The organism is Clostridium thermobutyricum DSM 4928 (genome assembly GCF_002050515.1).
Classification (GTDB): Bacteria; Bacillota; Clostridia; order Clostridiales; family Clostridiaceae; genus Clostridium; species Clostridium thermobutyricum.
Genome location: NZ_LTAY01000021.1, coordinates 1 through 57,671 on the forward strand (window position 1 = coordinate 1; position 57,671 = coordinate 57,671).

Annotated in this window: 55 protein-coding genes; 45 read left to right on the top strand and 10 right to left on the bottom strand. The window is 24.9% G+C overall.

The window, feature by feature from the left end; genetic code table 11:
• A partial coding sequence (locus tag CLTHE_RS02330; RefSeq protein WP_143324019.1) for an IS3 family transposase occupies positions 1–87 on the top strand: 87 nt, incomplete at its 5' end.
• 533 nt (positions 88–620) lie between these two features.
• On the opposite strand, the gene CLTHE_RS02340 is transcribed toward CLTHE_RS02330, so the two are convergent.
• On the bottom strand, positions 621–2,138 hold the full coding sequence (locus tag CLTHE_RS02340; protein WP_002599536.1) for a sodium:solute symporter family protein: 1,518 nt from the start codon (positions 2,136–2,138) through the stop codon (positions 621–623).
• A 239-nt stretch (positions 2,139–2,377) separates the two neighbouring features.
• On the opposite strand from CLTHE_RS02340, the gene CLTHE_RS02345 reads away from it, so the two are divergent.
• From CLTHE_RS02345 to CLTHE_RS02360, 4 genes are all read left to right on the top strand, one after another.
• Positions 2,378–3,040, top strand: coding sequence for an N-acetylmannosamine-6-phosphate 2-epimerase (locus tag CLTHE_RS02345; protein ID WP_080021877.1), 663 nt, complete (start codon positions 2,378–2,380; stop codon positions 3,038–3,040).
• 35 nt (positions 3,041–3,075) lie between these two features.
• Complete coding sequence (locus tag CLTHE_RS02350) at positions 3,076–3,945, top strand: N-acetylneuraminate lyase (RefSeq protein WP_002599534.1); 870 nt, start codon at positions 3,076–3,078, stop codon at positions 3,943–3,945.
• Complete coding sequence (locus tag CLTHE_RS02355; protein ID WP_080021818.1) at positions 3,945–4,916, top strand: hypothetical protein; 972 nt, start codon at positions 3,945–3,947, stop codon at positions 4,914–4,916. Before CLTHE_RS02350 ends, CLTHE_RS02355 begins: the two co-directional genes overlap by 1 nt.
• Before the next feature lie 335 nt (positions 4,917–5,251).
• Positions 5,252–6,097 (top strand): MurR/RpiR family transcriptional regulator, encoded by an 846-nt coding sequence (locus CLTHE_RS02360; RefSeq protein ID WP_002599532.1) that lies wholly within the window; start codon positions 5,252–5,254, stop codon positions 6,095–6,097.
• 133 nt (positions 6,098–6,230) lie between these two features.
• Here CLTHE_RS02360 and CLTHE_RS02365 read toward each other — a convergent pair whose 3' ends face one another.
• The 3 genes from CLTHE_RS02365 to bsh all read right to left on the bottom strand — a co-directional run bounded on the left by CLTHE_RS02365 (position 6,231) and on the right by bsh (position 10,070).
• Entirely contained in the window at positions 6,231–7,523 is a 1,293-nt protein-coding gene (locus CLTHE_RS02365) for a conjugated bile salt MFS transporter (RefSeq protein ID WP_080021819.1), read from the bottom strand.
• A gap of 114 nt (positions 7,524–7,637) precedes the next feature.
• Positions 7,638–8,933, bottom strand: coding sequence for a conjugated bile salt MFS transporter (locus CLTHE_RS02370; protein WP_002599530.1), 1,296 nt, complete (start codon positions 8,931–8,933; stop codon positions 7,638–7,640).
• A 147-nt stretch (positions 8,934–9,080) separates the two neighbouring features.
• Entirely contained in the window at positions 9,081–10,070 is a 990-nt protein-coding gene (bsh, locus tag CLTHE_RS02375) for a choloylglycine hydrolase (protein ID WP_080021820.1), read from the bottom strand.
• 347 nt (positions 10,071–10,417) lie between these two features.
• Here bsh and CLTHE_RS02380 point away from each other — a divergent pair, with 347 nt between their 5' ends.
• Positions 10,418–11,764: a sigma-54 interaction domain-containing protein gene (locus CLTHE_RS02380; RefSeq protein ID WP_080021821.1), complete on the top strand. Its 1,347-nt coding sequence runs from the start codon at positions 10,418–10,420 to the stop codon at positions 11,762–11,764.
• A 106-nt stretch (positions 11,765–11,870) separates the two neighbouring features.
• Here the strand turns inward: CLTHE_RS02380 and CLTHE_RS02385 are convergent, their stop codons facing one another.
• Complete coding sequence (locus CLTHE_RS02385; protein WP_080021822.1) at positions 11,871–12,482, bottom strand: hypothetical protein; 612 nt, start codon at positions 12,480–12,482, stop codon at positions 11,871–11,873.
• A gap of 405 nt (positions 12,483–12,887) precedes the next feature.
• On the opposite strand from CLTHE_RS02385, the gene CLTHE_RS02390 reads away from it, so the two are divergent.
• From CLTHE_RS02390 to CLTHE_RS02410, 5 genes are all read left to right on the top strand, one after another.
• Positions 12,888–13,664: a YoaP domain-containing protein gene (locus CLTHE_RS02390; RefSeq protein WP_080021823.1), complete on the top strand. Its 777-nt coding sequence runs from the start codon at positions 12,888–12,890 to the stop codon at positions 13,662–13,664.
• Positions 13,665–13,807: 143 nt separating this feature from the next.
• Positions 13,808–14,962 carry an exonuclease SbcCD subunit D gene (locus tag CLTHE_RS02395; RefSeq protein WP_080021824.1) on the top strand — a complete coding sequence of 385 codons (1,155 nt, stop codon included), beginning with the start codon at positions 13,808–13,810 and terminating at the stop codon, positions 14,960–14,962.
• A gap of 3 nt (positions 14,963–14,965) precedes the next feature.
• Entirely contained in the window at positions 14,966–18,106 is a 3,141-nt protein-coding gene (locus tag CLTHE_RS02400) for an AAA family ATPase (RefSeq protein WP_080021825.1), read from the top strand.
• 44 nt (positions 18,107–18,150) lie between these two features.
• A complete protein-coding gene (locus CLTHE_RS02405) occupies positions 18,151–19,011 on the top strand; it encodes a DMT family transporter (protein ID WP_080021826.1) in 861 nt (286 codons plus the stop codon).
• A gap of 175 nt (positions 19,012–19,186) precedes the next feature.
• Positions 19,187–19,498, top strand: a complete 312-nt coding sequence (locus tag CLTHE_RS02410; RefSeq protein WP_080021827.1) for a hypothetical protein — start codon at positions 19,187–19,189, stop codon at positions 19,496–19,498.
• Between the two features lie 718 nt (positions 19,499–20,216).
• On the opposite strand, the gene CLTHE_RS02415 is transcribed toward CLTHE_RS02410, so the two are convergent.
• On the bottom strand, positions 20,217–21,413 hold the full coding sequence (locus CLTHE_RS02415; RefSeq protein ID WP_080021828.1) for a M20 metallopeptidase family protein: 1,197 nt from the start codon (positions 21,411–21,413) through the stop codon (positions 20,217–20,219).
• Between the two features lie 264 nt (positions 21,414–21,677).
• On the opposite strand from CLTHE_RS02415, the gene CLTHE_RS02420 reads away from it, so the two are divergent.
• The 4 genes from CLTHE_RS02420 (at position 21,678) to CLTHE_RS02435 (ending at position 24,259) form a co-directional block, all read left to right on the top strand.
• On the top strand, positions 21,678–22,001 hold the full coding sequence (locus tag CLTHE_RS02420) for a DUF3784 domain-containing protein (protein WP_080021829.1): 324 nt from the start codon (positions 21,678–21,680) through the stop codon (positions 21,999–22,001).
• A gap of 338 nt (positions 22,002–22,339) precedes the next feature.
• Complete coding sequence (locus CLTHE_RS02425; protein WP_080021830.1) at positions 22,340–22,906, top strand: TetR/AcrR family transcriptional regulator; 567 nt, start codon at positions 22,340–22,342, stop codon at positions 22,904–22,906.
• Positions 22,907–22,918: 12 nt separating this feature from the next.
• Entirely contained in the window at positions 22,919–23,911 is a 993-nt protein-coding gene (locus tag CLTHE_RS02430; RefSeq protein ID WP_080021831.1) for an aldo/keto reductase, read from the top strand.
• A gap of 117 nt (positions 23,912–24,028) precedes the next feature.
• Positions 24,029–24,259 carry a hypothetical protein gene (locus CLTHE_RS02435; RefSeq protein ID WP_080021832.1) on the top strand — a complete coding sequence of 77 codons (231 nt, stop codon included), beginning with the start codon at positions 24,029–24,031 and terminating at the stop codon, positions 24,257–24,259.
• A 78-nt stretch (positions 24,260–24,337) separates the two neighbouring features.
• Here CLTHE_RS02435 and CLTHE_RS02440 read toward each other — a convergent pair whose 3' ends face one another.
• Positions 24,338–24,919, bottom strand: coding sequence for a hypothetical protein (locus tag CLTHE_RS02440; RefSeq protein WP_080021833.1), 582 nt, complete (start codon positions 24,917–24,919; stop codon positions 24,338–24,340).
• Between the two features lie 223 nt (positions 24,920–25,142).
• On the opposite strand from CLTHE_RS02440, the gene rsgA reads away from it, so the two are divergent.
• The 4 genes from rsgA (at position 25,143) to CLTHE_RS02460 (ending at position 29,099) form a co-directional block, all read left to right on the top strand.
• Positions 25,143–26,225 carry a ribosome small subunit-dependent GTPase A gene (gene rsgA, locus CLTHE_RS02445; protein ID WP_080021834.1) on the top strand — a complete coding sequence of 361 codons (1,083 nt, stop codon included), beginning with the start codon at positions 25,143–25,145 and terminating at the stop codon, positions 26,223–26,225.
• A 162-nt stretch (positions 26,226–26,387) separates the two neighbouring features.
• Positions 26,388–27,020: an HAD family hydrolase gene (locus tag CLTHE_RS02450; protein WP_080021835.1), complete on the top strand. Its 633-nt coding sequence runs from the start codon at positions 26,388–26,390 to the stop codon at positions 27,018–27,020.
• A 201-nt stretch (positions 27,021–27,221) separates the two neighbouring features.
• Positions 27,222–28,229, top strand: a complete 1,008-nt coding sequence (locus CLTHE_RS02455; protein WP_080021836.1) for a serine hydrolase domain-containing protein — start codon at positions 27,222–27,224, stop codon at positions 28,227–28,229.
• A 45-nt stretch (positions 28,230–28,274) separates the two neighbouring features.
• Complete coding sequence (locus tag CLTHE_RS02460) at positions 28,275–29,099, top strand: MBL fold metallo-hydrolase (RefSeq protein WP_080021837.1); 825 nt, start codon at positions 28,275–28,277, stop codon at positions 29,097–29,099.
• A 31-nt stretch (positions 29,100–29,130) separates the two neighbouring features.
• Here CLTHE_RS02460 and CLTHE_RS02465 read toward each other — a convergent pair whose 3' ends face one another.
• Entirely contained in the window at positions 29,131–29,535 is a 405-nt protein-coding gene (locus tag CLTHE_RS02465) for a hypothetical protein (protein WP_080021838.1), read from the bottom strand.
• An 82-nt stretch (positions 29,536–29,617) separates the two neighbouring features.
• Positions 29,618–30,013 carry a hypothetical protein gene (locus tag CLTHE_RS02470; RefSeq protein ID WP_080021839.1) on the bottom strand — a complete coding sequence of 132 codons (396 nt, stop codon included), beginning with the start codon at positions 30,011–30,013 and terminating at the stop codon, positions 29,618–29,620.
• A gap of 381 nt (positions 30,014–30,394) precedes the next feature.
• On the opposite strand from CLTHE_RS02470, the gene CLTHE_RS02475 reads away from it, so the two are divergent.
• From CLTHE_RS02475 to CLTHE_RS02525, 10 genes are all read left to right on the top strand, one after another.
• Complete coding sequence (locus CLTHE_RS02475) at positions 30,395–30,757, top strand: hypothetical protein (RefSeq protein ID WP_080021840.1); 363 nt, start codon at positions 30,395–30,397, stop codon at positions 30,755–30,757.
• 200 nt (positions 30,758–30,957) lie between these two features.
• Positions 30,958–31,314 carry a hypothetical protein gene (locus CLTHE_RS02480; protein ID WP_080021841.1) on the top strand — a complete coding sequence of 119 codons (357 nt, stop codon included), beginning with the start codon at positions 30,958–30,960 and terminating at the stop codon, positions 31,312–31,314.
• Between the two features lie 144 nt (positions 31,315–31,458).
• Positions 31,459–31,704: a CPF_0552 family protein gene (locus CLTHE_RS02485; RefSeq protein ID WP_080021842.1), complete on the top strand. Its 246-nt coding sequence runs from the start codon at positions 31,459–31,461 to the stop codon at positions 31,702–31,704.
• A 672-nt stretch (positions 31,705–32,376) separates the two neighbouring features.
• Positions 32,377–33,675, top strand: coding sequence for a PTS sugar transporter subunit IIC (locus CLTHE_RS02490; protein ID WP_080021843.1), 1,299 nt, complete (start codon positions 32,377–32,379; stop codon positions 33,673–33,675).
• Positions 33,676–34,509: 834 nt separating this feature from the next.
• Positions 34,510–34,677: a hypothetical protein gene (locus tag CLTHE_RS16865; protein WP_169840782.1), complete on the top strand. Its 168-nt coding sequence runs from the start codon at positions 34,510–34,512 to the stop codon at positions 34,675–34,677.
• A gap of 692 nt (positions 34,678–35,369) precedes the next feature.
• On the top strand, positions 35,370–36,680 hold the full coding sequence (locus CLTHE_RS02505; RefSeq protein WP_080021845.1) for a PTS sugar transporter subunit IIC: 1,311 nt from the start codon (positions 35,370–35,372) through the stop codon (positions 36,678–36,680).
• A 216-nt stretch (positions 36,681–36,896) separates the two neighbouring features.
• Positions 36,897–37,427, top strand: a complete 531-nt coding sequence (locus tag CLTHE_RS02510) for an RNA polymerase sigma factor (RefSeq protein WP_080021846.1) — start codon at positions 36,897–36,899, stop codon at positions 37,425–37,427.
• Positions 37,428–37,439: 12 nt separating this feature from the next.
• Positions 37,440–38,762, top strand: a complete 1,323-nt coding sequence (locus CLTHE_RS02515; RefSeq protein WP_080021847.1) for a DUF4179 domain-containing protein — start codon at positions 37,440–37,442, stop codon at positions 38,760–38,762.
• A 108-nt stretch (positions 38,763–38,870) separates the two neighbouring features.
• Entirely contained in the window at positions 38,871–39,407 is a 537-nt protein-coding gene (locus CLTHE_RS02520) for a hypothetical protein (protein ID WP_080021848.1), read from the top strand.
• 255 nt (positions 39,408–39,662) lie between these two features.
• Positions 39,663–41,018 (top strand): MATE family efflux transporter, encoded by a 1,356-nt coding sequence (locus tag CLTHE_RS02525; protein WP_143324016.1) that lies wholly within the window; start codon positions 39,663–39,665, stop codon positions 41,016–41,018.
• Positions 41,019–41,153: 135 nt separating this feature from the next.
• Here the strand turns inward: CLTHE_RS02525 and CLTHE_RS02530 are convergent, their stop codons facing one another.
• Positions 41,154–41,357 (bottom strand): hypothetical protein, encoded by a 204-nt coding sequence (locus CLTHE_RS02530; RefSeq protein WP_080021849.1) that lies wholly within the window; start codon positions 41,355–41,357, stop codon positions 41,154–41,156.
• A gap of 220 nt (positions 41,358–41,577) precedes the next feature.
• On the opposite strand from CLTHE_RS02530, the gene CLTHE_RS02535 reads away from it, so the two are divergent.
• From CLTHE_RS02535 to CLTHE_RS02610, 16 genes are all read left to right on the top strand, one after another.
• Complete coding sequence (locus CLTHE_RS02535; protein ID WP_080021850.1) at positions 41,578–41,961, top strand: CoA-binding protein; 384 nt, start codon at positions 41,578–41,580, stop codon at positions 41,959–41,961.
• Between the two features lie 114 nt (positions 41,962–42,075).
• On the top strand, positions 42,076–42,273 hold the full coding sequence (locus CLTHE_RS02540) for a hypothetical protein (RefSeq protein WP_002599485.1): 198 nt from the start codon (positions 42,076–42,078) through the stop codon (positions 42,271–42,273).
• A 175-nt stretch (positions 42,274–42,448) separates the two neighbouring features.
• On the top strand, positions 42,449–43,804 hold the full coding sequence (locus tag CLTHE_RS02545; RefSeq protein ID WP_143324017.1) for a hypothetical protein: 1,356 nt from the start codon (positions 42,449–42,451) through the stop codon (positions 43,802–43,804).
• 437 nt (positions 43,805–44,241) lie between these two features.
• A complete protein-coding gene (locus CLTHE_RS02550; RefSeq protein WP_080021852.1) occupies positions 44,242–45,504 on the top strand; it encodes a hypothetical protein in 1,263 nt (420 codons plus the stop codon).
• A gap of 292 nt (positions 45,505–45,796) precedes the next feature.
• Entirely contained in the window at positions 45,797–46,234 is a 438-nt protein-coding gene (locus CLTHE_RS02555; RefSeq protein WP_158082645.1) for a LytTR family DNA-binding domain-containing protein, read from the top strand.
• 14 nt (positions 46,235–46,248) lie between these two features.
• On the top strand, positions 46,249–47,196 hold the full coding sequence (locus CLTHE_RS02560) for a hypothetical protein (protein WP_080021854.1): 948 nt from the start codon (positions 46,249–46,251) through the stop codon (positions 47,194–47,196).
• 343 nt (positions 47,197–47,539) lie between these two features.
• Positions 47,540–48,439, top strand: a complete 900-nt coding sequence (locus tag CLTHE_RS02565; RefSeq protein WP_080021855.1) for a hypothetical protein — start codon at positions 47,540–47,542, stop codon at positions 48,437–48,439.
• A 443-nt stretch (positions 48,440–48,882) separates the two neighbouring features.
• Positions 48,883–49,935 (top strand): FecCD family ABC transporter permease, encoded by a 1,053-nt coding sequence (locus CLTHE_RS02570; protein WP_080021856.1) that lies wholly within the window; start codon positions 48,883–48,885, stop codon positions 49,933–49,935.
• On the top strand, positions 49,935–50,771 hold the full coding sequence (locus CLTHE_RS02575; RefSeq protein WP_080021857.1) for an ABC transporter ATP-binding protein: 837 nt from the start codon (positions 49,935–49,937) through the stop codon (positions 50,769–50,771). The genes CLTHE_RS02570 and CLTHE_RS02575 overlap by 1 nt, the downstream gene beginning before the upstream one ends.
• Positions 50,772–50,796: 25 nt before the next feature.
• On the top strand, positions 50,797–51,807 hold the full coding sequence (locus CLTHE_RS02580) for an ABC transporter substrate-binding protein (RefSeq protein ID WP_080021858.1): 1,011 nt from the start codon (positions 50,797–50,799) through the stop codon (positions 51,805–51,807).
• Between the two features lie 381 nt (positions 51,808–52,188).
• Positions 52,189–53,241, top strand: a complete 1,053-nt coding sequence (locus CLTHE_RS02585; protein WP_080021859.1) for a FecCD family ABC transporter permease — start codon at positions 52,189–52,191, stop codon at positions 53,239–53,241.
• Complete coding sequence (locus CLTHE_RS02590; protein WP_080021860.1) at positions 53,241–54,077, top strand: ABC transporter ATP-binding protein; 837 nt, start codon at positions 53,241–53,243, stop codon at positions 54,075–54,077. The genes CLTHE_RS02585 and CLTHE_RS02590 overlap by 1 nt, the downstream gene beginning before the upstream one ends.
• An 18-nt stretch (positions 54,078–54,095) precedes the next feature.
• Positions 54,096–55,109, top strand: coding sequence for an ABC transporter substrate-binding protein (locus CLTHE_RS02595; RefSeq protein ID WP_080021861.1), 1,014 nt, complete (start codon positions 54,096–54,098; stop codon positions 55,107–55,109).
• 52 nt (positions 55,110–55,161) lie between these two features.
• A complete protein-coding gene (locus CLTHE_RS02600) occupies positions 55,162–55,389 on the top strand; it encodes a hypothetical protein (RefSeq protein WP_080021862.1) in 228 nt (75 codons plus the stop codon).
• A gap of 324 nt (positions 55,390–55,713) precedes the next feature.
• Positions 55,714–56,133: a MarR family winged helix-turn-helix transcriptional regulator gene (locus CLTHE_RS02605; protein ID WP_080021879.1), complete on the top strand. Its 420-nt coding sequence runs from the start codon at positions 55,714–55,716 to the stop codon at positions 56,131–56,133.
• Positions 56,134–56,211: 78 nt separating this feature from the next.
• The gene (locus CLTHE_RS02610; RefSeq protein ID WP_080021863.1) at positions 56,212–57,570 is read left to right on the top strand and encodes an MATE family efflux transporter; all 1,359 of its coding nucleotides are present in this window, start codon (positions 56,212–56,214) and stop codon (positions 57,568–57,570) included.
• Positions 57,571–57,671: the final 101 nt, after the last annotated feature.

Genomic DNA, 57,671 nt, shown 5'->3' on the forward strand with positions numbered 1-57,671 from the left:
ATTGATTATTATAACAATGAGCGTTGTCAATGGAATTTAAAAAAGCTGACTCCTGTTCAATACAGAAATCAGCTTTTAGCATCTTAACTCTCTTTTTTAAAATGTCCTTGACATAGGGACCACTTTAGTTATTATAATAACTTATTTACTCTTTTTTATACTTAGTTTCTGTTTATTTAGTTTTAAAATAGAACTTGTTTTCCAATCATATAATACGATTAGTACAGCAATAATTATTGTTATTTGATGATTAGATATGTTGGGGAACAAAATTTTAATTATAATTCCAAATATAAGACTTTCAAGAAAAATATTTTTTATAATTTTTAAAGTTTCATTCATCACATAAATTCTCCCTTATTTTTATACAATATTAAAAGTTATATACATTACTATATAATTAAATAATATTATTAATAATTCAATTTCTATAATACAAAAAATTATATATAAACATTATAACCAAAATTTTACATAAAATAAATTAAAAATTAATATGTGATGTAATAGATATTGATTAATAATTAGCTTTATAATAGAAATTAATAATGAAAAAGAACAAAACAGAAATTAATTATCTGTTTTGTTCTTTTTTACTATTCAATTTATATATTAAATATTTATTTATTATCTTTTTTTAATGAACCATAAATAGTTAAATGGTCTAAATCTTCCCTTTCAGATCCTTTTTCATCTTTAAAAAAGAAACTTGCTATATATCCAATAATTAGGACAGAAAGAATACTAATTATTGAATATGCCCAGAATGTTACGGAAGTGAAATAGTTTACAAAGATAGATATAATTAATCCTACTATGAATCCAATTATAGCTCCTTTAGTATTAGCTTTTTTAGTTAATATTCCAAGTACAAATAATCCACCAACTAATCCTAGGATTATTCCTACAAATCCATTAAAGAAAGCAAATATTGATTCTATATGAGAATTAGCAAATATTATTGCAAGTACTATTGAAAATAAACCTACTAGTAAAGATAGAATTTTACCATATCTAGTAGCTTGTTCATCTGAAAAGTTCTTTTTAAAAGATTTAGTTAAATCTAGTGTCCAAGTAGAAGCTATTCCATTTATTCCAGATGAAAGACTAGATTGTCCTATTGCAAATAATGCAGCAATAAGTAATCCAGATATACCAACAGGTAATTGATTTACAATAAAACTTGCGAATATTTTATCTTCAGTTGCATGAGCATGTATTAAAAGATTAGGATTTTGTTTATAAAATACAAACATACCAGTACCAACAAAGAAGAATAATGTTGCTATAGCAATGGACATAAATCCATTTAAGTAAGTCATTTTTTTCATTTTTCCTAAATCATCAGTTGTAATATAACGTTGAACCATATCTTGGCTTGAAACATATGAAGAAAGAGTTGATAAACCAGCTCCAACTATTACAACAGGAAGACCTTGTTTAAATATACTTAAAGACATCATTTGAGATGTACTTAAAAATTTATGATGTGATAATCCATAAGAAACTATATGTGAGAATCCTCCTTTTACAGAGAATATTAGGTAACAAACTACAAAAATAGCGCCAACAGAGAGTACTAAACCTTGGATAAAGTCTGTCCATAAAACAGCTTTCAGTCCACCTAAAGTTGAATAAATAACAGCTATAACTCCAAAGATTAATATAAGAATATTTATATTCATATGAGTTATGTAAGCTAATGCGATTGCAGGTAAATACATTATTATTGCATTTCTTCCTATTTGGAAGATAATAAACATTGAACTTCCTAAGAAACGTAATTTTTTATTAAATCTTCTTTCTAGATATTCGTAAGCAGTATCTAATTTCATTCTTTTATAAACTGGTAAAAACCACATTATTGTAAGTGGTACAGCTATAAATACACCAAGTTGACCTAACCAGTCTTCCCAGTTTGTCATAAAAGATCTACCAGCTAAGGTCAAAAAGGAAATTGGACTCATTAAGGTAGCAAATAAACTAACAGCAGCAACCCACCAAGGAATTGAACCATCATTTCCCTTAAAGAATACTTTTCCTCCTTGTTTTTTTCTAGAGAAACCTAAACCTATTAAAAAAACAGCTATTAAATAGATAATAATAACTAAATAGTTTATTGGTGAATATGATTTCATAAAAAAACCTCCATTATAAATTTAATTTGATAACGTTTTCCTTTTTTCATCTTTATTATATTCTTAATTTTTCAAAAAACAATACGAATTTCCGCTAAAATAAAATAAATTTTTATTAACAATCAAAAAATAAAAAATAATTTCAAAAAATGAAAATTATAATTGAAAAGTGAAAAGATAAGTTTTATAATTAAATCATAAAGTAAATTTATAATTAAATAGGAGGAAAAGTTATGAAGGTGTTAGAGAATTTAAAAGGAAAATTAATTGTTTCATGTCAAGCATTAGAAGATGAGCCATTACATAGCTCTTTTATAATGTCAAAGATGGCATTAGCTGCAAAAGAAGGTGGAGCTTCTGGTATAAGAGCACAAGGAGTAAAAGATATATGTGAAATAAAGAAAACTGTAAATTTACCTATAATAGGAATAATAAAAAAGAAATATGAAGATTCGGATGTATTTATAACTCCAACTAAGAAAGAAGTTTTAGATTTAATAAAAATAGGATGCGAAATAATAGCTATTGATGTTACAAATAGAAAAAGACCTAACAATGAAGATATATCAGAATTAATTAAATTAATAAAGGAAAATAATATATTAGTTATGGCAGATATATCTAATTTTGAAGAGGGAGTTATGGCAGAGAAATTAGGAGTAGATTGTGTTTCAACTACATTATCAGGATATACAAGCTATACACAATCTATGGAAGGACCAGATTTAAAACTTATAGAGGATTTAAGTAAAGTTTTAAAAATTCCTGTAATAGCTGAAGGAAGAATACATTATCCAGAGGAATTAAAGAAAGCTTTAGATTGTGGAGCATATGCTGCAGTAGTAGGTGGAGCTATTACTAGGCCAAAAGAAATTACAGAAAGATTTATTTCAGCATTATAGAAATATTAAAAATAAAATTAGGAAGGTGTTTAATTATGAAAGGAATTTATTCAGCATTATTAGTATCATTTAATGAAGATGGAAGTTTAAATGAAAATGGACTTAGACAAATTGTAAGACATAATATTGATGTATGTGGAATTGATGGATTATATGTAGGAGGAAGTACAGGAGAAAACTTTATGCTTCCTACAGAAATGAAAAAAAGAATTTTTTCAATTGTTGCAGATGAAAATAAAGGACAAGTTAATCTAATAGCACAAGTTGGCTCATTAAATATTGAAGAATCAGTAGAACTTGCAAAATATGCAACAGATTTAGGATATAATGCATTATCAGCAGTAACTCCTTTTTACTATAAGTTTACTTTTGATGAAATAAAACATTACTATAATACAATTATAAATTCAGTAGACAATAAAATGATAATTTACTCAATACCATTCCTTACAGGAGTAAATATGTCAGTTGATCAATTTGGAGAGTTATTTGAAAATGAAAAAATTATAGGAGTTAAGTTTACAGCAGGAGATTTTTATTTATTAGAAAGATTAAGAAAAGCATATCCAGATAAACTTATATTCTCAGGATTTGATGAAATGATGTTACCAGCAGTAGTTTTAGGGGTTGATGGAGCAATAGGTTCAACATTTAATGTTAATGGTAAAAAATCAAAAGAACTATTTTATTTAGCTAAAGAAGGAAAGATAGCTGAAGCTTTAAATTTACAACATGAGGTAAACGACTTCATAACTGATGTATTAGATAATGGATTATATCAAACATTAAAAGGTTTATTATCTTTACAAGGAGTAGATGCAGGATACTGTAAACGCCCAATGAAGAGCCAAACAGAAGAAATGAAAAAAGGAACAGAAAAGATATATAGAAAGTATTTTGCATAATGAATAAAATATTTAATTTAAAAGATTTTAATAAAAGAGATGATTATGGATTTTTAAGTATGAATATTTTAGGTGATAGCATTTCGCATGGAGCTAACGCAATAGATATATATTTAGATTCGTGGTCTAGTTTATTAAGAAAAAAGTTTAATGAGGATTTAGATACATTAAATTATGGTTTTGTAAATTTACTTTCTCCTTTGTCTAATGAAAAAGGAATATATAAAGATATTTTAACTTTTGAAAATAATGGGTGGAAAGAAATAGAATCAAAAGAGACAATAGGTTTTTTTCAGATAAAAAGTTCTTTATCTAAAGCTTATTATAAAGGAACTTTTCAAAAAACAGTTCAGTTAAAAGAAATATATCTTAAAGTTAATAATACAGAAAATTCAGGAAAGATAAAAATAGATATATTAGATGAAAATAATAATATTATTAAAGAGGAGATTATTAATCTTAAAGAGAAAGTAAAAGAAAAATTAATTTCTATTAATATAGATACAAATAGGAATATAAAGATGATAAACATTATAAATATATCTGGTGAAAATACTGTAAGTGGAATATTTATTATGTTTGATAAAGATAAACCTGTTTTAAATAATTATTCAAGAAGTGGTGCTAGAATACATGATTTAGAAGGGGATATTATAGAAAAAGCTTTTAACACTAATATTTTGATATTTTCATTAGGACACAATAAATGTGAAGATGATAGTATATATTTAAAAAAATGTGAGAGAGCATTTAATAAATATAAACCTAAATTAATAGTTTTAGATTTTTGTTGGAATGAAGAAAATGAAAATACATCTATTAAATTAAAAAATTTTGCTAATAGCTGTAATTCAAAATATATAGATTGTAGAAGTTTTAAAGAATATGAATTGTTTTTAAGTGATAAATCTCATCCTACAAAAGAAGGGCATAGATTATTGTTTGAAAGAATATTAGAAGCTCTAGAGTAGTTAAAAGTATGATATTTGAAATATAAATAATCCAACAGGTGTTGATAGTAAAAATTCATCTATTCTTAAACTTATAAAAAATAGTGATTTGGCCAGTTTAAAGAAAGATAATTTATGCTATATCTACTATTCCAAATTATATAGGGACGGGATTTAAATCATATATAAAATCAAAGTGTAATTTAAGAGGTGCCGTATATAATTTTAAAGAATATTACAAGGAAAATTAAAAATTAAATGAAACATGAAAAGTGTTGTATCTTTATATTTGCTTTAGGTTAGTATATTATATAGATATAACATTTTTTTATTTTATAGTAAGGTTAGGAGCAAAAATGAATATTATTGATAGGATAAAGCTACAAGAGTTTAGAGTAAGTAAAAGTGATTTGATACTTATGAATTATATAAATGAAAATCCAAGCGAATGTGTAGATAAATCTATATCTGAGCTTGCAAGTATAGTTTCTATAGGTGAGGCAACTATAACAAGATTTTCAAGAAAACTTGGGTTTAGTGGCTACCAAGAGTTAAAAAGAAATATAGCAAAATATATGTTTAAAGAAAATGAGGTTAACAGAATAAATTCAAAGGTAGACTTAAGAGAATCTGTTCATGAAACGGCTGAAAAAATATTTTCTGATAATATGAAGGCAATTGAAGAAAGTATAAAAATCCTTGATGAAGAAAAAATTTTAAAAATAAGAGAAATGATATTAAATGCAAATAAAATATTCTTTTTTGGAGTTGGAGATTCTGGTATAGTAGCAACTCAAACAGGATATAAATTTATGAGAATAGGTTTTGATATAGCATCTTCCACTGATGCACATACAATGGTTATGCTAGCTTCTTTAATGAAAAGAGGAGATTTGGTATTTATATTTTCTCATAGTGGAGAAACTTCAGAAGTTGTAAAGGTCTGTAATATAGCTCAAAATAATAAAGCAAAGGTAATATCTATAACAGAAAATACAAATAATACATTAGAAAAAATATCAGATGTAAATATAGCTTATGTGTCAAAAGAAACAGTATTTGAAACAAGCACTGTACTTTCAAAATTTACTCAACTATTTTTAGTTGAATTAATATATGCTGAAGTTATTAAAGAAAATTATGATGAATTTATTCAAAATAAAGAAAAAACAACAAAGGCTCTTAAATATATAAGGGAGTAATTGAAAATAAAAATTTAAAATGAATATAAAAAGAGACTTTATGTATTTAAAATTACATTAAAGTCTCTTTTATTTAAAATAAATTATTGTATATATTAAACAATATAAATTTTTTCATGCATATCTATAATATTTAATTAAAAGATTTTTTTGTTTTAGTAACTGATATATCGGCAAAAATTAATGCTGAAAAAGCTATTATTATAAATAAAAGTATAAAACTCCATGCTGCAGTATAGCCTAATTTATTAACAATAATAGCAAAGAACGTTGAGCCAACTGAAAAACCTATCGCAAACATTAAATTTGTTATACCTAGAATTGTAGTAAAGTTTTTCTTTCCAAAAAAATGACTTGTTAAATAGGCTGGGCCCATCATATATGAATATACAGATAATCCTTTAGTTATAGAAAACACATAAGAGAGTGTTGGAGAATTCTTAGTAAATATTAGAGATATACAAGAAATTACTGATAAAATAAATGCTATAATAAGAGAGTTAGTTACACCTATTTTATCGAATAATATTCCACCGAGTAAATTACCTAGTAATGAGAATATTGCAAATAATGAACCAATTGTTCCAATAAAGTGAGGAGTTATTCCTATAAAAGCAGAGGAATTTTTTATTAAAATTTTTAAATAATTAGGATATTGAATTGATAAGGCAGCTATTGCTAGTCCAATAAATACATATCCTATAGAAAAAATCCAAAATATCTTCATTTTTATCAATTCTTTAAATGAAAAGCCATTAGATTTATCTAATTTATTAGTTTTAGAAGAGGACTTTTCTTTAATTGATATAGTATCTTTATCAGGTAATTTTAAAAGAAATAAAGTAATAGGGACTCCGACTATAAGAGATATAACACCATATTTAAAATAAGTTTCTCTAAATCCATAACTCATTAAGGAATTAACAACAAGTATTTGAAGAACTATATTACCTATAGAACCACCAGCAAAAGCTAAACTAAGAGCTTTTCCTCGAACCTCTTTATTAAACCAGGAATTTATGATTAAAGGAATTCCAATTGAAGAGAATATTGTTGTACCAATTTGAACAATTGCTGCTATTAAGTAAAATTGCCATAAGTTTTTTGCTAAAGAGAAAGAAGCGAAACCTGCTCCAGAAATAATACAGCCTATCAGAAAAAAGAGTTTCACATTTACTTTAGAGTATATATAGCCTATTAAAGGTGATGCTATTGCTGAGGCTAAAGTTCCTATTGTAAATATTAAGGAAAATGCTGTAAGAGTAAATCCATCTCCTTTAATTACATAACTAATAAATTGAGGCTGTATGTTAGAGGCTACACTAAAAGGAATTGCCTGAATAAGCATACATGCAATTACTATTATCCAACCTCTAGAAAAGCTTTTTTTATTAATTGATTTTTGGAAAGTAGTTATATTTTTCATAATAATACTTCCTTTCTTTGATAAATTATAAAAGTTAAAGTACTTTATGAAAAAAACTAGTTTACTAAAATAAAATTAAGTAAACTAGTTATTTTATTAAAGTAACTAATTATATTATACAGCTTTTGCTTGGCTTTCAGCTAATTTTTTATTGTTACTTTTTATTCTCTTTATAGAAGTTAATAGTAATCCATATCCAATAATAAGGAACACAATCATTGCTATCCAAGCTACTTTAAATCCTAATATTTGCGCAAATCCTCCAAAGATTGTTGAACCTACAGCAAATCCTATAGCAAATAATAAACTTACTGTCCCTAAGTTTACACTTGATTCTTTTCTTCCAAATATGTCTGTTGTAATGAAGGCAGGACCTGACATATAAGAGAATACACATAAACCATAACAAATAGAGAATAGGAATGAGAAGTTTGGAGAAATTCCAGCAAGTAACATACCTATAATTGCTACAGCTTGTAATATACAAGCAATAGTCATAGCTTTAAAACTGCCTAATTTATCAAATAGAGCTCCACCACCAACATTTCCGATTAAGCAGAATAAAGCAAACACAGAACCTAAAATTCCTATTAATGCAGGATCTAAATGTAATCTCATTTTAAAATAAGATGCATATTGAGTACTACATGCTGCGATAGCAATTCCTATAAAGGCATATCCAAGAGCAAATAACCAGAAAAATTTATTTTTTCTTGTAGCTGCTGCTCCTAAGCCTTCAAATCCAGAATCTTCTTGTTTATTTTCAGTTTTTTCAATATTTGATTGATTTAATTCACTATCAAGTTCTCCTGGTTTAGGAACTCTTACGAATAATAATATTACTATTAAACTAACTATAAGAGATAGGATACCAAAAATTATATATGTTTCAGCTTCACCTTTTGAACCTAATAAACTAGATACGATTGGTTGCAAAAATACATTTCCAATAGAACCACCAGAGAAAGCAATTCCTAAAGCTTTACCTCTACCTTGTTTAGGGAACCAAGAACCAATTAAAAATGCAATTCCTAATCCAGAAAATAAAACACAACCAACTTGAGAAATAGCAGATAAAACATAAAATTCAGCTAAATTAGTTGCTAAACCAAATCCTAAGAAAGAAAGACTGGATAAAATAGTACCTATTAAAAATATAATTTTAACATTTATTTTACCAAAAAGTTTTCCTAAAAAAGGTGAACATACAGATGCAGCTAAAGCACCAAAAGTAAATATTAGAGAAAAAGCAGCTAATGAGAAATTAAAATGCTTAACTACATAAGGTATAAATAATGGCTGAATATTTTGTGCTACTCCAAATGGTATAGCTTGTATTAACATACAAACAAATATCATAAAATATTTTCTCTTATTGCTACTGTTTTTATCAACTTTTAATGAATTCATATAAATCATATCCTTTCCTATTCGAATTATTTATTGAATTTAAACTATATTTAATCAATATAATAAGTAGTAATATGATTTAGTATTAAGAAAGCTAAATGAGCATAAGATTTAGCTTTCTTAATAAACTAAAGTTTATTACATATATTAATTTTGGTTATTAATTTTTAAAGTATCTTCATAATTAAATAATTTAATTTCTTTGGCATTTAAATCTTCTTTATGCATATCTATTGAATTTATATTGTTATTATTATATGTGTTATAATAGTAAATTCCTTTTTCTTGATTCATACAAGAAGTATATTGAGTTATATCACTTCTATTATCAGGAGTTCTTACAGAGCCTCTTACCATTGCAACATTATTTAATATATGGAAGAATTCACTTATATTCATAGAATCTTTGTCATTAGCAAGAGCAAAATGTCTTAAGAATGCAGTTCTTACAAATCTAGATGCTGGAGTAAAATCACCAGGAATTCCAACACATCCAACACCTTGTCCTAAAGCTTTTAACTCTTGAGTGCTCCATTTAGCATTAGTCACTTGGTTAGATGATAATCCAATATATTGTCTTAAGTTAGTTAGATGCCAGTCAAAAGTAGGTGAATTTGTTAAAACTCCAACTTCATTATTGAAAAGTCTTAGTCCTGATTTAGTTTTTTCAATTACAATAGATTGACCAGTTTTATCAGTAATAATCCAATGTAAAGTTGGAGGAGGTGTAAGATTATTTATTCTAGAGTCAAGTAAATTTATTTTTTCTAATTCAGGTTTTAATTCTTCTAATGTTTCAAAGTTAGATAAAACCCAAAGCATAAAATCATATGCTGGAACATTAATTTTTTCTTCTGAAAGTTCTGATTCCCAATGAGCGTATCCTGGAAAATTAAGTCCTGCACAGGCAAGTCCTTTTTCATTTAATCCATCTGCAAGCATAGGATGATTGTCGATTACTGTAATCATACCTATGATTGCATATTTAGTTTTTTCAAGTTCATTTGTTGACATATTTTTATATTCAAAACTTCTTGGAATAATACCAACAGATTGATTAAATGAAAATTCAATGTCCATATTTCTTCCAAATAAATGATTTCCTTCACTTGTTTTTAATGTTAATGCTGTACACATTTAAACCACTTCCTTTTCTTAATTTAAAAATCTTTATGCCTTATATAAAAGCAAATATTATGCCAAAATATAAAATTAAATAAAAAATAAATGAATGGCTTAAAATCAATGGTTTTGTTATTTGAAAATAATTAGTTGTATTAAAATGCAAACAAGAAAAGAGGTTATTTAAGTCTTATTTGAATTGAATTTTAGAATTGAATTAAAAAAATAAGTCTTAATAGACTTATGTTAAAATAGGAAAACAAAAAATAAGTCGAAAAATACTTAAAAATGATGAATCTATAATCTTGAAGTGGTATAATTTATAAAAAATACTAATTTTAACATTACTAGGAGAATACTTGATGGATTTAAACTTAGAAAATAATATATATAAAGAAATTTTAGATAATTTAACTTATGAGGTTTTTGTAACTGATAGTGAGGGAGAAATTATATATTGTAATGAAGCATTCTCAAAAAATTATTGTTACAATGTATCAGATATAATTGGAAAGCAATTTTCAGTTATAGCTCCAATAATAAAAAAGGGGAGTCAAATAATCCCAATAGTTTTAGAAGAGAAAAAAGAAATATCATTATTTCAAGAAACAGTGTACGGAAAAAAACTTTTCTTGACTGCGAAACCTGTATTTAATAATGAAAATAAATTAAAAATGGTAGTGGAAAATGCTAGAGAAGTACTAAATTTATCTTCAAAAAAAGAATGCTTATTAAACACAGATACTGAAAATTTAAAATATCAAATAGATAAATACGGAGAACAAATTACAAACTTTTCTAATATTGAAGAATTTAAAAATTTAAATAAAATAGCCGGTTTTGATGTAACAGTTTTGCTTTTAGGAGAGTCAGGTACTGGAAAATCAACATGTGCTAAGTTTATACATAATATTAGCAAAAGAAAAGATGGACCATTTTTTACTGTGAATTGTACAACTATTCCAGAAAATCTTATAGAATCAGAATTATTTGGATATGTTAAAGGCGCTTTTACAGGAGCTGTAAAAGAGGGAAAGAAAGGGCTAGTAGAACTTGCTAATAATGGAACATTATTTTTAGATGAAATTGGAGAATTACCATTATCATCTCAAAGTAAACTTTTAGAATTAATAGAAAATAGGACTTACATTCCAGTGGGAGGAAGTGAAAAAAGGACAACTAATATTAGAATAATTGCCGCAACAAATAAAGATATAGCTAAAATGGTTAGGAAAGGTAAGTTTCGTGAAGATTTATATTATAGAATAAATGTAATAGAATTTAAGATTCCACCTTTAAGAGAAAGAAAAGAAGCTATACCAATTTTAGCTCAGGTATTTGTAGATAGAATAAATAAAAAATATAACTTAAATAAGATAATTAGTGATAGTGTATTAGTACAATTAAAAAAATATAGTTGGCCAGGAAACTTACGTCAACTAGAGCATGTTTTAGAGCAGATATTATTATCAACAGAAGATGATTTTATTACAATAAAGAATTTAGAGAAAAAAATTGATTATACTAAAGATGGATATTTAGATAAGAATATAAAATTTCCAACTTTAAAAGAACATATTGAAAATTCAGAGAGAGAATTAATAATTGCAGCATATCATAAGTATGGTAGTTCATATAAAGTTGCTGAAGCATTAGATATATCACAAAGTCAAGCTATAAGAAAAATAAGAAAATATATTTCAAAGTAAAAATTATAAATTTAATTAGAAAAAAGTGCTGACTTATCAGCACTTTTTTTATTAAAATTAATACATTTATAAAATAATTTTAAAATTGCTAAATTTAGATTTTAGATTATTTTATAAATTTTTCTATAATATTGATTATATCAATTTGAATTTCTAAACTTTTAACAGGTTCTTTATCTATATTTAAAGAGTGATTTGCTCCTTTAAAGTTTATTATATTATGTCCATAAGAAGCAGTTAAGCTTTCTATATTTTCTTTTGATAAAAGAGGATCTGAATTTCCTGTTATAATTAGAGCATTTTTATCTATTCCCATCTCAACAGTTTTATTTATTGGACTTATACAAACATTAGTTACATCAAATTCTTTTAAGTTTTTATTTATAACATTTTGAACACAAGTACCAATGCTTTTAGCTATTATAATTATTTTTTTATAGCTTGGCTTTAAAATTCTTTTTACTTGAGCTAAAGTTTCATTAGCAGCTATATCAAATTCTGTAGGAACATCAAATCCTTTTCTAGCTTTTTGAAATCCATATTCTATTTTAGCTACGTCATATCCTAATTTTAAAGCTAGTTCACTAGCATATTCTAAAGTAACTCTATCTAGTGTATAAGCAATTCCAGGAAGTATTATTGCTAAAGTGTCACTTCCTTGTTCTACTAAATTTGGAGATAACTCTACACCCCAATTAGACTTAATATTGTTACTCATATTGTCATCTTCTTTCTTTATGTATTAAGTAATTTAAATTTTTAATATAAGAGTATTGAAATATATATAAAAATATATACTAATATTATGTATATATTATACAACTTAATAATTTTTTTTGAAATTGAAATTGTAGAGTTTTTTAAGAATTAAACAAATGTTATAATTATTCTATATATTTTATTAGAATCAAATAAAAAGTAGAAAAAATCCATATAAATGGTAGTATTACTTTAAAATAACAGCATAAGTCTTAGCATTAATTTTATTTCATACATTGAATTTTACAAAGCAAAATATTTTATATGACATAGAATATATATTATTAATAATAGAAAGGAAGGTTAGTGTAATAAGTAAGCTAATTAAAGAAGTTGGTTTTTGTTTTGAAAGTGAGGAAATAGTATGGAAATTATTGATATTACAAAAGAAAATTTGGAGAGTGAGCACATTTGTTGTGCAATAGCGAGCAATCAAGATTTTCAAGTATTATCAAAAAAAGAATGGATTTTGAAAAGATTAGATGAAGGACTTGTATTTAAAAAAGGAAATGTTAGAGGTAAATGTTTTATTGAATATATACCAGCTGAAATGGCTTGGGCACCTATAATTGCAGATGGATATATGTTTATAAATTGTTTTTTGGTAGCTGGTCAATATAAAGGAAAAGGTAATTCAAATTTACTTCTAGAGGAATGTATTAAAGATAGTAAAGAGAAAGGAAAAAAGGGACTTGTTATATTATCTTCTAAAAAGAAGTCACCTTATCTTGCTGACCCTAAATTTTTAAGATATAAAGGATTTAAAGTAGTAGATACTGCATATCCTTATTATGAGCTTTTATATTTACCTTTTAAAAAGAGAGAAAAAAAGCCAAAGTTTAGAGAAAATGCAAAAAAATCTTCAATAAAAGAACGCGGATTTATTTTATATTATACTCATCAATGTCCTTTTACGGTGAAATATGTTCCACTGATTGAGAATCTTGCAAAATCTAGAAATATTCCATTTAAGGCAATTCAAATAAAAACGAGAGAAGAAGCACAAAATGCGCCGTCACCATTTACTACATATAGTTTATTTTTTAATGGTAGATTTATAACAAACGAAATTTTATCAGTAAAAAAGTTTGAAAGAATAATTGCATTGTACGGTTTATTAAAAAAAGATCCAGCTGTATAGTTTTTCTATACAGTTGGATTTATTTTTTTTAAATAATTAAAAAAGGAAAGATGATTAATAATTTTATTAATAGGAACATACTTCTATTTATAAATGTTATAATGATTTTGTTATGTAAATTAGATTGATTAGGAGGAGTTTATATGAAGATATTCCATACGGGAGATTGGCATATAGGTAAACTTGTGAATGGGTTTTATATGACTGAAGACCAAAGATATATTCTTTCTCAATTGTGTGATGAAATAGAAAAAGAAAACCCAGATGTACTTCTTATAGCTGGTGATGTTTATGATAGATCTATTCCACCTGTTGAAGCTATAGAACTTTTAAATGAGACGTTAAAGAAAATTATTATAGATTTAAAAACGCCTGTTATCCTTATAGCAGGTAACCATGATAGTAATGAAAGAATTGAATTTGGAAGTTCACTTTATGAAGCTTGTAATTTTTATGTTAGTGGAGAGCTTAAAAGTGAAATTAAAAAAATAAATTTAAAAGATAAAGATGGAATAGTTAATTTTTATCTCATTCCTTATGCGGACCCTTATTATGTAAGAAAATTATATAATGAGGAATCTATAAAAACTCATGATGATGCTTTAAAAAAGATATTAGAAAATATAGATTTAAATAAAGATGAGAGAAATGTAGCTATATTCCATGGGTATGTTGCTAAAGATAGTGAAAAAATAATAGAAAGTGATTCAGAGAAAAGGCTTTCTATTGGAGGAACAGAAGTTATAAAATCATCTCACTTTAAAGACTTTAATTATACAGCTCTTGGGCATATACATAGTCCACAAAGAGTTGATGGAGAAAATATTAGATATTCTGGTTCTCTTATGAAGTATTCTTTTTCAGAAATGAATAATAAAGTTGGGATAACTAAAATAGAACTTAATGGAGATGGAGATGTAACAGTTACTCGTATTCCTTTTAAGCTTATGAGAGATTACAGAGAGATTAGAGGAGAGCTTAGTGAGCTTATTTCAAAAGAATTTATCCAAACTCAAAAAATAGATGATTATATAAAGGTTACTTTAACTGATAAAGGTGAAGTTATAGAGCCCATGCAAAAGCTTAGAGAAGTATATCCTAATGTAATGGAGCTTAGAAATGAAAGTAGATTAAAAGAGCTTAACATGGAAGAAGAAAGCATAGCACAGCTTAAAGAAAAATCAATTTTAGAGCTTACTTGTGATTTCTTTTCATCTATAAGAGAAGATGAGATAACAGATGAGGAATTAGCTTTAGTTAAATCTGTTTTAGAAGAAGTGGAAAGGGAGGATAAGTAAGTTATGAAAATAAGAAAGCTTATAATAAGTGCTTTTGGACCATATGGAAAAAAACAAGAGTTAGATTTTGCTAAAAACTTAGATAAAGATAGCATGTTTGTAGTAACAGGAAATACTGGAGCAGGAAAAACAACTATTTTTGATGCAATAAATTTTGCACTTTATGGAGAAGCAAGTGGAGCTAGTCGTGATACTAAAAGCTTTAGAAGTAATTTTTCTAGTGCAGAAGATGAAACATTTGTAGAACTTATATTTACTCTTAAAGGAAATGAATATAAGATTAAAAGAAATCCAGAATATAAAAGAAAAAAGAAAGTTGGAGAAGGCTTTGCAACTGCAAAACCAAGTGCAAGTCTTGATATAAATGGTGGTAGAGGCTTTGAAAATGGAAAAACTATAACTGGGTATGGAAATGTGACTCGTGAGGTAGAAAAGATATTAGGTATAAATAGTATTCAATTTAAACAGCTTGTAATGATTCCACAAGGAGAGTTTAAAAAGCTTTTAGAAGCAAAAAGCCAAGATAAGGAAGAGATTTTTAGAAAAATATTTAAAACAGATATTATAAAATCTTTTCAAGAAAATTTTAGAGAAAAGGCAAATAAAATAGCTAAGAATAGTGAATGTCTTAGAAGAGATAGAAAAAATAGAATAAATGATTTTATTTTAAAAGATAATTCTGAATTAAAAGAATTGGTTCAGTCTGAAAATTTAAATGTACAACTTATATTAGAAAAATTTTCTGAAGACGTAGAAATGGATAAAATAATATTTAGTGAAAAAGAAAAGTTAAAATCTAATTTAGATGAAAAAAGACAACAACTTTTAAAAGAATATAATGAAGGTAAAAAAGTAAATGAAGATTTTGATAGATTAAGAAGTATAGAGGAAAAGATAAAACTGCTTATAGAAAATTCAGATAATATAAAGAAAAAAGAAGAGGAAAAGCTTTTAGGAGAAAAAGCTTATGAAGTTTCTATAAAAGAAAATGAATGGATAAAAATAGATTTAGACCTTAAAAATAGAGAAAAAAAGCTAGAAAATATAAATAAAGATTTAGAGATAAGCTTAAAAGAAAGAGCAAGTAAGGAAATAGCTTTTAAAAAAGAAGAAAAAGCTTTCGAAAAAGTAAAAAGTATAGATTTTGAATTAGAAAATTTAAAAAGCTTAAAAGAAAAGACTGTAGGATATGAAAGCAAAGAAAAACTTTTAAAAGAATTAGAAGAAGAATTAAAGAAAGCTACTTATGAGAAAAGAAAAGTTGAGGAAGAAAAAGAAAAAAATAAAATATTACTTGAAAAATTAAAAGATTATTTAGATAAGTGCAGACTAGAAAGTGATAAAAAGATTCTTTTAGAGAGAGAGAAAAATGAAATTATAAATAAAGATAGAGTTTTAAGAGAACTTATATATAAGGTAAATTCGACTTTAGATATTAAAAGTAGACATTTAGAAAAAGGAAATAAATACAATCTACAATTAGATATTGTAAATGATAAGGAAAAGGAGTATAAAGAAGCAGAGGACAAACTTTTTAGAAGTCAAGCTGGTATACTTGCAAAAGATTTAGAAGAAGGAATGGAATGTCCTGTATGTGGTTCTACAAATCACCCTAAAAAGGCTATTTTAGAAAGTACAGATATTACAAAAGAAATGGTTGATGAGCTAAAGAAATCCTTCGATAATGAGAATAAAATTTTCTTAGAATTAAAAAGTCAAATTCAAAGCTTAAAAGAAGCATTTGATGAAAATAAAACTGAAGTTTTAGCTTTAGCTAAGGAAATTTTAAATTTAGAAGATTTAGAAATTGAAAAAGTTAAATCTTTAGGAGAAGAAGAGCTTATAAAAGAAGGTGAGAACCTAAGAAAAGTTACCTTAGATATAAGGGGAATTGATGAAATATTAAAGAAAGAAAAAGCTTGTATAGATAAAGAAAAAAGTCTCTTAAAAGAAAAAGAAGAAAAGGAGAAAAAACTAGAATCTTTAATAGATGGGATAAATAGTTTTAAAGTTAAAATAGCAAAGACTACAAGTGAAGTAGAAGAAATTAAAAATAGATTTAATGGCGAAATAAAATCTCTAGAAGAATTAAATTTAAGAGAAAAAGAATTATTAAAAGAAAAAGAAAATATAGAAAAAGCTTTTAATATTGCTAAAAATGATTTAGATATTATAAATTCTAAAGTTAATAGTTTAAAAGGAAATTTAGAAGGGGAAAAGGAAAGAATACTAGAGCTTAAAAAAGAGGAAGATAAATCATTTAAAGAGTTTAATGATGCTATAGAGAGCTTTAATTTTAAAGATATAGAAGATTATAAAAAGGCTAAAAAAGATAAAAACATATTGGAAGCTTTAGATAAAGAAATAATTACTTTTAATGAAGAATTAAAAGGAAATAAAAAAGTTTTAGAAGAGTATAAAGAAAAAGTGAAAAATAAAGAAAAAGTGGATTTAGAAAGCATTTTAGAAAAAGGAAAATCAATACGTAAAGAAATTGATGAAAAGGAAGAAGAGCTTAGAAAAATGCAATCTAATATAGAAAATAATTCTAGAGTTATAGAGTATATAAAAGATATAAATAAAAAGATGGAAAAGGATGATAAACAATATAGAGTTGTTGGAACTGTATCAAAGCTTGTAAATGGTGAAAATGAAAAGAAAATAACTTTAGAGAGATATATCTTGGCAGCATATCTTGATGATATTCTTCATGCTGCAAATAAAAGATTCTTAAAGATGACTAATGATAGATATAGGCTTTTAAGAAAAACAGAACTTGGAGATAAGAGAGTAGGTCAAGGACTAGACCTTCAAGTATTTGATGGATATAGTAACAAAGAAAGAGATATTACATCACTTTCTGGGGGAGAAGGATTTAAAGCATCTCTTTCAATGGCACTTGGACTTTCAGATGTAGTTCAAGAGACAGCTGGGGGAATTCAATTAGATACAATGTTTATTGATGAAGGATTTGGAACTCTTGATGATGAGTCATTAGAATCTGCAATTGATGTTCTTTCAGAGCTTCAAGGTGGGGGAAGAATTGTGGGAGTTATATCACATGTTAATGAACTAAAAGAAAGAATTCAAAAAAAGATAATAGTAAATGGAGATAAAGATGGAAGTACAGCAAAATTCCTTTAAGGAATTTTGTTCTTCCTAAATAGCACTAAAGAGGAGATTATAAGATGAAAAATACAGCGGGAATAATATTTGCAATTTTAGCTTCAGTTTGTTTTGGTTTTTTAGGAATTTTTGCTGAGTTTGGTTATGAAAATGGTTCAAATCCAACAACTGTACTAGGAGCTAGATTTACTATAGCTACAATTTTAATATTAATAATGATAATTATAGGAAAAAAAAGTTTAAGAGTTACTAAAAAGCAATTAATTTATCTTTTTTTAATAGGAAGTGTAGGATATACTTTAACAACACAAATGCTTTTCTTATCATATAAATATATTGGAGTTGGACTAGCAACAGGAATTCACTTCATATATCCATTATGTGTATGTATATTTGCTTTTATATTTGCAGGAGAAAAATTTACAAAGAAAAAGACAATAGCATTGATAATATCAATAATAGGAGTATTTTTGTTATCTGCTTCTGAAAAAAGTGGTTTAGATATAAGAGGGATAGGACTAGCTTTAGCTTCAGGAGTTGTTTATGGGGCTACAGTATTCGCTATGGGAAAAGAAGAAGTTAAAAATTTAAATAGTTTAGTAGTAACATTCTATTGTTCAGCCTTTGCAGGATTAATAACTATAATAATTGGATTAGTTACAAATAAATTAGTTTTTAAAATAGATGGTGGAATAATATTTTCTTATTTAGGAATAGCATTAATTTCAACAGTTCTTGCATTAGTTTTATTACAAGTAGCAATAAGAGAAATTGGACCTTCAAAATCATCAATACTTGGAACTTTTGAACCAATTGTTGGAATAATTGCTAGTGCTATAATTTTAGGTGAGCACATTGATTTATTTACTATAATTGGGATAATAGCAGTTGTAATTTCAGTTGTATTAGTAGCAAAAGAATAATTAAAGTACATACATGATATAAAAATTGAAAATTTTTTAGAAAATAAACCTCATATAGAAATGTTCCATAAATAGAATGAAAAATATATTTATAATATATTCTAATGAGAATTCATTAATTTAAGGGTAATGAGTATTATAAATATATATACAGGAATTTTTAGGAGATGAGGTTATGGCTGATTTTATTATAGCAGCTTTGCCCTGGATAATTTTTGGAGTAGTTAATGCAGTAGTACTAGTTGACCTTCAAAAGAAAAATAAAGTTAGAAATATTGAAAATATAGAAGAGGTAAATACTTTAAAGAAAAAAGAAAATACCGAAGAAGACGATTATATGTCAATTGGTATGAGTATAGGAATGTGTATTGGGATAGGAATAAGTTTGTTATTTATGAAAGCATTTGGAACAAAAGTACTAATTTATGGTGTATGTTTTGGAATGTTAGGTGGAATGATGGTAGGAACATTAATTAAGAAAAAATAATTTATAAAATATCTAAAAATTATAATTATTAAGGTAGTCTAATAAGTTTGGCTACCTTATAATTATGTCTTAAATTAACTTTTTAGATTTTTAAAATAAAAATAATAAAACTAAATTTAAATTAGAAGATTAGAATATTTCTTTTGAAAATATATGGTTACTTATGTAAATTAATCATTAAATTTACAAAATTTGGGAGGGAATGTTACTATTATGAGGTATATTAATATTGAGGTGATTTAAATGAACATAGTTGAAATGTTATTATGGTTACCAGTAGTATTAATGGTATTTATCCCTTGTGCAGCATTTGTATCATTAATTTGTGATGCTATAAGAGGTAGCAAGAAGTAGTGAATTAAAAATTCACTACTTTTATATTTGAATAAATTTTAAGAAAAAGGTGTAGTCAAAAAATTTTCGGCTACACCTTTTAGAAATGAATTTTATAAATTATTGAAACAGACAACTATATTATAATTTATATAAATGAACAGAAATTGAATATTAAAAAAAATATACCAAAATTTAACTTAAGCATAACATTGATTTTGAAGGTTAATGAATATAAAAATAGAATAGTAATTCTATGAGGTGAGGAAGTTGGACAATTATGAAAGAAGGAGAATGGTAATAGACCAAATAATAAGAGATATTGAAAATGGAATTTATAAAAAATTAAAAGTAGTGAAAAAAATCACTACTTTTATTTTATATATTATAAATTTTCTTTTAGCCACATAATTGCATTATATGCAAACATTGCAGAGCCACTAGATAAAATATCTTCATTAAATCCTACACAGCTATGATGCATTGGATATCCAAATGAAGGGTTTTCTTCTTTTGTACCTGCACCCATAATAAAATAAGTACTTGGAACCATTGCTGATATAGCCGCAAAATCTTCTGAGCCCATTCCACTATTATTTGCTTTAATTACAATTTTACTAGTACCAAATAAATTTTTAGTGTAGCTAAAAAGTTTTTCTGATAAATCAGAATCATTTACTAATGGAGGTACTGAAACAACTTCTTCAACTACTGCAGAACCTCTAAAAGCTTTAGATACATTCATAGAAATATCTTTAACTCTATCAAAAGCGAATCTTCCAACATCTTCAGATAATGATCTAATAGTTCCTTCCATAACAACTTTTTCTGGAATAATATTAGCAGCAGTTCCTCCAACAAATTTTCCTATAGTTAAAACTACAGGATCTGTAGCAGATATTTCTCTAGAAGGTATTTCTTGTAGTGCTAGATATACATGTGAAGCAATATTTAAAGGATCTATTCCAGTTTCCGGCATAGCTCCATGACATCCAAGACCAGTTATAGTGATTTTAAATTTTATACAGCTTGATATACAAGTTCCCACAGAGTATGCAATTGTGTTACTAGGAGCATTAGAAAATACGTGAAGTGCCATTGCAGCATTTACTTTTGGATTTTCTAGTACTCCAGCTTTTATCATACGTTTTCCACCAGTAAATCCTTCTTCATCAGGTTGAAATAACAGTTTTATAGTTCCGTGTATTTCAGATTGATATTTCTTTAAAAGTTTTGCAGCTCCTAAAAGCATAGTAGTGTGCATATCATGTCCACATGCATGCATATTTCCATTTGTAGACTTGAAATCAAAATTAGATTCTTCTTCTATTGGTAGCGCATCCATATCAGCTCTTAAAAGAAATGTTTTTCCTTCTTTAGGACCTTTTATAGTAGCAAGAATTCCAACTTCATCAACAATTTCAGGAGTATATCCAAATTCTTTCAATTTAGATGATATAAATTTCATAGTATTAGGTAAATAAACACCTACTTCAGGATGTTTATGTAATTCACGTCTAATTTCTATTAAACTAGACTTTAATTCTTTAGAGTCATTTAAAATATTTTCTTTAAATTCCATTTTAATCACCTTCTGTAATAATATTATATAAATTTTATCACTTTAAAAATTTTAAACAATACAAATTATTTTATTTAAAGCGTAATTAATTGAAAAATTACATTATATCTTTAAATTGGGATTTTTATTCAAATTTTAATATTGTGTAATAGAAAGTTTAAATAAAAGAAAAAAATAGGTATATCAATTTAAAAGATATAAATAGGTAATAAAGTAATCAAATTAAAATACGATATATTAATAAAGAGTATTTTGGAGGAAGCTATGGAGATTATTGCATTTTTAATTGCACCGATAATTTTGATTATTTTCGGTATGATTATTAGGACAGGAAAAGCAAACTTTTTAATTGCAGGATATAATACAGCTTCAAAAGAAGAGAAAGAAAAAATAAATGAAAAAGAACTTGCTAAATTTATGGGAAACTTATTATTCATATTAGGGGGCATTGAACTTATTTTACCAATTTCAAAAGTATTAAATCTTGGAGATATGAAGATTTTAATGATTTGTGTAAATGTATTATTTATTTTTGTGACAATTGGTGGGATTATTTATATGAATACAGCAAAAAAATTTAAAAGATAATTAAGATACATTTTATAATTAAAAATTGGAATTAGAATTTTATAAAAAATTTAAAAATAAATATTTGAGAAAGAGATATTTTAATTAAATATCTCTTTTTTATGATTAAAAATATAACATAAAGTTTTAACAAAACTTAAAGTAAACCTAACATAGCACCAAGATATAATTATGGCTAAGGAAGATGAAGATAAAATGGAGAGCTTTTTTACATAAGAGAAGCTTTATAACTAAAGATAAGGTTTATGTCTATTGACAATAAAATTTTTAAGTGATAAATTTAATTTAAACTGAATGAACGTTCATTCAGTTTTATAAAATTTATATTAGAGGTTATTATGATAAAAAAAGATAAAAAAAGTATAGTATTAGAATCAACACTTGAATTAGTTTCAGAACAAGGAATTTATTCTACTTCAATGTCACAAATTTCTAAACATGCAAAGATTGCAGTAGGAACAATATATCTTTATTTTCCAAATAAAGAAGATTTAATAAATTCACTTTACTTTAATATTAAAACTGATTTAGCTGATTATGTTTTTAAAAATTATTCAGAAGATAATTCTATAGAAGAAAGATTTTTTATTTTATTTAAAAATATAATTAATTATTTTATAATGCATCCAAAAGAATTTAGTTTTGTAGAACAATATGTAAATTCTTCTATGATTCCTTCTCATATAAAAGAAGAAGTAGTTGATGTGTTTAAAAAAGCTAATAATTTATTTAAAGAAGCATATGAAAAAAAAGTTATTAAAGATCTTCCAATAGAAATGCTTATTGCACTTATTGATGGGGCAACATTTTCTATAGTTAGGCTTTATTTAAAAGGAAATATTAAAATTGATGAAGATATTATTAATTCAGGAATAAATGCTATATGGGATTCAATAAAAAGATAGGAGAGATTTATTATGGAATACAGAAAAAATAATAAAAATGGACTTGAGCTATCTAAACTTGGACTTGGTTGTGGTAGCATGACAAATGTTATGGATATTACTGAAAAAAATAAAAGTATAGAGGTTATTCATTCAGCTATGGATTCAGGTATTACTTTATTTAATACAGCAGATTTTTATGGCTCAGGACAAAGCGAAATGATTCTTGGAGAAGCTCTTAAAGGAAGAAATAGAGATAAAGCATTTGTATCTTTAAAATTTGGTGCTTTAATGTCACCAAATGGTAGAATGTATGGATTAGATGTTAATCCTTTAAACATAAAAAATTATTTAACATATTCACTTAAAAGATTAAATTTAGATTATGTAGATCTTTATCAACCTTCAAGAATTGATTTAGGAATTCCTGTTGAAGAGGTTATAGGAGTAATGTCAGAGCTTGTTAAAGAAGGATATGTAAAACATATTGGACTTACTCAAGTTGATGCTGAAACTTTAAGAAAAGCAAATGATGTTCATAAGATAAGTTTAGTTGAATATGAATATTCTCTTTTTAACCGTAGTATAGAAAAAGAAATTTTACCTACAGCAAGAGAACTTGGAATAGATGTTGTAACATTTGGGGCATTAGCTCATGGAATGCTTAGTGGAAATTGGACAAAAGATAAAAAATCTGGATATAATTCTATGATTTCATTATTTGCAGAAGAAAACATAGACAAAAATCTTTCTTTAGTAAAAAATTTAAATAAAATTGCTATGGAAAAAAATATTACATTACCACAATTATCAATTGCATGGCTATTAGCTAAAGGAGAAGATATTATACCTTTAATTGGTTCAAGAAAAGTAAAAAATCTTCAAAACTCAATAAAAGCTTTAGATATAGTTTTAAGTGGAAATGATGTTAAAAGAATAGAAGAAGCAATACCACAAAATGAAATAGCAGGTACAAGTTTTCCTAATATGAAATTTAAAAATGGAAAAGTAGTTGGGTTAAAATAAAAAAATTTTAAAGAAAAATTTAATATAAAATAATATAGTTTGTTTGGATAATTTTGCATATAATTGAGTTGGATTTAATAGTAAATTATAAAGGTGTTTAACAAAAGGGAGAGAATTATGGGAAAATTTAAAAAAGAATATTTAATAAATATAGTCATATCATTAATTACACTTATAAGCTTTTTTATGATTATAAAAATAGATAATGAATCTAGATTACCAATAAATATAAATACAGATTATCATATGAATTCATTACCATATATATATGCAGTTTTAATTGGTCTCTGTGTATTAATTATCTTTAATTTATATAAATTTTTAAAGACTAAGAAACAAAATTTATAATTAATAAAAATAGAGTGTTATTTATGAATGAGCATAAATTATAGGTGAGGTTGTATTAAAATACAGCCTCATTTTTAATTACAAATATTTTTCTAAATTTTTTAGATAAAGATTATATTTATCTGTTGAATTTTTTTTAAGCCATAGAAAAATTTTATCTAACATGAAGTGTTTATCTTTAGATATAGGGCTATTTATATAAACTTTTTTATACATTTTTTGAATATCTTTTAGGCAATCTAACCCCCTAAGATAATGTTTTAAATTAGCTACAAATAGTTTTAATATATGATCATAGTTATTTTGTTTTAAAATTAAATCTTCTTTAGTTAAAGTTTTAAAATGCGGAGTTGCTATACATTTTATATCAATAATAGCAAAAGGATTTTCATTTGAAATGGCTAAAGAAATTATATAAGTTTCAGGAGCAAGGCTAGGGGAATAATCAGAAAAGATTATATTGTAATTTAAAGATAGGATATCTTTAATTTTAGTAATAAATAAGCTATTATCAATTCCTGATACATCAATTTCTATATCAATATCAGAGTAATCATCATAATTTCCTTTAATAAGACTTCCATATAAATTACAAGCTTTTATTTCATAAATTTTTAAAAGATATTGTTGAATATCTTTTGCATACTGTAAAAGTTCCATATAATTTACCTCCTATTAGTTATTTTTAATTATAACAAATAAAATTTTTTTCTTTTTTACAAATATGAAATTTATTATAAATGTTGATATAATGTAGAAGTAAGATTATGAAAGGAATGATGTTTTATGATGAGAAAGGATATTGTAGTAGTTAGGGAGGTATCTTTAGCTTAAAAGAATGCCTCCCATAGGGTTTTTTATTTAAATTTGGGAGGAATAAAAATTGAAAAAAGTAGATTTAAAAGATTTAGGATTAAATGAGAGTTATATTGAAGAAAGTAAAAACTATGATGAAGGTTTATTTTTAGGAAGAGTAAGTGTTCAGCATAGGAATATGTATAATATAATCACTGAAAATGGAGAAATAAAGGCTGAAGCATCAGGTAAATTTAAATATGAAGTTACTGATTTAGAAGGTTTTCCAGCAGTAGGAGATTGGGTTTTAGTTGATAGAGATAATGATATAAATGGAAATGCTATAATACATCATTTACTAAAGAGAAAAAGCTTTTTTAAAAGAAAAGTTTCAGGAGATAGAACAGGTAGTCAAGTAGTTGGAGCTAATATAGATACTATATTTATTTGTATGTCTTTAAATAATGATTTTAATTTAAGAAGATTAGAAAGATATATAGCTGTAGCTTTTGATAGTATGGCAACTCCAGTAATTGTTTTAACTAAATCTGATTTATGTGATAACATAGATGAAAAATTAATTGAAATAAATAATGTAGCTATAGTAATAGAAATTATAGTTACAAGTAGTGCTTCAGAAGATGGTTATAATGAAATTAAATCTTACTTAAAGAAAGGTAAAACAATAGCTCTTATAGGCTCATCAGGTGTTGGAAAATCAACAATGATAAATAAACTTCTAGGTGAGGAAAAAATAAAAACAAATGAAATAAGTGAAAATGATAAAGGAAAGCATACTACAACTTATAGGCAATTGTTTTTAATTGAAACAGGTGGAGTTCTTATAGATACACCAGGTATGAGAGAGCTTGGCTTAATTGGAGCAGATATAGAAAAAAGCTTTGTAGATATAGAAGAATTAGTCTTAAAATGTAAGTTTTCAGATTGTAGACATGAAAACGAAAAAGGATGTGCAGTTAGAGAAGCAATAAAAAATGGAACGTTAACAGAAGAAAGACTTAGGAATTATAAAAAACTTCAAAGGGAATTAATATATAATGAATTATCTTCTAGCAAGGCTTTAGAAAGAGAAAAAATAATAAATATGTTTGGTAGTATGAGCAATATGAAACAGTTAACTAGACATATAAAAAATAAAAAAAGATATTAATAAAAAGAGGCTAAAGCTTTAAATTGCTTTAGCTCTTTTACATTTATTTTATTAATTGTAGATAAATTATTTTCATAATAAAAATTATATAAATAATTTGATATTAACAATGATATAATTTAATCTGTTTATATACTTTGGTTAAAAATAGGGGGATATAGGATGAAGAAATATAAGTGTGTAATATTTGATTTAGATGGAACAATGCTAGACACAGAAAAAATGAATATGGTTCCACTTCAAAGGCTTATAAAAGAGGAATTAGGAAAAGATATAGAATATGATGAACTTTTAAAATATAGGGCATATGCAGGAAAGAAAACATTAGAATTATTAGAATTTAAAGATATAGAAAATTCTTATGATAAGTGGGTAAAATATGTTAATGAATATGAAGATGGTGCAAAGCTTTATGATGGTTTTAAAGAAGTTATAGAACTATTAGATAAAAATGGAATACTTCTTGGAATTGCAAGTTCTAAAATGAAAAATCAATATGAAATAGATTTTTTTAAAACTGGACTTCAGAGATATATGAAAAGTGTAGTTCTTGCTGAAGATACAGAAAATCATAAGCCTCATCCAGAGCCTTTATTAAAAGCTGTTGAACTTTTAAATATAAGTCCAAAAGATGCAATTTATGTTGGAGATACAATAGCAGATTATAAAGCTTCTAAAGAAGCAGAAATGGATTTTGCATTAGCAACTTGGGGTGCATTTGACTTAACAGATATAAAAGCAGATTATAATCTAAATCACCCAAAAGATATTTTAAAAATTTTAGATATAAAATAATTATATAAAGTTGATTTCTTTGAATTAAGGAATCAACTTTTTTATATAAAATATTATTTTTAGAATAATAGAGTATTTTTTATGGTGTAATTAAAGAAAATAAGTTTAAAGAGAAAAGATAAATTATCACAATATATTTTAATTATTTGTAAAAAAGGTTTAAAATGGTACTGGAAGAACAGAAAGTATAAAGGAGAATTTATGGAGAAAAGAAAAATAATCAATAAACTAAACGGAGTTGCACTTATAGGAAATAAAAATGGAATAGAAGATATTATTGTAAATGGATTTAATGATTTTGAAAATAAGATAAGGCACACGGAAGATTCTAATTTTTGGATTTGTTCAATATCAAAAATGTTTGCTTCAATAGGAATAAATCAATTATGTGAAAGGGGGTTAATAGATAAGAATGATTTTATGACAAAATACATAGATAAATATTTTAGTGATACCAATATTACAATTTATCATTTATTAACACATACATCAGGAATACCTGATTTTACAATAGATAGAAAAGATATAGATTGGACTAAAAATTATTCTCCAGATTATATATTAACTCTTATGAATAGAAAAGGGCTTAATTTTAAACCTGGGTCTAAGTGGAGATATGGTAATACAGGATATTATATACTTGCTTTAATAATTGAAAAGGTTACAGGAATGAAATATGAACATTATATAAAAGAAAATATATTTGATATTGTTAAGATGGATAATACATTTTTTGCAATAGATGACAATAAAAATGTTGTAAATGCAAATATAAAAGGAAAGCACAATTCAAATTTTAATCCAGGTCTTTTATTTGGGTCAGGAGATATTGTATCTAATGTAAAAGATTTATATAAGTTTTCAAAGGCTATTTTAGATAATAAATTAATAAAAAAAGAAACTTTAGAGGAGATGTCAAAGCCAGTATTTGAAAAATCAACATTTAAGTATGGAGAAGGATTATATTTAAATAATCATTTTAATACAAAAATGTTAGGTCATTTAGGATTAATACCAATGGGATTTTCAACTCAGCTTAGTATTTATCCTGAAAAAGAAATAATTACAATTGTTCTTACTAATGATAGAAAAAAAATTCATCCATTAGTTATACAAGACCTAAATGGAAAATATATTGATTCTTTGATAGGTGAAGAAATATTTAATAAAAAGATAGGATTTATGAAGAAAGCTTATTTTTTTAAATAATATAAATATAATAATCGATAAGATTAAAGTTTTTAGGAGGAAAAAATGATAATAACAACTTTAGTAGAGAATTTATCAGTATCTAATGAATATACAAATAAACATGGTTTAAGTTTTCATATAAAAACAAAAAATCATAATATTTTATTTGATTTAGGACCAGATAATTCTTTTTTAGAAAATGCAAAAAAATTAAATATAGATATAAGTGATGTAGATATAGCAATTATATCTCATGGACATAGTGATCATGGAGGAGGCTTAGAAAGCTTTTTAAAAAATAATAATAAAGGAAAGGTCTATATAAATAAAAATGCTTTTGGGCTTTATTATACATCTATTTTAAAGTATGGAAAGTATTATATAGGACTAAATAGAGACCTTAAAGATGATAAAAGAATAATTTTAACAGATGATAATTTTAAAATAGATGAAGATATTCTTTTGTTTTCTAATGTAGATAGAAAAAAATTTCTTTCAACATCAAATAAATCACTACTTAAAAAAGAAGGAGATTTATACTTAGAAGATGATTTTAGGCATGAACAAAATTTAATTTTAAAAGAAGGGGACAAGCATATACTTATTTCTGGTTGTTCTCATTGTGGAGTAGTAAATATATTAGATAAAGCTTCAAAAATTTTAAATGAAAATATAGATATATCAATAGGTGGACTTCACTTATGTAAGCCAAGCACTAAAAAAATAGAAAAAGAAGAATTTATAAGAGCTTTAGGAGAAAACTTAAAAGAGAGAGATACAAAGTTTTATACATGTCATTGTACAGGAGAAAAACCATTTTCTATATTAAAGGATATACTTGGAGAAAAAATAGATTATTTAAAAACAGGAAGTGTTTTAGAAATATAAGAAAAGCAGACTTTATTTTAAGTCTGCTTTTTTAATCAATTTCTAAAGTTGTTCCAGCACTATCATTATTAGAATTATATATTGATACTGTATATTTTAATTCTTTAAAATTTTTTTCAGTAAAGTCTCCGCCTATAATATCGCAGATATCTGATATTAAAATAGAATCTGATAATATCTTAGTGTTTTCTTTTGCAATAAATTCAGTAGCTTGTAAAATAATATTTTTTGAAGTACCATCTTCATTTTGAATATTAGTAGATAATTCTAGTGTATAAGTAACATCTTTTTGATAATTTGCTTTAGCTGCATAAGTTACAAAAAGGTCATTAGAGAAGATATCTATTGAAACATCTTTAAGTGGAGTATTAATAAAATCACAGCTTACAAGAAAAATAGAAATAAAAATTACAATAATAGAAATTAGTTTTTTCAATTTAAAATCCTCACTTATTAATATTAAAATTTATTTTATGATGTAGTATTTATATTTAGAATAAAGAACTTTATTAAATAAACTAATTTTCATTAATAGATATGTCTAATACACCTAAATAATTTATTTTATGAATAATAACTTTAACATTTCCAAAATGACCTTTTTCTAAATATCCTACTACATATTCTTTATGAATATTATCTTTAATATCTTTATATTCTAAAATTATTGCATCTTCACTTTGAATTGAGCTTGTATCAATAGAAATTTTAAAAGAATTATTTTTTTCAATTTTAGGTATTTTTTTAATTGAACCATTAGTTTTAAATTTTAATTCCATATTTGAAATAGATTGATTTGTATTATTTAAAATAGTTATATTATATTTATTGCTAAAAATAATACTTAAAAAATATAAAGCTCCAGATAGAAATATTATCAATGAACAAATAATTAGTTTTCTTTTTGTTTTCATAAAATCTCCTTTAGAATTACATAAATTGAATAATTTATAAAGATAATTAGGTTTAGTCCTATATAGTTTTTTCTCGGACATATTAAAAATAAATTTAGTTAATAAGATAAAATATAATTTTATTATTATTTGAAACAAAGCATTTATTTAGAGGAAGTTTATGAAAATAGATATTCATGTACACTCAGATATTTCTGATGGAACAGATAGTATAGAAAAAATATTAGATAAAGCAAAAGAGAAATGATTAAATTATTTATACATAGATAAACAAATAGATGTAAAAATCTTTCCTATAAAAACTTTTTCAGTCTCTTTACGTTATAGCATATAATATAAAAATAACTAATAATGGGTAGACAGTAGTATAGGAGGGGGAATATGAGCAAAGAAAAATTAGATATAAAATCAATAATAAAATTAGTTATTTCAGCATTTTTATTTTTAATTTTAGGATTTATAATTTCAAAAGTTTCAGATTATAATTTGAATGATGTATTTTTTGTTGAGGGAATTATATTAATATTTGGTGGAATATTATCTTCAATAAAAGGAAATTCAAAAGGATTATCAATGCAAGGGTTAGGAAGTATAAATGCTCAATATATTTCAAATATAAATTTAGAAATAACAAAAAGGGAAAGAGAAAAAGTAAATTTAAAAGAAGAAATGAAATTTGTTTTTAGTGATTTAGTATTAATTTTATTTGGTTTAACATGTATAGTTGTTAATTATCTAATTTAAAAAATGTTGAATATATAAATACATTATTAAAGTGTTAACTAAAACAATTTGTTTATATTAAAATACTAAGAAATTTCTTGTGTTTATGATAGACAAGCATATTTTATTAAAAATCCTTATTTAAAGGATTTTTTTGTTACAAAAAGTAAAAATTCTTAATATAATATAGTATAAAAAATAAAATATAGGAGTTAAGTTGCATGGAAAATTCTAATTTAAATAACAAAGTTTTAGTTTTACTTAAAGTAATTTTAACTGTAATATCATTTGTAGCTTTAGGAGCAATTTTTTCAAGATTTTTAAACTATAGTATTAAAGATAGTCTTTTTATTGAAGGTTTAGCATTGATTATTAGTGGAATATTAGCTTCCATTGGAGAAAGTCCAAGTTGCTTAACAAATGGAACATTAGGACAAATTAACTCCAATGCAAATTTAGAAGTTATAAGAATGGAAAAGCAAAGACTTGAATTTATTAATTCTTTTAGGTTTGCATATAGTACAATAATATTAATAGTATCAGGTTTTGCTTGCTTACTTATAAATTATGTAATTTAGTGTAAAGGTAATCATATGAATTAAAAGAGCTTTTATATAATTAATTTATATTAATTATGTAAAAGCTTAATTTTTTGAAATACTCTTTTTGAATAAGTATAGAAAAATAGGGAAGTATATTTATATAAAAAAGGAGTGATGAGAATGATTCATATAATGGCAATAAGATTAGCACCAAGAAATAAAATAGCACCTACTGTCCAAGAGATTCTAACTAAATATGGATGTATAATAAAAGTTAGATTAGGACTTCATGATGCAAGTATGACTGAATGTTCTTCTGATGGATTAATTCTTCTTCAACTTATAGATAAAGTAGAAGATATTATAAGACTTAAAGATGAATTAAACTATTTAGAAGGAGTTTCAGCTAAAACAGTTGAAATTTAAAAGATTAAAAAGTACCTATAGTTTTAACTATAGGTACTTTTATTAATTTCCCATATTTAGTACATAAAATAATCTTAAAATATAAAAAAACTAATTTAAAGTTGCAAATTATTAAAATATAAACTAAAGGATAAATTTTATTATTATAAAATTCAATAAATTAAAAAAATAGAATGTTTAAATGTTTACTATTAAAATAATTTTAATAAAAGTGTGGAGTGTGTTATATGGATATTTTTTATAAAAAAGTTTTCATAATGAAGTGTGTAAAATTGTGTTTATTTAATAAAATTAATATAAAATAAAATATTATAATACAAAAATAAGTTTTACTGTTAAATTAATACAAAATAAATAGATTTGTATAAGTTTACACAATGGTATGGTTTCGAAAAAATATTTCCAAAAAAATAAAAATAAATCAAATAAGTAAATAAAATATGAATTTACATAAATTTGATAGTGTGTAATATTTATAAATAGGCTATAAGTTAGCAAAAATGCCATTTATACATTTATCATATAGAAAATTTTAATAAAATTTAAATTGGCATAAGAATTGCTGAAGAATTATATTGCTAGAGTAAAATCAGATAATTTTACGAAAGATAGAAATAATTTAATTACTTTACAAAAGAAAAGGTTTTATAAAAAGTTTATCGGAGGTACAAAATGAAAAAGTTTATTGCTTTTATGGAAGAAAAAGTAGTTCCAGTCGCGGCTAAAATTGGTGCAGAACCGCATTTAGCAGCTATTCGTGATGGATTTGTTACAATTATCCCAATTATCATGGCTGGAGCTATCGCAATATTAATTAATAATTTTCATATTGATTTTTATCAAAATTTAATGGAACATATATTTGGACCTGGTTGGAAACAACTAGGAGGATATGTATGGAATGGTTCATATGCTATTATGGCTCTTTTAGTTTGTTTTACAATTTCTTATCATTTAACTAAAGGAAGAGGTAAAGATGGACTAGCAGCAGGAGTTGCATCAGTAGGTGTATTTATAATTTTACTTGCTGATTTAGCTAAAGGAACAGATTTCTTAGGAACTAATGGACTTTTACTAGCTATAGTTGTAGCTTTAGTAATAGGTGATTTAATGTGCGTTTTACTTGGTAACCCAAAATTAGTTATCAAAATGCCAGCAGGAGTTCCACCAGCAGTTGCAAAATCATTTGCTTCAGTTTTCCCAACAATGATAGTTATTTGGGGAGCAGCTTTAATACAAGAAATATTTATAATATTTGTTCATGGGACAACTATTCCAGCACTTGTAAATAAGTTTATACAAACTCCATTACAAGGTGTAATAAGTAGTTTCTGGGGAGTAATGATACTTATAATTGTAATTCAAACTCTTTGGTTCTTTGGATTACATGGAACAAATATGATGTTCCCAATTATTCAAAGTGTTCTTTTCCCATTAACTATAGCTAATATGAAATTAGTTGAAGCTGGTCAAGCACCAAAATATATAATAAATGACCAATTCCTAAATTCATTTGTAAATATGGGAGGGGCAGGATTAACCATTTGCTTGATTATAGCTATATTTATAGTTGGTAAGAAAAGTAGTGATACTCAAAAAGTTATTGCAAAGCTTGCAGTAGCACCTGGAGTATTCAATATAAATGAGCCAATTATATTTGGATTACCAATATGTTTAGATCCTATTTATGTAATACCATTTATCATAGCACCATTAATTAACTGTACTATTGCTTATCTTTCAATGGTTGGAGGACTTGTTCCATATCCAAGTGTTGAAATATTCTGGACAGTGCCACCAATTTTAAGTGGTATCTTAGGTACTAACTCATGGCAAGGTGGAGTGCTTGCAATAATATTATTAATAATAGATATATTAATTTATATTCCATTTGTAATAATTGCTGGAGATAGAGATAAGAAAATTCAAGAAGCAGCAGAAGCTGAAGAAGCAGTTAAGGCAGAAGCTTAATATAAAAAACGTCTATTTTAAATTAAATAGAGTAATATAGATACGGGATATATAGTGTATTATAAACACTAATTCCGTATCTTTTTTTATATACTATAATAATTAAACAATGATTATTAAATTAGTATAGTTGGTAGAATATACTTGTAGCATATGAGTATGTATATTATTATACCAGTATTCATCCAATAAGTATTATCTACAATATTTTTTTATTAAATCCCAATACAATTCCTCCATTAGACTATTAGTTTCTTTAATGTAACTTTAATGCAGTATTAGTATTTATACAATATTTAATAGATGTAGCAAATATATCTTTCAAAAAGATAGGACAGTAGTTAATACTACTGTCCTATTCCTTAACTCTATATTTCGATAATAATTTAAAAATTTGAGGAAATATAAGTGAACAAATTATATAAATATAAACGAATTTTTTATTAGATTCAATTTCAAACTTATCGCCTATAAATACAGGTAATAAAACAAGTATTACACCAATACATATCCAAATTAAAAATATAATTCTACGAATATTCTTATTTATAATTCTTTTCATATTATATTACCAATGATAAATGTAATCCCCATAATAATCTCCAGTAGAAGATTTAAATGCCAAAATAGTATGATATTGTGGATTAGTAAATGGCGCTCTAAACATTTGGAGTGTATTATATTTTTTTTTCATAAAAATCCCCCAGTATTTTTAATTTTATAAAGTAAAAAAGATTATGATAATATCTAGCTAGTTTTTGTAATATTATGGTAACATATACATTTGATAGAAACAAGACTGTTTAATTAGACAATAATCAAAAAAGATACCTATTGCTTAATAATTATGGCTTACCAATAATTCCAGTAGCAAAATATTTAAAACATATAGATAATAGTGAAAAAAGTCCTAATACACTAGGGAATATTATACAAAATATAATAGAAGAACCTAAAGATAAAATAACAGAAGTGTTATCTAGATTTTGGAAAAATAAATAATTCTAAAATTAGAGGAGAAATAAAGAAATATATAAAACAAAGGTTAATTGCTAACAATAAATTTTCTTGGAGTTCAGCACGTGAATATCTAATCTTTATTCCTCCATTTATAAATTTTATATCTAAGTTAGAACTTACTTGGAATGATTTAAATCGACGTTTTTTTATAAAAATTTATAATATATTATTTTTACATATTATAAGAATTTTGATAAAAAAAATATTAAATCTAAAAAAAATAAAAAAATATAATTTAAGATAAAAGAGCTATAATATTAGTGTGTAATATTAAAATGTGAACAAAAATAATAAATTTCTATATAAAAAAATAATAAAATATAGAAGGTAATATAAAAATAGAACTTTAATTTTTCTAAAAAGTAAATAATGTTTCTTAATAGTGAATAAAAATAAAAGATACAATAGAAAACATTTACACACAAATTCTAAAGAAATTATGACAATGTTTACAACTGTGTATAAGGAATAAATTTTTTTGAAACTTAGTAAACTAGAGGGTTTTAAAGATAAAATTGCATAAAATTTTAATTAAATTAAATTTGGCACGGGAAATGCTTTAGTAATTAGTGTCAAAAAAATAAAAAACTAAAAAAAGCTTACATAAGAGATTAGGTATCATAAAAATTTTTACAAGCTTTTTTGAAGAGAAAAATTTTATGGAGGAGAGGCAAATGAAAAAATTTATTGCTTTTATGGAAAAATATGTTGTTCCTATAGCGGCCAAAATTGGAGCTGAGCCACATATGGCAGCTATCCGTGATGGATTTGTTACTATTATTCCTTTAATTATGATAGGAGCTGTGGGAATACTAGTAAATAATATAACAGATGCGCATTGGTATGTTGGATTTATGTCTAGTATATTTGGAGCAGGCTGGAAAGGCTGGGGTGGAAACGTTTGGAATGCATCCTATGCTATAATGAGTTTAGTTGTTTGTTTTACAATTTCTTATCATTTAACTAGAAGTAGAGGTAAAGATGGTTTAGCAGTTGCAGTTGTTGCAGTAGGAGTTTTTATTCTATTTATATATGACTTAGCAAAAGGAACTACTTTCCTTGGAACAGATGGTCTTTTACTTGCAATAGTAATTGCTCTTATAGTTTCAGATATAATGTGTTTACTTCTTGGAAATCCAAAATTACTTATTAAAATGCCAGATGGAGTTCCACCAGCAGTTTCAAGATCTTTCGCATCATTATTCCCAACAATGATAGTTGTTGGTGGGGCAGGTATATTACAAGAAATATACTTAATGTTCCATACAGGAATGGTACTACCAGCACTTTTCAATAAATTGATTCAAACTCCATTGCAAGGTGTAGTTAGTAGTTTCTGGGGAGTTTTAGTACTAATATTTGTAATTCAATTACTTTGGTTCTTTGGACTTCATGGTTCAAATATGATGTTACCAATAGTTCAAGGTGTTTTATTCCCACTTACAATAGATAACATGAAGGCTATAGAAATGGGTCATAAAGCTAAATATATAATTAATGACCAATTCCTAAACTCTTTCTGTAATATGGGAGGATCTGGACTTACAATTTGTCTGATTGCAGCTATATTTATTGTTCATAAGAAGAGTAGTGATCAACAAAAAATGATAGCCAAACTTGGTGTTGCACCAGGAATATTCAATATTAATGAACCAGTTATATTTGGTTTACCAATATGTTTAGATCCTATATATATAATTCCATTTATGGGAGCACCACTTCTAAATGCCGTTATTACTTATTTCGCAATGTCAGGAGGATTGGTTCCATATCCAACTGTTGAAATATTCTGGACAATTCCACCAGTATTAAGTGGTATACTTGGTACTAGATCATGGCAAGGTGGAGTACTAGCAATAATATTACTAATAATTGATGTCTTAATTTATATTCCTTTTGTTATAGTTGCTGCAGATAGAGATAAGAAAACTCAAGAAGAAGCAGAAGCTAAAATGCAAGAGGAAATGGCAAAACAAAATGCATAATTAAATTGCCGATAACTTAATAATATAAAACCTACCTTAAGCTGTTTCAATTAATTTTGAAGCAGCTTATTTTTTATAAATTATTATTTAAATTTAAGAAGATTATTTTTATAATAAATTTTTTTGTAAAAAAATGAGAACATTTATAATGCGAAAATTATCTAATAAGTGTAAACTTAATTAAGTATAAAATTTATCAGATGAGGGGAAGAGAGTATGGGACCGAGGTTAGGTGTTATATATAGTAGTGAAAATATAATAACTAAAGAAGAGCTTGCTATAAAAGGGGACAAAGAAGCTTTTGTTTATTTAATAAATGAACATAGACTTTCATTATATAGAATAGCAAAAGGTATTTTAAAAGATGACTATAAAGTAGAAGATGCTATATCAAATACAATAATAAAAGCTTTTGAAAACATAAAAAAATTAAAGAAGGCAGAGTACTTTAAAACATGGCTTATAAGAATTCTTATAAATGAATGTAATTTGACATTAAAAAAAGAAAAAAGAATCTTATATTTAGAGGATTCAGTTAAAGAAGAAGCTTATATAGATTTATATGAAAATATTGACTTAATAAATGCTATAGAAACTTTAGATGATGACTTAAAATTAGTTACTATACTTTATTATTTTGAAGATATAGACCAAAAAGAAATTGCTAAGATAATTAGTGTAAAAGAAAGTACAGTTAGAACAAAGCTTTTTAGAGCAAGAAAAAAATTATATGAGATTTTAAAATAGAGAGGTAAAAAGATGGATTTTGATAAATTTGACAAGAAATTAAAGAGTGAAGCTAAAAATATTTATAAAGAAATTCCTGATAATATAAATGAAAAAATAGACCAAACACTAAATAAATTAGGAAAAGAAAAAAAGAAAAATAAAGTGCTTAAAAGAGGACTTATTGCAGCTGCAGTAGTTTTAATAGTATGTGGAACTGGAATAACTACTATAGCAGTAGAAAAAGGAGTATCAGTAAAAGATATTATTTATGAAATTTTAGGATTTTCAAAGGAATATTCAGATTATGCAGTTGAATTAAATGAAACAAAAGAACGAGATGGAATAAAAATTACAATAAAAAATGTTGTTACAGATGGATATAGAATGTCTATTAGTTATGAAGTTGAAAGTGATAAATATGATATACAAGAAGTAAAAGAAAAACTTTATACAGAAGTTAATAAGATAAATGGAGAAGAAGTTACTGGAGTTACTGGTGGAATACATTATAAAGTAGAAGATGATAAATTAATAGGTGTTTATGATATACTTTTATCAGAAGCTTTTTTAGGTGAAATGAAATTTGATGAAAATAATGTTATAGAAAATAAGATTTTAGGAAGATTGGATAATGGAGAAATTGAATTTATATTTAATATGATTAAAAGTGATAGAGAAAATGATAGAATTAAATGGAAATTTAAAATACCAATAACTACTGAAAATATGATGAAAAATATAAATGTTTATCCAGTTGATATAGGAATTTCAGGTGGAAGCATAAAAGAAATAGTAATTACACCACTAAAAGTATATGTTAGAGGATTAGTAAATGAAACTTTAACACAAGATGAAATTGAAAAAATTTCAATGGATTATATAATAAAAGATGATTCTGGTATAGGTTTAAGGTCAGTAACATCTTCTATTGATATAAATAGAAAAAATTTTTATATAGAATATGATAATAAATTTAAAGATTTAAGTAATATAACTATATTAGAAAATAAATATTTAGAAAATGATGAAGATATAGATGAAAAAACATATTTAGAAATAAATGAAAATGGATTTAAGCAAAGTGGTGGAAAAGAAGTTAAAATTTTAGATGTAAAAAATAAAGATGGAAAAACATATATAAAGTATAAATGTAAATATCCAAATATAATGGATTTTGGAATAGATTATGAAACTCATAAGCATTTTGAATCTATAACAGAAATTATTAATGAGAATACAAGTATGCTTATATTAACTAATGGAGAACTAGCAAAAGGTAAATATACATTTAGTTATATTAAAGAAGATACATTTAAACTAATTAATGAAATACCTATAAAATTAAAGAATTAATGTAAAAATATAAAAAATAATGTTAATGTTATATGTAAGAATAATCTGTACTATAATCATTTGTGGTATAATTTAGAAACGTAGTAACGTTTAGGAGGAAAAACAAAAGTGGTTATAAAGTACAAGAATGATGTAGAAGAATTAATTGATTTAAATCTTCTTACAGTAAAACTTTCGAAGAAAAAATGGCTTAGAAATAACTTGATACCTGTAATTTATTCAATAGTAAGTATCATAGTTTGTATTTCTGTTATAATATTTTATGGGGGATTTGCACCAAGAAATAAAATACTTATATATGTTATAGTATTATGTAATGCACTTTTCTGGGTAAGAGTTCTTCTTGCTAGTAGAACTGTTTATAGAAAAAGTGTTCTTAGAATGTTAAGAAAAAATCCTTCTTATGGACAAAATAAAGAAGTAACAAGAAAGCCTAAAGAATTTTATGTTCAAAATTTAGAGGATAAAAGTAAATCATATAGCATTAAAATAAAAGATATATCTAGAGTTATAAGAAAAGATGATTATTTAATCATGTATGATAAGGATTATACTCCACTTCTTATGTTTCCGAATAAATTAGTAAAAGGAAACTTAGGAGAAGAAGAATTCTTTAAGGGTTTAAAAATAGAAGATATAAAATAATATATAAAAGTAACAGTTATGTATAAAAAAATAACTGTTATTTTTTTATAGATTTTTTTATAAATTATTATAAAGTAAATTTAAAAATATAAATAATTATTTGTATTTTTAGGATAAGTTATTAAAAAGTATAATTTATAAATGCCATAAATCATTTTTAATAATTTAAATGTGAAATTTTTCAAGCACTTTTAGTGATTTTAGCTATATACTTTTATAAAAAACTGTGTATAGTATTAAGAATGGGGTGATTTTTTGAAAAATATAGATTTAACAAAAGGAAATATAACAAAATCTTTATTAGCACTTTCAATGCCCATTATATTAACAAATTTCATTCAAACTGCTTATGGTATGGTTGATATGATATGGATTGGTAGACTTGGTAGTGACGCAGTTGCAGCTATTGGAACAGCAAGTTTCTTTATAAATCTTTCTCTTTCAATAGTAAGTGTAATTTTAATAGGAACAGGAGTTAAGCTTTCTCATGCAATTGGCTCTGGGCAGAAAGATGATGAACAGGCATATATAAATAATGGAATAATAATGGTTTTTATTTTAGGAATTATATATATGATTTTTCTAATTGTTTTTAGAAAGCCATTAATAGATTTTTATAAGCTTGGGAATGCGTGGGTAAATAGTATGGCAGAAAAATATTTAGTTATTTCTGCTTTTGGAATAATAGTTATGTATCTAAATTCTCTTTTAACTATTATATTTAATTCATATGGAAATAGTAAAATGCCTTTTAAAGCAAATACAACTGGATTTGTATTTAATATAATTTTAGATCCTATACTTATATTTGGTATTGGGCCTATTTCTAGCTTAGGTATTTTAGGTGCTGCTTTTTCAACACTTATTTCAAGATGTATTGTACTATTAATATTTATATTTTCAAGTAGAGGAATAATAAATCCTTTAAAAAATGGAATAAAACTAAACATAGAAAAAGCAAAAGAAGTAATAAAACTAGGTTTTCCAGTAACTGTCCAAAGAGTTACATTTAGTCTTATATCTATAACAATAGGAAGAATAGTATCTGATTTTGGACCTACTGCAATTGCAGTTCAAAAAGTAGGAGTTCAAATAGAATCAGTTTCTTATGTTACTATTGGAGGACTTCAAGGTGCTATATCAGCTTTTGTAGGGCAAAATTATGGTGCAGGTAAAAAAGAAAGAATAATAGAAGGATATAAAAAAGCACTTACATTAACTTTAATATTTGGAGGAACAATAACTTTAATATTTTTATTATTCCCAAGTTATATATTTAGAATATTCTTATCAGAACCTCATGCTGTAGCTATGGGGACAGGATATATGAGGATACTTGGAATATCTCAAATATTTATGTGTATAGAGTTATTAACTGTTGGTGCTTTTAATGGAATAGGTAAAACTTATGTACCACCAATTATTTGTACATTATTTAGTCTTCTTAGAATTCCATTTGCTTTATTACTTTCATCAACTGTTTTAGGTTTAGATGGAATATGGTGGAGTATAAGTGTAAGTAGTATATTTAAAGGAAGTATACTTGTAATTTGGTTTATAATTTTGCTTAAAAAATATAAAAGCTCAAATTTAAAAAAAGATTTAGTTTAAAATTTATCTTAATAAAATATAATATTTTGATTGATAAATATATTTATCTTAGCTTTTATAAAAATTAATTAGATAATTAACTATAAATAAAAAACCACTAGTAAAATTTTAATTACTAGTGGTTTTTTATTCAACCTAACGTATTGAATATAGTAAATTTAATACCATTTGATGAATAGATGGTACATGGTTATATATGTATACAAGAATTAATATGGCTATAACGAAAACAGCTAAATGTAATATAGCTTTAAAAATTTTCCAAACAACAAATCCTCCAACAACTAAAAATATTAAAGTTGCTAAAAATTGAGTTATACTCATACCGAAAATTTCCATACAAAAAACTCCAATCTTATAATATATTTTTATAATGCTTTTATTATAGCATATAGAGACAAGCTTAGTTAGTATAAATTTTTTACAGTAGATAATTAAGAAATTTAAAATTATAGTAAAAATAAATAAAGATAGTTTTTATATAATAAGAGGATAAGAGAACTTTTATAATAATTATATAAATTAAGGGAAATAATTTAAGTGAAAGGATGTGACTTAAATGAATTTAGAAAGTATATATTCAGAAGATATTATTTGGGCAGTTGTTGGAGATATATTAAATACAGAAAAATATGCTTATAAAATATTAAAGAATTTTGAAAATAAAGGATATAACGTAGTTGGAGTAACGCCATATGATAAAATAGATGGAGAAATAAAAGAATTAAAAGATATTGATTTAAATATAGAAGGGGTTAATTTATGTGTAAGCCCAAGCAAAGGATATGAAAATCTATTTAATGATACAAAGCATAAAATAAAGTATGTTATAGCTCAACCTGGGGCTAGAAGCGAGAAAATAAAAGAGCTTTGTAAAGATAGAGGTATAGAATATATAGAAATATGTACTTTAGCTACATTGACAAAAAAGAATAGGATTTAGTAATAAATTTGTGAAATATATAAAAAATGTAAATTTTACAAAGAAAACCTATACAAGTATTATAATTAGTGCTAAAATAAAGAAAAAAGTTTTTAAGGTTGGGAGATAATTTTATTGAGATTACAAGAAGATTACTTAAATCAGATAAATAAAGATATAGCAACAATGGAAACTACATCAGTAATGGGATTAAATGAACTGTCATACAATAGATATATAAAAGTAAAATATGTTTACAGTGTTATATCTGAAATGTTTATTTTAACAATGATAACTTTATTCATTACATTAATAGGCATGATGATTTATTAAGAAAGAAAACAAGAACTACCTTAAGGTAGTTCTTTTTGGTTATAAAATAAATTATTAGAGAAAATATTTAAAGTGAATTACAAGAATAATAAAAATATAATTTTTATTATTCTTTTTTTATATTTGGTAGAAAAATGGTAAAATATAAGAGTATGGTATGAAAGGTTGTGAGAGTATGAGGAAAAAATGGCTAATAAAATTAGTGGGTGGAATAGTATCAATATGTATAGGAGTTGGAACTGCATTAATACTTAATAGAAATATTTTTACTGATGAAAGTAGAAATATTAGAGTTAAAGCTGATGTAAAAGTAAAGGAAGAATTTAATTTAGAAAAAGAAAAATCTAAAACAAGTAATGAAGCTTTAATTAAAGAATTAAAGTATGATGGATGTATATATTACAATGATATAAAGTATGATAAAGATGTTTATATAAAAACTTATCTATTTGAAATAACACCTAATATGAAAGTAAATGAAAATAATGATTTATTTTTAGAAGGAATAGACTTAGGTTGGACAATGAAAATTGATAATAAAGATTATGGAGTTTTAGATGCTATTCCAACTAAAATAACTATTAATGAAAAAGACCAAATTATGGATTCAAAAGGAAAGAAAGTTTTAGAAACACTAGATATATACTTAATAGAAAGCAAAATAAATGATAATGGAAAAATAGAATTAGTAAATAAAGAAGAGAAAACTTATAAAGAATTTATTGAAGAAAAAGAAAATAAAGAATATAAAAAGTTTTTTATAAATGATTTAGAAAAATATAAATCAAATTCTAAAGAAAGTTTAAAAGATGAAACAGAATTAAAACTTTTAACGGAAGAAATAAAAAATAAATATAAAATGAAAAAGATAAGTTATGAAAATTTTGAAGAGGTATATGGATCTAATTATAGATATTATGTAGGATATTTTTTAGATGAAAAGAATTATGAAAATAATGTTTATGCTATTAGAGATAGAAAAGAAGATAAAACTTATACTTTTCAAAAGGGGACAAGTCCTTCAATAAGAGAAATTTTTCAATACAAAGATAAACTTTATGCACTTAGAAGAGAAGGAGATATATTAGAAATAGAATTAAAGGAAGATAAGATAGAAATTATAAACACTTTTAAAAATAAAGTAAAGCATGAAAGTGTAGGAGAATGTCATTTACTTGGTTTAAAAGACGGATATGTTTACTTTAGAAATTATAAGCCAGTAGATTCTATAATGGCATTTGATTTAGAAAAAGAAGAATTTAAATTAGTTTATAATAGTAAATTTGAAGTGATGGAAGATATAGATATGTTTAATGGATATATAGCTTTTTATAAAGATCCTAAAAATTCAGGAGCAAAAAGCATAGGAGTTTTAAAAGAAGATAAAATAGAAATATTAATAGATAATATTGAAGATATGAAATATTCAACTGAATTATTTAATGAAGATACAGTTATAATAGAAAATAGAAAAGAAGATAAGCAAACAAAAAAATTATTTACAGAAATAAAAGTATATAAATTAAATTAATGAAGACATGACCTTTAATTTAGGTCATGTCTTTATTTTTTATTGAATATAATTTATTTTTTAAAAGATTTCCTCGTAAATGAATATTAATAACTTTTCATATGTTTTAGATTTGAAAAATTTAAGAAATCTATAAAATTTATAAATATTAAAATAATAACTTAAATAAAATACTCGTAAATAAGTATTAATATATAACAAAAAAATAAAGTTTATTGGGAAAATCAATAGAGGGTTTTTTATTTAAGGTTTTACTATCTAATTTTAAAGAAAATAAATAAATTGTTTCCAGCTTATTTTAGCAAAGCTAAAATTTTGTACGGGAGAAAAGCAGAAAACAATTTAAATATTTTCGAAAAAATTAGAAAAATTTAGATAGATTTGATAAAATATATATATTAATAAAATATTAATTTTTTAAACAAAAGGGGAAGAAGATGAAGAAAAAAGTTATTGTTGGGGTTATTACTATTGGGATTGTTGGAGTTGTTGGAACTATTGGAGCTATTGCGGGATATTCTTATTCTAAAAAACCAAATTTAAAAATAGAAGAGACTAAATTTGAAGGGGATAATAAGCTTTTAAATAAAGAAAAGATAGACAGTGATTTAAATTATGATGACATAATTTATAAAGATGGGAAAGTGTATTTTAAGAAATATGTAGTAATATTAGGAAAAGGAGATTCACCTATAACTGTAAATGATGAAAATGAATTAGTTTGTGATGGAGGTATTATAGGAAAGGGAGTTACTATTTCAGATAAAAAATTTGGAGATTTATCATCAGTTGAAGTAATCGACAAATCTGGAATATATGAAGTGGTTAACCAATGGACTAGATTAGATCCATTTATAACAAAAGAAATTACTTTTGAAATAAAGGATGGAAAAGAAAAAATTATAGAAGAAAAAGATATTTCATTTAAAGATTTTAAAAATCGAAAAGATAATTTTAATAAAGTTAGACCTGAATATGATGTTCAACAGAGACTTAGCAAAATAATGAAAGAGTTTAAAGGGGGAACTTTAGCTGTAGGCATAATGAGAGTACATGATTCAGATGGAAAGTATACTTTTGTGAGATTTTATTCTGATGAAGCAAGAACTATGCTTACAGGCTATGGAATTTTAAAGGATGATACAGGAGAAGCATATTTAGATACATCTAATGACAGTAATGAAAATATAGTTGATGTAGTTTTAGTTAATGGAAAGTTTTATGGAGTTTTATCTTCAGGAAATATAGTTTTACTTAATTTAAGTGATTGGCAAATTAAGTATGAGAAAGAATACAAAAATATATTAAAAAGTTTAAAAACTAGAGCTAGATATTTAGGTACATCAGGAGATTATATTTATTTAAAATATATGAATGGAGAAAGTGAAAGTTTAGTATCTTTTAATACAAAGACAGGAGAATTTTCTAAAGCTTATAAAGGTGAAAATAATAATCTTCATATTGAAGATGTAAATGATGGATATATTATATTTAGTGATGGCTCTGGAGAAAAAGCTAAGAAAATTGATATAGGTCATTTAAATGGAAACACTATAGAAATTATTAAAAAAGATATCGAAAAGTTAGATAAAGAAAAAGTAATTTTTAATGATGAATATATTGCAGTAGAAAAATCTAAGCTTAAAGATGGTACAAAGGAAGTTATAGGAACAGAGGTAGAAATTTATAACTTAAAATAAATTTAGAAATTGAGTATTTATGTTATTACTTAGAAATAATAGTAGATAATAAGAAAATCTTTTGTATATAAAATTAAATAATATAAATATAAAAGGATAAGCTATAAGCTTATCCTTTTTATGTGTAAATCTAACTTTACTCGACTTTCTCCAGTTTTGAAAAACCATTTTTGCATATCTATAATGGATTTTGGCAAGTTGGATATATAAATATACATCTTAGTTATAAACAGTTGAATGGTTAAATAAGTAATAATATACTTATATTACAGCTTAAGCTTGGAGGATGGGTATGAGAATAAAAATTGATGAACAAGAAAATTTACAAGAGATAGTAGTTACAATTTCTTGTAGAAAAGTTGATAAAGAAGTTTCAGACATTATTAAACTTTTAAAAATGAAAAATAAAACTATAAGTGGGATAAAAGAAAATGAAGTTATTTTAGTCAAAGTATTTGAAATTCTATATATAGAAAGTGTTGATAAAAAGACATTTATATATACAAAAGAAGATGTTTTTCAATGTAAGGAAAAGCTTTATGAACTAGAAGAAATTTTAGAAAAAGAAAGTTTTATAAGAATTTCTAAAAATACAATAGTAAACCTTAACAAAGTTTCTAAAATAGTTCCTGACATTAGTAGAAGATTAATATTAACTTTAGAAAATAAAGAGAAGGTAATAGTTTCTAGGAGTTTTACTTTTAATTTTAAGAAGAGTTTGGGGCTTTAAGGGAGGGATTTTTTATGGTTAAAGAAATTTTTTATTTATTTTTTAGAAATTCATTTATTAATTTAGCTTTATATACGCTTTTATCTAAAGATATAAATAAAGTAAATATTTTTATTATTATAGGATTTAGTATAATTTTTTCTATTATAGAAAAAGGATTAAATAAAAAAAGTTTAATTAAAAAATATTCATATAGATTAAGATTTATCTTATTTTATACAATGTTTATGGTTTTTGAATTTATGCTTTGGAATAGATTTAAAATTATAGATATTAAATTGTTATTAGGAGCATCACTATTAATTTGGGTTGGGTTAATTATTTATGTTCAGATAATAAATGTGAGATTTAATAAAGAAAGTAAAAAATACAATAAGGTTTTAGAAGAGTATAAAAGTAGATTAAAGGAGAGTAATAAAACAGCAATGGAAAATAAATTTATGAGATCAGTTATATATATTAATGGAGAGCCAAACGAAAACTTATTGACGACAGATTCTATTTATTCAATTTTCATAAAAGAAACAGATATAGAAATATATAATATAAACCCTATTAATATGAAAGTGAAGAAATTAAAAGAAAATATACCATTTTCAGAAATTGATTTAATTAAGATAAGTGTAGGGAATATATTTAGAACTCGAGGAACAGGATTTCCACTTAAATTTAATTATGATGGAGAAGAAGACAGATTATATAAGTTAGTATATACACTAGAATTAGAAATAAAACTTAAAAGTGGTGAGGTTAGAAAAATAAATACAAACGAAATAAGGGATACTTTCAATTATTTAATAAATATATTAAAGGAAAAGGCTATAAATTATGAAGATACTTATAATTTAGAAAAGCTTTTAAAGGAGAAAGATGACAAAGAACTTCTAAAATACTTCTTAAAAAATGAAATTGGAACTGATGGTCTAGCAGGTCAATATTTCAAGAATATTTATAGAGAATAGAATCAGATGTATTATAAATAATAAAGATAAAGACATTTTTAAAGTGGTAGTAAAAGCTTTTTAAATGTCTTTTTTTATAATTTTTTATAAAGTATTATATATCAAATTTAATGTTACTTATTATATTAGTTCTAAAGTTACAGGTTTTTCACTTATTATTTTAATAATTGAAAATATAATTTACTAGAAGTATTTATACTATTTTATTACTTAGATTTTATTTTTCATACCATTTTTTAGAATAATTGATATAAAATTTCTTATATTGTATACTTTAGCTATATTTCATAATAAAAATAATCAAATGATAAATAGTTATTTATAACTAAGGAGGAAAAATTAAATGTACTGTAAAAATTGTGGGAAAAAAATTTCTGACAAAGCTTTTGAATGTCCAGCGTGTGGTACTAGTGTTGGAAGTGGCAATTCCTATTGTCAGGAGTGTGGTGGGGAAATTACAGATAATACAAAATATTATTGTAGTCATTGTGGATGCCCAACTAAAGGAAATTTTATATTAAGACCTAGAAAAGATACTAGAACAGGAACATTAAAGCGAGATGTAAAGGAATTACTAGACAATCCTGATATACATCAGAAAAGTGTATATACTTTTAGCTTTCTAATACCAACAATAGTGGTAATGGCTATATATAGTTATATAATAAAAGATTTTTATATTATATCACCAATTGTAACTTTAATATTAGGAATAATATTATCAATACCAATAAGTTATTTAATTTATAATTTAAGTTGTAGAGAAAAGGAAGCAGTAAATAATCAAAATACAAAATTAAAATTTACATTCTCAATTAAAGAATGGTTACCTATATTTATAATAGTAGCAATAGAAAATGTTCTAAACGATATAATTCATGCTTTAACTTTAAAAGCTAATATTGATACAATATTAGGAATACCTACTAGCTTACACATAATTTTACCAATAGCGAGTCTTATAGTTTATTTAGCAATTATACCTTTACCAGTTGTAATTTTTATAGCTTTAAATAAAAATATGTCAGTTATAGAAACAATAGTTTATGGATACAAAATTGGTTTAAAGAATTATTGGCAATTATTAAAACTACAACTTTCTTTCATTCCATTAATTTTCTTATGCGCAATTACATTAGGTATTTTATTAATATGGAAAGGATTTTATATTAGTACAACTCCATATGTATTAGCAGGACAATTAGTAGAAAAGTTTGAAACTAAAGAAAAAGTAGTAGAATAGAAAATAAGAATTTTTGATAATATATTTAAGACATTGATTATAATTGCTAAATTCAAATTCTTATAGAAGAAAGCAATGATATTTATCAGTAAACTATAAAAATTTATATATAGATTAAAAAAAGGCAGTTATTTAGACTGCCTTTTTATTTTATTATTAAATGAAATAAAAGTTAATATTTAAAACCTATAATTAATAAATTGATTAATTAATAAAATTTTTAAAAAAACTATTTCAAAAAATAAATTTAGCAATAAAAATAGGATTTTTAAATTAAAATTATAATTAAAACCTAAATTTGAATAATAAAAGTAATAAATTTTTGGCTAATAGTAAAATACTATATTAACTTTACAAAAAAAATATTAATAATGTAAAATTTAATCATTGATGTTATGTTAACAGAGTTAAACCAAATAAATATAATAGTTTGGAGGGAGAATTTGAGTAAAAATTTAAATAAAAAGGTTTTATTTTGGGGGCTATTGTTATCTATTTTTTTAGTAATATCAATAATTTTAGGAGTGGCTTTTGGAAGTACAAATATTAGTCCAAAGATTGTATATGAATTCTTAGGTCATAAGCTTTTGGGAATAGAATTACGATCTGAAATTCCTAAATCTGTTGGGACTATAATATGGGAAATAAGGTTTCCTAGAACTATATTAGCAGGAATAACAGGTGCATCTTTAGCACTTTGCGGTGTTCTTATGCAATGTATAACTAGAAATTCAGTTTCAGATCCTTATATTTTAGGAATATCATCAGGAGCATCATCTGGAGCTGTTTCTGTAATAGTTTTCTCTGGATCTTTAGCAGGAATGTTAGGAGTAGCTGGTGGAGCTTTTATAGGTTCTATTGTATGTGGAGTTTTAGTATTTATGATTGGAACTCGATTTGGGAAAACAAGTTCTACTACAAGGCTTGTTTTATCAGGATTAGCCTTATCTACTATATTTTCTGCAATAACAAATTTACTTATATATTCTGCGGAAAATTCAAATCAGGCAAAAGCAGCTATTTTTTGGATAATGGGAAGTCTCGGTGGTGCTAAATGGAATGTTATATTGTTTCCATCAATTGTATTACTATTAGTCTTAATTATTTCTTTAATTCTTTCAAAATCATTAGATTTATTATTGTTTGGTGATGATAGTGCAATTATGCTTGGAATGAACGTTAAGTTGGTGAAATCTATAATATTATTAATTTCTATTTTATTAATTTCAGTAATTGTATCATTAACAGGTGCTATTGGATTTATTGGATTAGTAATTCCACATATAGTTAGAAGTATAACTGGAACAAATCATAAAAAATTAATAATATTATCTATTCTTTTAGGGGCAATATTTTTAATATTATCAGATTTAATTGCAAGAGTTTTATTTTCACCAAGAGAGATACCAATAGGTATAATAACTGCACTTATAGGGGGACCATTCTTCTTATGGCTAATAGCTAAGAATGATTATTCTTTTGGAGGTAAGAAGTAATGAGTAAATTAAAAGTAAGTGAATTAGATTTTTTTATAGAAAATAAGCAAATTCTTAAAAAAATTTCATTAGAAATAAAAGAAGGGCAGTTTGTTGGAATAATAGGTTCTAATGGTTCAGGAAAATCAACTTTACTTAAGAATATATATAGAATATATAAACCAAAGTCAGGAAAAATAAGTATAGGCGAAAAAGATATGGAAAATATGAGTCATAAAGAAATTGCAAGAGAACTTGCAGTTTTAGCTCAAGAGACTACATCAGAATTTGATTTTAAAGTTGAAGATGTAGTTAAAATGGGAAGATATCCTTATAAATCTATATTTGAAGATTATTCTAAAAAAGATATGGAAATGGTTAGTGAAATGCTTAAGAAAGTTGGACTTAATGGTTTTGAAGAAAGAAGTTTTAACAGCTTATCTGGAGGAGAAAAACAGAGAGTTTTAATTGCTAGAGCCTTAGTACAAGATGCAAAATTACTTATATTAGATGAACCAACTAATCATTTAGATGTAGGTTATCAGCTTCAGGTTATGGATATTGTAAAAGAATTAAAATTAACTACCTTTGCAGCTATACATGATATGAATATAGCAGCAATGTATTGTGATTATATTATAGTTATTCAAAAGGGGGAAATAATCGCAAGTGGAAGTGTAGATGAGATTCTTACAGAAGAGATGATAAAAAAAGTATTTAATGTAGATTGTTATATAGGAAAAAATCCTATAACTGGGGACATACATATATTTTATATTAGTGAACATTCACATGTAAATGGAATTGGACATGGACATGTCCATAAAGATGGGTATACAGGTTATCATAAACATTAATGTATAAATACATAGGAGGAAAATAATGAATAGAAAAATAAAAAGCATTCTTTTAGGAATGACTGTAATTGCTGCAACTACTATATTTATGGGATGTAAAGCATCAGAAAAAAAGGTAGAAGAAAATACAAATAAAACTGAGCAAACATCACAGTTTAAAGAGTTTTCATATGTATATGATGATGGAAAAGAAAAAATAGATGTTAAAGTTACAAAACCACCTAAGAGAGCTGTAACATTATCACAATTTATGACTGAAACTTTATTAGCATTAGATTTAGGGGATAGAATGGTTGGAACAGCACTTTTAGATAATCCTATATTGCCACAATATAAAGCTGCATATGATAAAATTCCTGTTTTAAAAATGACAGGAGGACACAATATATCTAAAGAAGCTTTTATGGCTTTAAATCCTGATTTTGTTAGTGGATGGGAAATGTCTATAAATAGTGAATCTACAGGAACTCCATCTGAGTTAGTTAAAGAAGGAATATATCCTTATGTTGATAAATCTTTAAGCGGGAATGCAACTGTAGAAACAGTTTACGAAGATATAACTACATTAGGAAAAATATTTGGAGTTCCAGATAAAGCTAATGAAGTAATTAACAATATGAAAAATGAAATAAATAAAGTTCAAGAAAGCTTAAAGAAAGTAAAAGATGAAGATAAAGTAAAAGTAATGATTTATGATTCAGGTGAAAAAGATGCTATGGTTGTTGGAGCAGGACTTCCAAACAATTTAATAAGCTTAGCTGGTGGAAAAAATGTATATGGAGATTTAAAAAAATCCTATGAAACAGTTTCTTTTGAAAGTATAGTTGAAAAAAATCCAGATGTTATAATTGTAACTGATTATTTAGCAGGAGAACCAGCTGAAAAGAAAATAGAATTCTTAAAGAATAATCCAGCGTTAAAAGATGTTAAGGCAATAAAAGATAATAATATACATGTAATTGCATTAGCAGATTTATCACCAGGTGTTAGAAGCTCTAAAGCAATTTCAGAAATGAATAAAATGTTTTATAAATAATAAGATATAAAAAGTAGATTATAAATAAAATTATGATAAATATAAGTTTATAAGTATTTTAGTTCATATAAAAAGGACTTTCTCAGTTTTGAGAAAGTCCTTTTTATAATTTAACATATTTATAAATAATTTTTTAAATTATTTATTTTATATAAAATATATCTATTTAAATTTTTTTAGTATATAGCATTAGTGAAATCAAAAATACATATTGAATCATAATTATTTTTAGTATTCATTTAAATTTTAATTTAATAACAGTATATTTTTAAAAATTGCATAAAAAGTAAAAAAATAAATTTATTTACAAAAAAGGTATTATGTTATAGAATTTATTTGTTGAATTGTGTTAATAAAGAATAAATAAGGTGTGAGAAATGAATGGGGACTAAAATAAAGAAAGATTTTTTCTTTTGGGTTATATTACTAATTATGCTTTTAGTAATATCAATAATCCTAGGTATAGCTTTTGGAAGTACAAATATTAGTCCGAAGGTTGTATATGAATTTTTAATTTCTAAGTTTACGGGAACAGATATTCAAATTGAAATTCCTAAGTCTGTAGGAACTATAATATGGGAAATAAGACTTCCAAGGACATTATTAGCGGGGATAACTGGAGGGGCATTAGCACTTTGCGGAGTTTTAATGCAATGTATTACTAGAAATTCAATATCAGATCCATATATTTTAGGAATATCATCTGGTGCTTCAGCTGGAGCTGTTTCTGTAATAGTTTTTGGTGGATCTTTGGCTGGAATGTTAGGGGTAGCAGGTGGAGCTTTTATAGGAGCTATTGTATGTGGAATATTAGTTTTTATAATTGGAACTCAACTTGGTAAGACAAGCAGTACTACTAGACTTGTTTTATCAGGATTAGCATTATCTACAATATTTTCAGCTATAACTAATTTACTTATATATTCAGCAGAAAATTCAAATCAAGCAAAATCTGCTATGTTTTGGATAATGGGAAGTCTTGGGGGAGCTAAATGGAAAGTTATATGGTTTCCATTAATAGTATTACTAATTGTTTTTATTATCTCTTTAATTCTTTCAAAATCATTAGATTTGCTTTTATTTGGTAATGATAGTGCAATTATGCTTGGAATGAATGTTAAGTTAGTGAAATCTATAATATTATTTATTTCTATATTATTAATTTCAGTAGTTGTCTCACTAACAGGAGCAATTGGATTTATTGGATTAGTAGTTCCACATATAGCTAGAAATATAACAGGAACTAATCATAAAAGATTAATAATACTATCAGTTCTTTTGGGTTCAGTATTTTTAATAGTATCAGATTTGATTGCAAGAGTGTTATTCTCTCCAAGAGAAATACCAATAGGTATAATAACTGCACTTATAGGAGGACCATTCTTCTTATGGCTAATAGCTAAGAATAATTATTCTTTTGGAGGTAAGAAGTGATGAGTGAATTAAAAGTAAATGAATTAAATTTTTTTATAGAAAATAAACAAATACTTAAAAAGATTTCATTAGAAATAAAAGAAGGGCAATTTGTTGGAATAATAGGAGCTAATGGTTCAGGAAAATCTACTTTACTTAAAAATATATATAGAATATATAAGCCTAAATCAGGAGAAATAAAAATAGATGAAAAAAATATAGAAAATATGAGTCATAAAGAAGTTGCAAAAAAACTTGCAGTATTAGCTCAAGAAAATTCATCTGAATTTGATTTTAAAGTCGAGGATATAGTTAAGATGGGAAGGTATCCTTATAAAACTATATTTGAAGATTATTCTAAAGATGATATGAAGATAGTAGAAAAGATGCTTAGAAAAGTAGGACTTAGTGGTTTTGAGGAGAGAAGTTTTAATAGTTTATCTGGGGGAGAAAAACAAAGAGTTTTGATTGCAAGAGCATTAGTCCAAGATGCAAAACTACTTATATTAGATGAGCCGACTAATCATTTAGATGTTGGGTATCAACTTCAAGTTATGGATATAGTTAAGGAGCTGAAATTAACCACTTTTGCAGCTATACATGATATGAATATGGCATCAATGTATTGTGATTATATTATTGTAATAAAAAATGGAGAAATAATAGCAAGTGGAAATGTAAATGATATTCTTACAAAAGATATGATAAAAAAAGTTTTCAATGTAGATTGTCATATAGGAAAGAATCCTATAACTGGAGATACACATATATTTTATCTTAGTGAGCATTCTCATGTAAATGGAATTGGCAATGGACATGTTCATAAAGATGGGTATACAGGTTATCATAAACATTAATATAAAGGGGTAAATAAAATGAGTAAAAAATTAAGAGGAATTATTTTAGGACTAGCTGTAATAACAGCAACTACTGCATTTGTAGGATGCGGAGCAGCGGACAATAAAACAGAAGGAGAAGGAACAACACAAACAGAGCAATCATCTGAATTTAAAGAAGTATCATATACTTATGATGATGGAAAAGAAAAAGTTGATGTAAAAGTTACAAAAGCACCAAAAAAAGCAGTAACATTATCTCAATTTATGACAGAGATGTTATTAGCTTTAGACTTAGGGGATAGAATGGTTGGAACTGCACTATTAGATAATCCAATATTACCAGAATTTAAAGAGGCTTATGATAAAATTCCTGTTTTAGAAATGACAGAAGGACATAATATATCTAAAGAAGCTTTCACAGCTTTGGAGCCTGATTTTGTTAGTGGATGGGAAATGTCAATAACTAATGAAACTACAGGGACACCATCAGAATTAGTTAAAGAAGGAGTAGTTCCTTTTGTTGCAAAATCTTTAGATGGATCTTCAACAGTAGAAACAGTTTATGAAGATATAGCTTCTTTAGGAGACATATTTGGAGTTCCAGATAAAGCTGATGAAGTAATAAAAAAAATGAAAGATGAAATAAGTAAAATTCAAGAAAGTTTAAAATCTGTAAAAGAAGAAGACAAAGTTAAGGTTATGGTATATGATTCTGGTGAGAAAGAAGCAATGGTTGTTGGAGCAGGACTTCCAAATAATTTAATAAACTTAGCAGGTGGAAAAAATATATATGGAGATTTAAAAAAATCATATGAAATGGTTTCTTTTGAAAGTATAGTTGAGAAGAATCCAGATGTTATTCTTGTAACAGATTTTCTAGCAGGAGATCCAGTTGAAAAGAAAATAGAATTTTTAAAGAATAATTCAGCATTAAAAGATGTAAATGCAATAAAGAATAATAATATACATGTAGTTGCATTGGCAGATTTATCACCAGGGGTTAGAAATTCTAAAGTAATTTCAGAAATGAATAAAATATTTTATAAATAGCATATAAATTAAAATTGATTTATATAGATAAAATATAGTTGGAGGGGTTAAAATGAATGATTTAAAGAGCTATCCACATACACATGAACATTGTAATTGTGGGTGTGAAGAACATAAACATGCTCAAGAGGTGTGTCATTGTGGATGCGAAGAACATAAGCATGTTCATGAAGAAAATCACCATACACATGAACAATGTGATTGCGGATGTGAGGAACATACTCATGCTAAAGAGGTGTGCCACTGTGGATGTGAAGAACATAGACATGTTCACAACTAAATAAATTTATTAATGATACTGATAAATTTTATATTTATCAGTATTTTTTTATTAAATATAAAAAATTAATAATAAAAATACTTAAATGTAAATTAATAAATATTAATAAAAAATATAATTTAATTAATATAAAAATAGAATACTAACTAAATTTATAAAAAAGAAATATAAAAATTAAATATTTACTTTTTATAAATACTGATTTGACTAAAAGTTATTTAAAAAAATAGTTAGAAATCTAACAGTTAGAGTATTGACAATTTTAAATTTGGATGATAATTTTATTTTAAGGAGTTGATTATTTTGAATAGAGATATAAGAAAAATGCAAAACATCGATTCTATAGGCTTAATGCGAATTATAAGTATAAAGCTAAAATTAAAAGCTGATAATGAGATAAAAAGTCTAGGTATTAATTCTCAGCAAGGAAGAATGATAAGATATATATATGAACATCAAAATGATGGATTAATACAAAAAGATATTGCAGAAGCTTTTAATAGAAGAAGTGCAACTATTACAAGTATGCTTCAAGGATTAGAAAAAAAAGGATACATAGAACGTAGGATTCCAAAAGATAATGAAAGACAAAAGAATATCTATGTATTAAAAAAAGGTGAAGATTTAATTTCAGATACAGAAAAAGTGTTTTCTAATCTTGAAAAAGAAATTTCAAATATATTAACTAAAGAAGAAGCAGAAACTTTTAATAGATTACTTATAAAATTAAATAACGCTTTATAAAATATGATAGCAATTGCTATCGTATATTAAAATAGTTAGAATTCTAACAGTAAGAAATTAAACTAAAGGAGAAGATTAATGGAAAATACAAATGAATATTATTTAAAAGAAGCACCAATAAAAAAAGCAGTTAAGCATCTTTCAATTCCAATGATGCTAGGACTATCTATTGGAACAATATATAATGTTATAAATGCTTATTTTATAGGACTTCTAAGAAATACAGATATGCTTTCAGCAGTAACACTAGGGCTTCCTATATTTATAGTTTTAATGGCAATTGGAAATATGTTCGGAGTTGGTGGAGGAACATTTATAACAAGACTTATTGCTAAAGATGAAATAGATAAAGCTAAAAATATAGCAAGTTATGTTATATATTCTAGTTTTATATTTAGTATCATTGTTGCAGTTTTAGCGATTATATTTATAAATCCTATAACTAGTTTATTAGGAGCAAGTGGAAGTGTATTTGAAGTAACTAAAAAATACATAATAGCGTGTTTAGTACTTGGATTTATGGTAGTTATAAATTTTGCATTAGAACAAATAGTTAGATGTACTGGAGCTTCTAAAGAATCTATGTATGGAATGGCTATAAGTGCTATTGTTAATTTAATATTAGATCCATTATTAATATTAGTATTTCATTTTGATTTAGTAGGAGCAGCTGTTGCAATGTCTGTAGCCAACTTAGCTTCAGCAATTTATTATGCTTATTATCTACAAAGAAAAAGTGAAAAGCTAAGAAATTTCTTTAGAATAAGAAAAATTTCATTTAAAGATAAAATTGAAATTTATAAAATAGGTGTACCAGAATTAATTCAAATGTCATTTATGCTTGTAACAACATTATTATTAAATAACTTCTGTATGGAATATGGTGATAGTGTTACAGCTAGTATTGGAATAGCATTACGTATTGTACAAGTTCCTGAATTTTTAAGCATGGGAATAGTTTTAGGTGTAATTCCTTTATTAGCATATAATTATTCTAGTGAAAATTTTAAAAGATTTAATTTAGGATTAAAATCAGGTTTTAAATATATAGCCTTAATATCAGTTTTCTTTTTTATAGTAGTTTTTATGCTTAGAAAAGAAGTTGTAGGACTTTTTACAAGTAGTAATGAAGTAATAAGAATTGGAACTTATATTCTTACAGCTATGCTAGTTTCACAATTATTTAATGGAATTGCAGGATTGTTCTTAGGAATATTCCAAGCATCAGGTAAAGGAACACCTACAACTATTATAGCAATAGCGCAAGGAGTATTATCAATTCCAGTAATTATAATAGGACATAGTTTCTTTGGACTAGATGGAGTAATTTGGTCAACTACAGTAACTGAACTTATTACATTTGTTTTAGGAAGTGTAATGTTTTTAATAGTATTTAATCCTTTCAAATCAAAAAAGATTTGTAATGAAGTTGCCTAGATAAAATATAGTTAAAATAATTGAAAAAAATATAAATATGGACTATAATTATTGAAACTTTAGGAGGATAACTAATATGAATAAAGGGCAAGAACAATTTT

What these genes read in the sequence shown, in the direction of transcription:
- CLTHE_RS02340 (WP_002599536.1), bottom strand. Translation starts at nt 2,138, where the DNA reads ATGAAATCATATTCACCAATAAACTATTTAGTTATTATTATCTATTTA.
- CLTHE_RS02350 (WP_002599534.1), top strand. Translation starts at nt 3,076, where the DNA reads ATGAAAGGAATTTATTCAGCATTATTAGTATCATTTAATGAAGATGGA.
- CLTHE_RS02355 (WP_080021818.1), top strand. Translation starts at nt 3,945, where the DNA reads ATGAATAAAATATTTAATTTAAAAGATTTTAATAAAAGAGATGATTAT.
- CLTHE_RS02360 (WP_002599532.1), top strand. Translation starts at nt 5,252, where the DNA reads ATGAATATTATTGATAGGATAAAGCTACAAGAGTTTAGAGTAAGTAAA.
- CLTHE_RS02365 (WP_080021819.1), bottom strand. Translation starts at nt 7,523, where the DNA reads ATGAAAAATATAACTACTTTCCAAAAATCAATTAATAAAAAAAGCTTT.
- CLTHE_RS02370 (WP_002599530.1), bottom strand. Translation starts at nt 8,933, where the DNA reads ATGAATTCATTAAAAGTTGATAAAAACAGTAGCAATAAGAGAAAATAT.
- bsh (WP_080021820.1), bottom strand. Translation starts at nt 10,070, where the DNA reads ATGTGTACAGCATTAACATTAAAAACAAGTGAAGGAAATCATTTATTT.
- CLTHE_RS02380 (WP_080021821.1), top strand. Translation starts at nt 10,418, where the DNA reads ATGGATTTAAACTTAGAAAATAATATATATAAAGAAATTTTAGATAAT.
- CLTHE_RS02385 (WP_080021822.1), bottom strand. Translation starts at nt 12,482, where the DNA reads ATGAGTAACAATATTAAGTCTAATTGGGGTGTAGAGTTATCTCCAAAT.
- CLTHE_RS02390 (WP_080021823.1), top strand. Translation starts at nt 12,888, where the DNA reads ATGGAAATTATTGATATTACAAAAGAAAATTTGGAGAGTGAGCACATT.
- CLTHE_RS02395 (WP_080021824.1), top strand. Translation starts at nt 13,808, where the DNA reads ATGAAGATATTCCATACGGGAGATTGGCATATAGGTAAACTTGTGAAT.
- CLTHE_RS02400 (WP_080021825.1), top strand. Translation starts at nt 14,966, where the DNA reads ATGAAAATAAGAAAGCTTATAATAAGTGCTTTTGGACCATATGGAAAA.
- CLTHE_RS02405 (WP_080021826.1), top strand. Translation starts at nt 18,151, where the DNA reads ATGAAAAATACAGCGGGAATAATATTTGCAATTTTAGCTTCAGTTTGT.
- CLTHE_RS02410 (WP_080021827.1), top strand. Translation starts at nt 19,187, where the DNA reads ATGGCTGATTTTATTATAGCAGCTTTGCCCTGGATAATTTTTGGAGTA.
- CLTHE_RS02415 (WP_080021828.1), bottom strand. Translation starts at nt 21,413, where the DNA reads ATGGAATTTAAAGAAAATATTTTAAATGACTCTAAAGAATTAAAGTCT.
- CLTHE_RS02420 (WP_080021829.1), top strand. Translation starts at nt 21,678, where the DNA reads ATGGAGATTATTGCATTTTTAATTGCACCGATAATTTTGATTATTTTC.
- CLTHE_RS02425 (WP_080021830.1), top strand. Translation starts at nt 22,340, where the DNA reads ATGATAAAAAAAGATAAAAAAAGTATAGTATTAGAATCAACACTTGAA.
- CLTHE_RS02430 (WP_080021831.1), top strand. Translation starts at nt 22,919, where the DNA reads ATGGAATACAGAAAAAATAATAAAAATGGACTTGAGCTATCTAAACTT.
- CLTHE_RS02435 (WP_080021832.1), top strand. Translation starts at nt 24,029, where the DNA reads ATGGGAAAATTTAAAAAAGAATATTTAATAAATATAGTCATATCATTA.
- CLTHE_RS02440 (WP_080021833.1), bottom strand. Translation starts at nt 24,919, where the DNA reads ATGGAACTTTTACAGTATGCAAAAGATATTCAACAATATCTTTTAAAA.
- CLTHE_RS02450 (WP_080021835.1), top strand. Translation starts at nt 26,388, where the DNA reads ATGAAGAAATATAAGTGTGTAATATTTGATTTAGATGGAACAATGCTA.
- CLTHE_RS02455 (WP_080021836.1), top strand. Translation starts at nt 27,222, where the DNA reads ATGGAGAAAAGAAAAATAATCAATAAACTAAACGGAGTTGCACTTATA.
- CLTHE_RS02460 (WP_080021837.1), top strand. Translation starts at nt 28,275, where the DNA reads ATGATAATAACAACTTTAGTAGAGAATTTATCAGTATCTAATGAATAT.
- CLTHE_RS02470 (WP_080021839.1), bottom strand. Translation starts at nt 30,013, where the DNA reads ATGAAAACAAAAAGAAAACTAATTATTTGTTCATTGATAATATTTCTA.
- CLTHE_RS02475 (WP_080021840.1), top strand. Translation starts at nt 30,395, where the DNA reads ATGAGCAAAGAAAAATTAGATATAAAATCAATAATAAAATTAGTTATT.
- CLTHE_RS02480 (WP_080021841.1), top strand. Translation starts at nt 30,958, where the DNA reads ATGGAAAATTCTAATTTAAATAACAAAGTTTTAGTTTTACTTAAAGTA.
- CLTHE_RS02485 (WP_080021842.1), top strand. Translation starts at nt 31,459, where the DNA reads ATGATTCATATAATGGCAATAAGATTAGCACCAAGAAATAAAATAGCA.
- CLTHE_RS02490 (WP_080021843.1), top strand. Translation starts at nt 32,377, where the DNA reads ATGAAAAAGTTTATTGCTTTTATGGAAGAAAAAGTAGTTCCAGTCGCG.
- CLTHE_RS02505 (WP_080021845.1), top strand. Translation starts at nt 35,370, where the DNA reads ATGAAAAAATTTATTGCTTTTATGGAAAAATATGTTGTTCCTATAGCG.
- CLTHE_RS02510 (WP_080021846.1), top strand. Translation starts at nt 36,897, where the DNA reads ATGGGACCGAGGTTAGGTGTTATATATAGTAGTGAAAATATAATAACT.
- CLTHE_RS02515 (WP_080021847.1), top strand. Translation starts at nt 37,440, where the DNA reads ATGGATTTTGATAAATTTGACAAGAAATTAAAGAGTGAAGCTAAAAAT.
- CLTHE_RS02530 (WP_080021849.1), bottom strand. Translation starts at nt 41,357, where the DNA reads ATGGAAATTTTCGGTATGAGTATAACTCAATTTTTAGCAACTTTAATA.
- CLTHE_RS02535 (WP_080021850.1), top strand. Translation starts at nt 41,578, where the DNA reads ATGAATTTAGAAAGTATATATTCAGAAGATATTATTTGGGCAGTTGTT.
- CLTHE_RS02545 (WP_143324017.1), top strand. Translation starts at nt 42,449, where the DNA reads ATGAGGAAAAAATGGCTAATAAAATTAGTGGGTGGAATAGTATCAATA.
- CLTHE_RS02550 (WP_080021852.1), top strand. Translation starts at nt 44,242, where the DNA reads ATGAAGAAAAAAGTTATTGTTGGGGTTATTACTATTGGGATTGTTGGA.
- CLTHE_RS02555 (WP_158082645.1), top strand. Translation starts at nt 45,797, where the DNA reads ATGAGAATAAAAATTGATGAACAAGAAAATTTACAAGAGATAGTAGTT.
- CLTHE_RS02560 (WP_080021854.1), top strand. Translation starts at nt 46,249, where the DNA reads ATGGTTAAAGAAATTTTTTATTTATTTTTTAGAAATTCATTTATTAAT.
- CLTHE_RS02565 (WP_080021855.1), top strand. Translation starts at nt 47,540, where the DNA reads ATGTACTGTAAAAATTGTGGGAAAAAAATTTCTGACAAAGCTTTTGAA.
- CLTHE_RS02575 (WP_080021857.1), top strand. Translation starts at nt 49,935, where the DNA reads ATGAGTAAATTAAAAGTAAGTGAATTAGATTTTTTTATAGAAAATAAG.
- CLTHE_RS02580 (WP_080021858.1), top strand. Translation starts at nt 50,797, where the DNA reads ATGAATAGAAAAATAAAAAGCATTCTTTTAGGAATGACTGTAATTGCT.
- CLTHE_RS02585 (WP_080021859.1), top strand. Translation starts at nt 52,189, where the DNA reads ATGGGGACTAAAATAAAGAAAGATTTTTTCTTTTGGGTTATATTACTA.
- CLTHE_RS02590 (WP_080021860.1), top strand. Translation starts at nt 53,241, where the DNA reads ATGAGTGAATTAAAAGTAAATGAATTAAATTTTTTTATAGAAAATAAA.
- CLTHE_RS02595 (WP_080021861.1), top strand. Translation starts at nt 54,096, where the DNA reads ATGAGTAAAAAATTAAGAGGAATTATTTTAGGACTAGCTGTAATAACA.
- CLTHE_RS02600 (WP_080021862.1), top strand. Translation starts at nt 55,162, where the DNA reads ATGAATGATTTAAAGAGCTATCCACATACACATGAACATTGTAATTGT.
- CLTHE_RS02605 (WP_080021879.1), top strand. Translation starts at nt 55,714, where the DNA reads ATGCAAAACATCGATTCTATAGGCTTAATGCGAATTATAAGTATAAAG.
- CLTHE_RS02610 (WP_080021863.1), top strand. Translation starts at nt 56,212, where the DNA reads ATGGAAAATACAAATGAATATTATTTAAAAGAAGCACCAATAAAAAAA.